This is a genomic window from Curtobacterium sp. HSID17257, assembly GCF_003989515.1.
Taxonomy (GTDB): Bacteria; Actinomycetota; Actinomycetes; order Actinomycetales; family Microbacteriaceae; genus Curtobacterium.
Window position 1 is genome coordinate 1 of the sequence record NZ_RBLU01000012.1, and the last position, 51,215, is coordinate 51,215.

At 72.7% G+C, this 51,215-nt stretch carries 43 protein-coding genes; 19 read left to right on the forward strand and 24 right to left on the reverse strand.

Features of this window, described 5'->3' with window-relative positions:
• Nucleotides 1-199: Maf family protein (locus D8M35_RS03925; RefSeq protein ID WP_174234685.1), on the reverse strand; the 199-nt coding region annotated here is incomplete at its 3' end.
• Nucleotides 200-213: 14 nt separating this feature from the next.
• On the opposite strand from D8M35_RS03925, the gene D8M35_RS03930 reads away from it, so the two are divergent.
• From D8M35_RS03930 to D8M35_RS03945, 4 genes are all read left to right on the forward strand, one after another.
• On the forward strand, nt 214-1,473 hold the full coding sequence (locus D8M35_RS03930; RefSeq protein ID WP_126890669.1) for a class I SAM-dependent RNA methyltransferase: 1,260 nt from the start codon (nt 214-216) through the stop codon (nt 1,471-1,473).
• A 122-nt stretch (nt 1,474-1,595) separates the two neighbouring features.
• Nucleotides 1,596-2,312, forward strand: coding sequence for a response regulator transcription factor (locus tag D8M35_RS03935; protein WP_058728855.1), 717 nt, complete (start codon nt 1,596-1,598; stop codon nt 2,310-2,312).
• Nucleotides 2,313-2,317: 5 nt separating this feature from the next.
• On the forward strand, nt 2,318-3,616 hold the full coding sequence (locus D8M35_RS03940; RefSeq protein ID WP_126890670.1) for a sensor histidine kinase: 1,299 nt from the start codon (nt 2,318-2,320) through the stop codon (nt 3,614-3,616).
• Nucleotides 3,613-4,659, forward strand: a complete 1,047-nt coding sequence (locus D8M35_RS03945; RefSeq protein WP_126890671.1) for a hypothetical protein — start codon at nt 3,613-3,615, stop codon at nt 4,657-4,659. Before D8M35_RS03940 ends, D8M35_RS03945 begins: the two co-directional genes overlap by 4 nt.
• Before the next feature lie 495 nt (nt 4,660-5,154).
• On the opposite strand, the gene D8M35_RS03950 is transcribed toward D8M35_RS03945, so the two are convergent.
• Together D8M35_RS03950 and D8M35_RS03955 are read right to left on the reverse strand one after the other, a co-directional pair.
• Nucleotides 5,155-5,430, reverse strand: coding sequence for an acyl-CoA carboxylase subunit epsilon (locus D8M35_RS03950; protein WP_126890672.1), 276 nt, complete (start codon nt 5,428-5,430; stop codon nt 5,155-5,157).
• The gene (locus tag D8M35_RS03955; protein WP_126890673.1) at nt 5,430-7,025 is read right to left on the reverse strand and encodes an acyl-CoA carboxylase subunit beta; all 1,596 of its coding nucleotides are present in this window, start codon (nt 7,023-7,025) and stop codon (nt 5,430-5,432) included. Before D8M35_RS03955 ends, D8M35_RS03950 begins: the two co-directional genes overlap by 1 nt.
• A gap of 74 nt (nt 7,026-7,099) precedes the next feature.
• Between D8M35_RS03955 and D8M35_RS03960 the strand changes: the two genes are divergently transcribed.
• From D8M35_RS03960 to D8M35_RS03970, 3 genes are all read left to right on the forward strand, one after another.
• On the forward strand, nt 7,100-7,954 hold the full coding sequence (locus tag D8M35_RS03960) for a biotin--[acetyl-CoA-carboxylase] ligase (RefSeq protein ID WP_126890674.1): 855 nt from the start codon (nt 7,100-7,102) through the stop codon (nt 7,952-7,954).
• Nucleotides 7,955-7,958: 4 nt separating this feature from the next.
• Entirely contained in the window at nt 7,959-8,477 is a 519-nt protein-coding gene (locus tag D8M35_RS03965) for a PH domain-containing protein (RefSeq protein ID WP_126890675.1), read from the forward strand.
• A gap of 72 nt (nt 8,478-8,549) precedes the next feature.
• On the forward strand, nt 8,550-9,857 hold the full coding sequence (locus D8M35_RS03970; protein WP_126890676.1) for a UDP-glucose/GDP-mannose dehydrogenase family protein: 1,308 nt from the start codon (nt 8,550-8,552) through the stop codon (nt 9,855-9,857).
• A gap of 36 nt (nt 9,858-9,893) precedes the next feature.
• Here D8M35_RS03970 and D8M35_RS03975 read toward each other — a convergent pair whose 3' ends face one another.
• Entirely contained in the window at nt 9,894-11,147 is a 1,254-nt protein-coding gene (locus D8M35_RS03975) for a glycosyltransferase (protein ID WP_126890677.1), read from the reverse strand.
• A gap of 51 nt (nt 11,148-11,198) precedes the next feature.
• The gene (locus D8M35_RS03980; protein WP_126890678.1) at nt 11,199-11,684 is read right to left on the reverse strand and encodes a GtrA family protein; all 486 of its coding nucleotides are present in this window, start codon (nt 11,682-11,684) and stop codon (nt 11,199-11,201) included.
• 133 nt (nt 11,685-11,817) lie between these two features.
• Here D8M35_RS03980 and D8M35_RS03985 point away from each other — a divergent pair, with 133 nt between their 5' ends.
• Together D8M35_RS03985 and purE are read left to right on the forward strand one after the other, a co-directional pair.
• Nucleotides 11,818-12,954: a 5-(carboxyamino)imidazole ribonucleotide synthase gene (locus D8M35_RS03985; protein ID WP_126890679.1), complete on the forward strand. Its 1,137-nt coding sequence runs from the start codon at nt 11,818-11,820 to the stop codon at nt 12,952-12,954.
• 122 nt (nt 12,955-13,076) lie between these two features.
• Nucleotides 13,077-13,586, forward strand: coding sequence for a 5-(carboxyamino)imidazole ribonucleotide mutase (purE, locus tag D8M35_RS03990; protein WP_238638084.1), 510 nt, complete (start codon nt 13,077-13,079; stop codon nt 13,584-13,586).
• Between the two features lie 91 nt (nt 13,587-13,677).
• On the opposite strand, the gene D8M35_RS03995 is transcribed toward purE, so the two are convergent.
• From D8M35_RS03995 to D8M35_RS04030, 8 genes are all read right to left on the reverse strand, one after another.
• Complete coding sequence (locus D8M35_RS03995; RefSeq protein ID WP_126890680.1) at nt 13,678-14,313, reverse strand: hypothetical protein; 636 nt, start codon at nt 14,311-14,313, stop codon at nt 13,678-13,680.
• Between the two features lie 104 nt (nt 14,314-14,417).
• Nucleotides 14,418-15,560, reverse strand: coding sequence for a glycosyltransferase family 1 protein (locus D8M35_RS04000; protein ID WP_126890681.1), 1,143 nt, complete (start codon nt 15,558-15,560; stop codon nt 14,418-14,420).
• A gap of 55 nt (nt 15,561-15,615) precedes the next feature.
• On the reverse strand, nt 15,616-16,554 hold the full coding sequence (locus D8M35_RS04005) for a YbhN family protein (protein WP_161972594.1): 939 nt from the start codon (nt 16,552-16,554) through the stop codon (nt 15,616-15,618).
• A 49-nt stretch (nt 16,555-16,603) separates the two neighbouring features.
• On the reverse strand, nt 16,604-17,455 hold the full coding sequence (gene rfbD / locus D8M35_RS04010; RefSeq protein WP_126890683.1) for a dTDP-4-dehydrorhamnose reductase: 852 nt from the start codon (nt 17,453-17,455) through the stop codon (nt 16,604-16,606).
• Nucleotides 17,452-18,438, reverse strand: a complete 987-nt coding sequence (rfbB, locus tag D8M35_RS04015) for a dTDP-glucose 4,6-dehydratase (protein ID WP_126890684.1) — start codon at nt 18,436-18,438, stop codon at nt 17,452-17,454. Before rfbB ends, rfbD begins: the two co-directional genes overlap by 4 nt.
• Before the next feature lie 11 nt (nt 18,439-18,449).
• A complete protein-coding gene (locus D8M35_RS04020) occupies nt 18,450-20,048 on the reverse strand; it encodes a hypothetical protein (RefSeq protein ID WP_126890685.1) in 1,599 nt (532 codons plus the stop codon).
• Complete coding sequence (locus D8M35_RS04025; protein ID WP_126890686.1) at nt 20,045-21,574, reverse strand: phospholipid carrier-dependent glycosyltransferase; 1,530 nt, start codon at nt 21,572-21,574, stop codon at nt 20,045-20,047. Before D8M35_RS04025 ends, D8M35_RS04020 begins: the two co-directional genes overlap by 4 nt.
• Before the next feature lie 4 nt (nt 21,575-21,578).
• A complete protein-coding gene (locus D8M35_RS04030; protein ID WP_126890687.1) occupies nt 21,579-22,520 on the reverse strand; it encodes a glycosyltransferase family 2 protein in 942 nt (313 codons plus the stop codon).
• Between the two features lie 117 nt (nt 22,521-22,637).
• Here D8M35_RS04030 and D8M35_RS04035 point away from each other — a divergent pair, with 117 nt between their 5' ends.
• Nucleotides 22,638-23,255: a dTDP-4-dehydrorhamnose 3,5-epimerase family protein gene (locus tag D8M35_RS04035; RefSeq protein WP_126890688.1), complete on the forward strand. Its 618-nt coding sequence runs from the start codon at nt 22,638-22,640 to the stop codon at nt 23,253-23,255.
• The gene (rfbA, locus tag D8M35_RS04040; protein WP_126890689.1) at nt 23,252-24,115 is read left to right on the forward strand and encodes a glucose-1-phosphate thymidylyltransferase RfbA; all 864 of its coding nucleotides are present in this window, start codon (nt 23,252-23,254) and stop codon (nt 24,113-24,115) included. Before D8M35_RS04035 ends, rfbA begins: the two co-directional genes overlap by 4 nt.
• A gap of 98 nt (nt 24,116-24,213) precedes the next feature.
• Here rfbA and D8M35_RS04045 read toward each other — a convergent pair whose 3' ends face one another.
• The gene (locus D8M35_RS04045) at nt 24,214-25,065 is read right to left on the reverse strand and encodes a glycosyltransferase family 2 protein (protein WP_126890690.1); all 852 of its coding nucleotides are present in this window, start codon (nt 25,063-25,065) and stop codon (nt 24,214-24,216) included.
• Nucleotides 25,062-26,183, reverse strand: a complete 1,122-nt coding sequence (locus tag D8M35_RS04050) for a glycosyltransferase family 1 protein (protein WP_126890691.1) — start codon at nt 26,181-26,183, stop codon at nt 25,062-25,064. Before D8M35_RS04050 ends, D8M35_RS04045 begins: the two co-directional genes overlap by 4 nt.
• A 76-nt stretch (nt 26,184-26,259) precedes the next feature.
• On the opposite strand from D8M35_RS04050, the gene D8M35_RS04055 reads away from it, so the two are divergent.
• On the forward strand, nt 26,260-27,651 hold the full coding sequence (locus tag D8M35_RS04055; protein ID WP_126890692.1) for a glycosyltransferase family 4 protein: 1,392 nt from the start codon (nt 26,260-26,262) through the stop codon (nt 27,649-27,651).
• Nucleotides 27,652-27,746: 95 nt separating this feature from the next.
• Here D8M35_RS04055 and D8M35_RS04060 read toward each other — a convergent pair whose 3' ends face one another.
• From D8M35_RS04060 to D8M35_RS04070, 3 genes are read right to left on the reverse strand one after another with little or no spacing between them, the layout of a single operon-like run.
• Nucleotides 27,747-28,688 carry a glycosyltransferase family 2 protein gene (locus D8M35_RS04060; RefSeq protein WP_202976522.1) on the reverse strand — a complete coding sequence of 314 codons (942 nt, stop codon included), beginning with the start codon at nt 28,686-28,688 and terminating at the stop codon, nt 27,747-27,749.
• Nucleotides 28,689-28,693: 5 nt separating this feature from the next.
• The gene (locus D8M35_RS04065; protein WP_126890693.1) at nt 28,694-29,908 is read right to left on the reverse strand and encodes an ABC transporter ATP-binding protein; all 1,215 of its coding nucleotides are present in this window, start codon (nt 29,906-29,908) and stop codon (nt 28,694-28,696) included.
• 3 nt (nt 29,909-29,911) lie between these two features.
• Nucleotides 29,912-30,823 (reverse strand): ABC transporter permease, encoded by a 912-nt coding sequence (locus D8M35_RS04070; protein ID WP_126890694.1) that lies wholly within the window; start codon nt 30,821-30,823, stop codon nt 29,912-29,914.
• 100 nt (nt 30,824-30,923) lie between these two features.
• Between D8M35_RS04070 and D8M35_RS04075 the strand changes: the two genes are divergently transcribed.
• The 3 genes from D8M35_RS04075 (at nt 30,924) to D8M35_RS04085 (ending at nt 39,053) form a co-directional block, all read left to right on the forward strand.
• Complete coding sequence (locus D8M35_RS04075) at nt 30,924-33,008, forward strand: glycoside hydrolase family 99-like domain-containing protein (protein ID WP_238638085.1); 2,085 nt, start codon at nt 30,924-30,926, stop codon at nt 33,006-33,008.
• 101 nt (nt 33,009-33,109) lie between these two features.
• Nucleotides 33,110-36,082 (forward strand): glycosyltransferase, encoded by a 2,973-nt coding sequence (locus D8M35_RS04080; RefSeq protein ID WP_161972595.1) that lies wholly within the window; start codon nt 33,110-33,112, stop codon nt 36,080-36,082.
• 232 nt (nt 36,083-36,314) lie between these two features.
• The gene (locus D8M35_RS04085; RefSeq protein WP_126890696.1) at nt 36,315-39,053 is read left to right on the forward strand and encodes a hypothetical protein; all 2,739 of its coding nucleotides are present in this window, start codon (nt 36,315-36,317) and stop codon (nt 39,051-39,053) included.
• Between the two features lie 456 nt (nt 39,054-39,509).
• On the opposite strand, the gene D8M35_RS04090 is transcribed toward D8M35_RS04085, so the two are convergent.
• Entirely contained in the window at nt 39,510-41,201 is a 1,692-nt protein-coding gene (locus D8M35_RS04090) for a DUF2142 domain-containing protein (protein ID WP_161972596.1), read from the reverse strand.
• 239 nt (nt 41,202-41,440) lie between these two features.
• Here D8M35_RS04090 and D8M35_RS04095 point away from each other — a divergent pair, with 239 nt between their 5' ends.
• Nucleotides 41,441-42,205: a polyprenol monophosphomannose synthase gene (locus tag D8M35_RS04095; protein WP_202976524.1), complete on the forward strand. Its 765-nt coding sequence runs from the start codon at nt 41,441-41,443 to the stop codon at nt 42,203-42,205.
• Nucleotides 42,202-43,530, forward strand: coding sequence for a lipopolysaccharide biosynthesis protein (locus tag D8M35_RS04100; protein WP_126890698.1), 1,329 nt, complete (start codon nt 42,202-42,204; stop codon nt 43,528-43,530). Before D8M35_RS04095 ends, D8M35_RS04100 begins: the two co-directional genes overlap by 4 nt.
• On the opposite strand, the gene D8M35_RS04105 is transcribed toward D8M35_RS04100, so the two are convergent.
• From D8M35_RS04105 to D8M35_RS04115, 3 genes are read right to left on the reverse strand one after another with little or no spacing between them, the layout of a single operon-like run.
• Nucleotides 43,500-44,519 (reverse strand): glycosyltransferase family 2 protein, encoded by a 1,020-nt coding sequence (locus D8M35_RS04105; RefSeq protein WP_126890699.1) that lies wholly within the window; start codon nt 44,517-44,519, stop codon nt 43,500-43,502. The two genes, D8M35_RS04100 and D8M35_RS04105, sit on opposite strands and share 31 nt — an antisense overlap.
• On the reverse strand, nt 44,516-44,983 hold the full coding sequence (locus D8M35_RS04110) for a DUF2304 domain-containing protein (protein ID WP_126890700.1): 468 nt from the start codon (nt 44,981-44,983) through the stop codon (nt 44,516-44,518). Before D8M35_RS04110 ends, D8M35_RS04105 begins: the two co-directional genes overlap by 4 nt.
• Nucleotides 44,980-45,717 carry a glycosyltransferase family 2 protein gene (locus tag D8M35_RS04115; RefSeq protein WP_126890701.1) on the reverse strand — a complete coding sequence of 246 codons (738 nt, stop codon included), beginning with the start codon at nt 45,715-45,717 and terminating at the stop codon, nt 44,980-44,982. The genes D8M35_RS04110 and D8M35_RS04115 overlap by 4 nt, the downstream gene beginning before the upstream one ends.
• Before the next feature lie 156 nt (nt 45,718-45,873).
• Between D8M35_RS04115 and D8M35_RS04120 the strand changes: the two genes are divergently transcribed.
• Entirely contained in the window at nt 45,874-47,253 is a 1,380-nt protein-coding gene (locus D8M35_RS04120) for a hypothetical protein (RefSeq protein ID WP_126890702.1), read from the forward strand.
• Nucleotides 47,254-47,295: 42 nt separating this feature from the next.
• On the opposite strand, the gene D8M35_RS04125 is transcribed toward D8M35_RS04120, so the two are convergent.
• Together D8M35_RS04125 and D8M35_RS04130 are read right to left on the reverse strand one after the other, a co-directional pair.
• The gene (locus tag D8M35_RS04125; protein ID WP_126890703.1) at nt 47,296-49,146 is read right to left on the reverse strand and encodes a hypothetical protein; all 1,851 of its coding nucleotides are present in this window, start codon (nt 49,144-49,146) and stop codon (nt 47,296-47,298) included.
• A gap of 98 nt (nt 49,147-49,244) precedes the next feature.
• A complete protein-coding gene (locus tag D8M35_RS04130) occupies nt 49,245-50,552 on the reverse strand; it encodes an exopolysaccharide production protein (RefSeq protein ID WP_126890704.1) in 1,308 nt (435 codons plus the stop codon).
• Nucleotides 50,553-50,645: 93 nt separating this feature from the next.
• Here D8M35_RS04130 and D8M35_RS04135 point away from each other — a divergent pair.
• A partial coding sequence (locus D8M35_RS04135; protein ID WP_148113329.1) for a hypothetical protein occupies nt 50,646-51,215 on the forward strand: 570 nt, incomplete at its 3' end.

The window sequence follows — 51,215 nt, forward strand, 5'->3', positions numbered from 1 at the left end:
CGTCGGCGACCGCGTGCGCCTTGGCGGCCGCGAGGAGCCCGACCAGCTCCGGGCCGGTGAGGTCGCGACCGAGCTCGGCCCGCGCGTCGGCGACCGCGGCGTCCTCGTCCACCCCCGGTGCGACGAGCACCGGCTCGATGCCGGTCTGCGCGAGGAGGGCGCGGCGGGCGGGGGAGGTACTCGCGAGGTACAGACGCATGGGAACATCGAACCATGGGTGAATCCGTCGGAACGCTGCTCGAACTCGACGTCACCGGGATCGCCCACGGCGGCATCTCGGTGGCACGGCACGAGGGGCGCGTGGTCTTCGTCTCGGACGCGGTGCCGGGCGAGCGCGTCGTGGCGCGCGTGACCGAGGACCGGAAGAAGTCGTTCTGGCGCGCCGACACGGTGTCCGTCGTGACGCCGAGCGAGCACCGCGTCGACCACGTCTGGCCGGAGGCCGCCCTCGACCGCGACCCCGCGGTGCGCGCCGGCGGGGCGGAGTTCGGGCACATCGCCCTGCCACACCAGCGCACGCTCAAGCACGACGTCCTGGTCGACGCGTTCTCCCGCTTCGCCCGCACCGACCTGACCGAGGTCCTCGGGCACGACGTCGTGGTCGAGGCCGCTCCCGGCGACGACGAGGCGAACGGCCTCGGTTGGCGCACGCGTGTCCGGCTGCACGTCGACGAGGACGGCACGGCGGGCCCGTTCGCCTCGCGCTCCCACACGGTCGTGCCGGTGACCTCGCTCCCGCTCGCCGCCGCGCGCGTGCAGGAGAGCGCGCCGCTCGGACGCGGTGCGATGCCGGGCGCGTCGGTCGTCGACGTCCTCGCGCCGAGCGGCGCCGAAGGGGCCCGGCTCGTGATCGACGAGCAGAAGCCCACCGTCGTGACCGAGCTCGTGGGGGAGCGCTCGTTCACCGTCGACGACAACGGCTTCTGGCAGGTGCATCGCCAGGCCCCGGCCGTGCTCACCGCGGCGGTGCAGGACCTGGTCGACCGTGACCGCCTCGACCCGGAGGGGCAGCACCTCGACCTGTACGGCGGCGTCGGACTGCTCGCTGCCGCGCTCGGGGACGTCGTCGGCCCGAAGGCCCGCATCACCAGCGTCGAGAGCGCGCCCCGGGCCACCGAGCACGCGCAGGAGAACCTGGCGGAGTGGATCGGCGCCCGCGCCGAGACCGGCCGGGTGGACCGCTGGCTCGCGCGGACGGCCGCGGACGCGTCGCGACCCGAGCTGCAGCGCTTCCGCGCCGGAACGATCGTGCTCGACCCGCCGCGCTCGGGTGCCGGGCGCGAGGTCGTCGTGCAGGTCGCGGCGCTCCAGCCCGCCCAGGTCGTGTACGTCGCGTGTGACCCGGTCGCCCTGGCGCGCGACGTGGCGACGTTCGCCGACCTCGGGTACCGGCTCGAGGCACTGCGGGCGTTCGACCTGTTCCCGCACACCCACCACCTCGAGGCGGTCGCGCGCCTGGTGCCGATCGCCTGACCCCGAGGCCGCAGTGTGACGCGGTGTCCCACAACTCCGAGTCTGGGTCCGACCTGGGTATCCTTGGTCGGTGATCGCTCCCGGCGACAGGGGCCGGGCGTGCATCGGAACGAGAGGCCACCGTGGCAGCAGACACGAACACCAGCAGCGGAGCGACCGGACTGGCCACCAGGCCCGTCCGCGTCGCGATCGTCGACGACCACGAGTCCGTGCGGCTCGGCATCCAGGCGGCGTGCCAGAACGAGGGGTTCGAGGTGGTGCTCACCGCCGCGAGCGTGCCCGAGTACGTCGCGCAGCTCGGCGGGCGTGAGGTCGACGTCGTCGTGCTCGACCTGTCGCTCGGCGACGGCTCGACCGTGACCGCGAACGTGAAGGGTGTGCAGGGCACCGGTTCCGCGGTGCTCGTCCACTCGATCGCCGACCGCGTCGCGAGCGTGCGCGAGGCACTGGCTGCAGGGGCGGCCGGGGTCATCCCGAAGTCGTCGGCGACGAAGACCGTCATGGCCGCCGTCGCGACCGTCGCCCGCGGAGACGTCCTCAACAACCTCGAGTGGGCGAGCGCGATCGACGCCGACCGGGACTTCGCCAAGGCGCAGCTCGGTCGCCGTGAGCGCGAGATCCTGCACCTGTACGCCTCGGGACTGCCGCTCAAGCTCGCGGCCCAGCAGCTCGGCATCGGGTACTCGACGGCGCGCGAGTACCTCGACCGCATCCGCGTGAAGTACGTCGAGGTGGGCCGTCCCGCGCCGACCAAGGTCGACCTGCTCCGCCGCGCGGTCGAGGACGGCATCCTGCCCGGGCTCGACTCGGGCATCGACCCCGACACCGACGGCCGCTGACCCGTATGGCCACCACGGCCCGGCCGGCGCGGTCGGCAGGGGCCCCGGCGGGAGCAGCCGGAGCGGCGCGACCGGCGGACGGCGCGATCCCGGCCGAGCCGGCACCGTTCGGCGCCGACCCCCTGCGCGGGGTGCGTCCGACGATCACGCAGGCGTCGGTCGAGCGGCTGTTCGCGATCCTCATCGCGATCGCCGCGGTCGCCTACGGTGCCGTCTACGCACCGCAGGTCGTCGGACAGCTGCCGTACCTCGACCCGGTGTGGGGACCGGTCGCGGCGGTGGCCCTCGGCGCCTCGTTCGTCGCGGTCGGGGTGTCCGCGTTCGCGCAGCGCTGGGCGCAGGTCGCCCAGATCGTGTGCGCGTTGCTGCTCCTCGTCGTGCTCGTCACCTGGCCGCTCACCGTCCGCGAGGACATCCCGGACGACCAGTACCCCTGGCCGTGGTGGTTCCTCACCGTGGGGTCGACGGCGGCGGCGATGGGGTTCGCCCCGTGGCGCGCGACCGTCTACACCGCACTCGTGCCCGCCGTGTACGCCGTCGTGCGACTCACCCCGGCCGGTGGCGACGCCGGGGCCAGCGCGGTGCTCCAGGGCGTCTACACGGCGATCCTCAGCGGTGCGGTCCTCGTCATCGCGGTGCTCCTCCGCCGGGCGGCCGCGTCCGTGGACACGGCACAGGCCACCGCGGTCCGGCGCTACTCGCTCGCGATCCGTGAGCACGCGACCGAGGTCGAGCGGGTGCAGGTGGACGCGATCGTGCACGACAGCGTCCTGACGACGCTGCTCTCGGCCGCGCGGGCGGAGACGCCCGAGGCGAAGGCCCTCGCCGCACGCATGGCCCGCAACGCCATCGACCACCTCGGTGCCGCCGCGGCCGACCTGCCGGGGGAGGCCCCGCCGGTGACGGTGCACGACCTCCGTGGTCGGATCACCGCGGCGGTCGGCGCGCTCGCGGCCCCGGTGCACCTCCGTGATGCGCCGGTCGGGGGCATGCGGCTCCCCGCGACGGTGGCGGACGCACTGGCCTCGGCGGCGCTGCAGGCCTCGGTCAACAGCGTGCAGCACGCCGGAGGGCCGGAGGTGGACCGGTGGGTCCGGGTCGAGCAGCGCGGTGGCGCCGTGCACGTCGAGGTCGGCGACGACGGTGCCGGCTTCGACCTCGGCGCCGTCCCGGCCGCACGGCTCGGCGTCCGTCGGTCGATCATCGAGCGCGTGCAGGCCGTGGGCGGCACGGCGGTGGTCGCGAGCAACCCCGGGGCGGGGACGCGGATCCGGCTCGAGTGGCACCCGGAGGAGCGCGCATGAGGGTATCGCTGCCGGCCGGCATCGCGATCGGGCTCGCCGCGCTGTTCTCGCTCTTCCACCTCGTGCTCGGCGTGGCGTCGTTCGGGGTGGTCCGCGAGGTCGGCCCCGTGCTCACGTGCATGGCGCTCTACGCGGCGGCCAGCGCCGTGGCGATCTTCCTGCCCGGCCGCACGCTGCCGGTCTGGGCCGCCTGCTTCTGCCTCGCCACCGCGCTCGTCATGCCGGTCATCGCCGCACCCGTGGTCGACCTCGCGGACAAGAACGACTCGACCACCTGGTGGATCGCCGCGATCGGCACGCTCATGGTCGTGCTCGTCGTCCGCGGACGCCGGGCCTTCGCATGGGTCGGCGTCGTCTTCGTCACGCTCTTCGGCGTGGCCTGGGGCGGACCCGGGGCGTTCGGGGAGCTCGGCCTCGTCGGCAACCTGACGTGGGTCGCGGTCGCCACCGGGTTCGCCGTGGCGATGGCCCGGGCGACCCGGACCACCCAGGAGTTCCTCCGCGCCGAGCAGGAGACCGCGGACTGGCAGGCTGCCCAGGACGCGCACGTGTTCGAGCGGCAGTTCCGCCTCAGCCAGACCACGAGGATGGCGCTGCCGATGCTGCAGCGGGTGATCGAGCAGGACGGGGACCTGACCGACGCCGAGCGCGCGGAGTGCCTGCACCTCGAGCAGGCGATCCGCGACGAGATCCGCGGTCGGGCGCTGCTGTCGGACGACGTCCGCGACGAGGTCATGCGCCTGCGCCGTCGTGGCGCCACGGTGCAGCTGCACGACGACGGCGGTCTCGACGACCTCGAGATGGACGACCTCCGCCGCGTGCACGCCGAGATCGCGGACGCGCTGCGCCGTGCCCGGGGTGCCGACAACGTCATCGTGCGCACGGTCGGCGAGGGGTCGGAGGCGGCGGTCACGATCGTCGGGCTGCGACTGGACACCGCGGCGAGCGAGTCCGCGGCACTCGGTGCCGGTGCCGACGACGATGACGACGAGGACGACTCCGTGGTGCTCTGGACCGAGATCCCGCGCCGCGCGGCGGTCTGAGGACGCTCGCGAGACGAGGCCACACCAGACCGGACGGTCCGGAAACGGGGAACGGGCCGGTCCCGAGGAACCGGCCCGTTCACGACCCGAGCCTGAGCGACAACCCGAATGTCGCCCTGGCTCGCAGCTGGTCGGAGGCGTCGTACCCTAGTCGGCCACCGACCAACGATGTTCTTCTGTGAAGGACACCGAACACGAACAACTATGCCCGCAGAGCGGAGCCGTGTCAGTCGTCATTATGGGGGACAAATCACGCAGGACCGGCGGCTCCGCACCGGCCTTGTCCCCCGATGGAGGGGAGACCGACCGGGAAGTGCACCGCGCAACCGGGCGGCAGGGTCGGCGGTGCGCGGTGCGACAGGGGTACATCGCGCCGGCGGTACCCCCGATCGCACGAGACCCAGAACGCGCCACTCCCCGGAACGCACGAGACCCCCGCCGGTGATCGGCGGGGGTCTCGGGTGCGGCGTGCGGTTCGTGCACACCACGGGGTGGTCAGCGCAGCGATCGGCTCCAGGCGCCACGGCCGTGGTCGAGCGGACGACGGAGGCCGCGGGCGGACGTGTCCCACCCGGCACGCGGCGAGTCGGTGACCTCGGCCCGGCCGAGCGCGGCGGCCTCGTCGGCCTGCCGCTGGAGGACAGCGACGACGGCTGCGAGCTCCTCGGGCGACGGGTCGCCGGAGACGACGCGGACGTCGGCCGCGACGGGGGCGGTGGCCTCCTCGGTGACGGAGGCGTCCGCGGGGACGTGTGCTGCGTGCCTGCCCATCAGAGCGGGATGTTCCCGTGCTTCTTCGGCGGCAGCGAGGCGCGCTTGCCCCGGAGCGCCCGCAGCGCCTTGATGACGGAGACGCGCGTTGCGTGCGGCTGGATGATGCCGTCGAGCTCGCCGCGCTCGGCAGCCAGGTACGGCGACGCCACGTTGTAGGTGTACTCGTTCGCGAGCCGGGTGCGGACCGCGGCGACGTCCTCGCCCGCCTCCTCCGCGCGCTTGATCTCGGCGCGGTACAGGATGTTGACGGCACCCTGACCGCCCATGACGGCGATCTCGGCGGTCGGCCATGCCAGGTTGATGTCGGCGCCGAGCTGCTTCGACCCCATCACGATGTACGCGCCGCCGTAGGCCTTCCGCGTGATGACGGTGACGAGAGGCACGGTCGCCTCGGCGTACGCGTACAGCAGCTTGGCACCGCGGCGGATCACGCCGGTCCACTCCTGGTCGGTGCCGGGCAGGTACCCGGGGACGTCCACGAGCGTCAGGATCGGGATGCCGAACGCGTCGCAGAACCGGACGAAGCGCGCGGCCTTCTCGCCGGCGTCGATGTTCAGCGTCCCGGCCATCGCCTGCGGCTGGTTCGCGATGATGCCGACCGTGCGGCCCTCGACCCGGCCGAAGCCGATCATGATGTTCGGCGCGAAGAGCGGCTGGACCTCGAGGAACTCGCCGTCGTCGACGATGTGCTCGACGATCGTGGTGACGTCGTACGGCTGGTTCGTCGAGTCGGGGATGACGACGTCGAGCTCGTGGTCGGCGTCGGTCGTCTCGAGCTCCGGTGCGACGTCGTACGCGGGCGGGTCGGACAGGTTGTTGTCCGGCAGGAACCCGACGAGCGATCGTGCGTAGTCGAGCGCGTCGGTCTCGTCCTCGGCCAGGTAGTGCGCCACGCCCGAGACGGCGTTGTGCGTCTGGGCCCCGCCGAGCTCCTCGAACCCGACGTCCTCGCCGGTGACGGTCTTGATGACGTCCGGGCCGGTGACGAACATGTGGCTCGTCTTGTCGACCATGATCACGAAGTCGGTGAGGGCGGGGGAGTACACCGCACCGCCGGCAGCCGGACCCATCACGATGGAGATCTGCGGGATGACCCCGGACGCCTGCGTGTTGAGGCGGAAGATCTCGCCGTACTTGCCCAGGGCGACGACGCCCTCCTGGATGCGGGCGCCGCCGGAGTCGAGGATGCCGATGATCGGGACGCCGGTCTTCAGCGCGTGCTGCATGACCTTGACGATCTTCTCGCCGGCGACCTCGCCGAGCGATCCGCCGAAGACGGTGAAGTCCTGCGCGTAGACCGCGACGTTGCGGCCGTGGATCGTGCCGACGCCGGTCACGACGGCGTCGCCGTAGGGGCGCTTGGCGTCCATGCCGAACGAGGTGGTGCGGTGGCGGACGAACTCGTCGAACTCGACGAAGGAGTTCTCGTCGAGGAGCTGCTCGATGCGCTCGCGGGCGGTGCCCTTGCCCTTCGCGTGCTGCTTGGCGATGGCGGCCTCGCCCGCGGCAGTCACGGCCTCGTGGTAGCGGTCGCGCAGGTCCGCGAGGCGACCGGCCGTGGTCGAGAGGTCGGGGGTGTCTCCTGTGGTCACCCGCTCACCCTACCGGCGGGCGGGACGGGGCCGGTTGGAGGACCCCCACGGTTCCTGGCCGTAGATTTGCGTGCATGTCCACACCCGTCCCGTCGGTCCTGCCGCGTGCCCGTGCCGTCGTCGAGGCCGCGGGCGGGCTGTTCGACCACGTCGAGCGCACCGGGTCCACGAACGCCGACCTGCTGGCCGCCGCGCCCGATCGGGCGCACGGCAGCGTCGTGGCCACGCTCGACCAGACGGCCGGGCGCGGGCGGCTCGACCGGTCCTGGACCGCGCCCGCCGGACAGACCCTCGCGGTGAGCCTGCTCCTGCGCGCCGACCTGGACGCCCGCGACCGCGGGTGGCTGCCCCTGGTGGCCGGCACCGCGATGCGCGACGCGGTGTCCGCGGCGCTGGCGGACGTCGACGAGCCGGGTCGCGCCTCCCGTCCGGAGGCCGACGCGACGTCCCCGACGGAGCCGCGCGTCCTCGTGAAGTGGCCGAACGACGTGCTGGTCGACGGGCGCAAGGTGTGCGGCATCCTCTGCCAGGTGGCGGCGGACGGCAGCGTCGTCGTCGGCGCCGGCGTCAACCTGACGATCCCGGCCGACGCGCTGCCCACGCCGACGTCCACGTCGCTCGCGGTCGCGGGCGCACGCGACGACGCCGTCACGCTGGCCGACGCGGTCCTGGCCGACTGGTCCGCGGCCGTCCTGGAGGCGGTGCGCGCGTTGGTCGCGGGAGGTCCGGGTGCCGGGGCGGTCCGGTCCCGCGTCCGCGCGGCCTGCGGCACGATCGGTCGCCGCGTCCGTCTGGAGCTGCCCGACGGCACCGTCGACGTCGTCGACGCCACGGGCATCGACGACGACGGTCGGATCACGATCCGGGATCGGGACGGGCGATCCAGGGGCGTCGCGGTGGGGGACCTCACCCACCTGCGGTATGCATGACGGCATGACCGCCGAGCCGCCGCCCGAACGCGTCGTCGCGCGGCTCCGACCGCACGCGCGCCGGCTCGTCCGCCCCGCGGTCTTCGTGGTGCTCGTCGCCCTGGCCGGAGGGTTCGGCTTCGGTGTCTTCCGTGCGCAGCTCGCCTGGCTGAACGCGGTGGTCGCCGGCCTGACGGTGCTGCTCGTCGTGCTCGGCGGGCTCGTGCCGCTGCTGCGCTGGATGTCGGAGCGGTACGTCGTGACCACCCGGCGGCTCGTCGTGGTGCACGGTCTCGGGACGCGCACGCGCCGGGAGCTCCTGCACTCGCGGGGGTACGACGTGACGGTGCGCCGGCGCGGGCTGCAGGGCGTGTGGCGGTCCGGGGACGTGCTCGTCTTCCCCGGCGAGGAGACGCCCGTCGTGCTCGGGGACGTCCCGCACGCGGACCTCGTGGTGGCCGTGCTCCACGACCTCGTCGAGGCGCACGAGGCCCGGCGTCGGCACCGGGAGCCGGACTGGGACGAGATCGTCGGCGGGTACTGACCGGAGCCGAGTTCACCTCATGATCACCGTGTCCCGGCAGGGCCGGACCACGGTGTCGGGTAGCGTCGTCCCGTGCGCATCTCCGTCATCGGCTGCGGGTACCTCGGTGCCGTGCACGCCGCCTCCATGGCCAAGCTCGGACACGAGGTCGTCGCGGTCGACGTCGACCCGGTCAAGATCGAGCGGCTCGCCGCGGGCGAGGCCCCGTTCTTCGAGCCCGGACTGCCCGAGACCCTCGCCGAGGCGCTCGCCTCCGGGCGCATCGAGTTCACGACCGACTCCTCCCGGGTCGCCGGAGCGCGAGTGCACTTCCTCGCCGTCGGGACGCCCCAGGGGCCGACGGGAGCGGCCGACCTGACCTACGTCGACACCGCGGTGACGGACCTGCTGCCGCACCTGGCCCCGGGGGACCTGGTCGTCGGCAAGTCCACCGTCCCGGTCGGCACCGCCGCCCGGCTCGCCGAGCGCGTGCGCGAGGCGCAGCCCGAGGCGACCCTCGTCTGGAACCCCGAGTTCCTGCGCGAGGGGTTCGCCGTGCAGGACACCGTCTCGCCCGACCGGTTCGTCTACGGCGTGCCCGACGGCGCGGCCGGGGAGCGCGCCGTCGCCGTCCTCGACGAGGTCTACGAGCAGGCCCTCGCCGCCGGCATCCCGCGGCTCGTCGTCGACCTGCCGACCAGCGAGCTCGTCAAGATCAGTGCGAACGCGTTCCTCGCGACGAAGATCTCGTTCATCAACGCCATGGCGGAGATCGCCGAGGTCGCCGGCGCGGACGTCACGGCGCTCGCCGACGCGATCGGGTACGACGACCGGATCGGTCGGAAGTTCCTGAACGCCGGCCTCGGGTTCGGCGGCGGGTGCCTGCCCAAGGACATCCGCGCGTTCCAGGCGCGTGCCGACGAGTTGGGCGTCGGACGGTCGCTCGGGTTCCTCGCCGAGGTCGACGCGATCAACCTGCGGCGTCGCGCCCACGTGGCGACCCTCGCCGGTGAGCTGCTCGGCGGCTCCGTCGCGGGGCGCCGCGTGGCCGTGCTCGGTCTCGCGTTCAAGCCGAACTCCGACGACGTCCGCGACTCGCCGGCGCTCGACATCGCCGCACGCCTCGTCGAGCTCGGGGCGACGGTGCTGGCGTACGACCCCGCCGCGAACCACACCGCAGCCCGGGTGCGCCCGGAGGTCGAGACCGTCGACTCCGCCGCCGAGGCGCTGCGTGACGCCGACCTCGTGCTCGTGCTGACCGAGTGGGCCGAGTTCCGCGAGCTCGACCCGCGGGTCGTCGCCGACCTCGTCGCCGCACCCGTCGTGCTCGACGGCCGGAACTGCCTCGACCGCGACGCGTGGACCGCCGCCGGGTTCACCGTGCGCGGCATGGGGCGGTGATCGGCGCGGTCGCTCGCTGACCGTGCCCGCGCGCGGTCAGTCGGTGCGCCGCCCAGCCGCGGCCCGCAGCACCGCCCGGTACCGTTCGCCGATGCGGTCACCGGTGTAGGACTCCGCGACCCCTCCGGCCCCGGTCTGCCACCGCTCCCGCCCGTCCCGGTCGGTGAGGGCGCGCCGGAGCGCCGAGACCAGCGCGTCGACGTCGCCGGGCGGCACGAGGAGACCGGAGACGTCGTCCTGCACGACGTCACGGATCCCCGGCAGGTCGCTCGCGACGACGGCGGCCCCGACGGCGGCGGCCTCGAGGAGCGTCACGGGGAGCCCCTCCTGGTCGCCGTTCGACGCGGGGACGGACGGCACCACGACCACCTCGGCGGACGCCAGCGCGTCGAGGACCTCGTCCTTCCCGCGCTGACCGACGAAGGTGACCGGCAGTCCTGCGGCCCGCCGCTCCAGTCCGGCGCGGAGCGGGCCGTCACCGACGACGACCAGCTCCCACGCGACGTCGTCGATGCGTCGCAGCGCGTCGAGGAGGACCGCGAAGCCCTTCTTCTCGACGAGCCGACCGACGGCCACCACCCGTCCCGGCACCCGTGCGGTCCGTGCCCGGGCGGCTGCGGCCGGCCCGGTCTCGACGCCCATCGGCACGACGCTCGTCCCGGCCTCGGGGACACCCCACCGCGTGAGCCGCTCGCGCATCTCGCCGTTGACCGTCGTCACGTGCGCCGCACGTCGCAGCACCCAGCGCTTCAGGCGTACCAGGGGTGCGGCGCGCAGGGCGTAGACGTCGCCGCCGTGCGTGGTGACGACCATCGGCACCCGGGGCGCGGCGAGGGTCGCGACCAGGGCCTGCGGGACGGCCCAGTGGGCGTGCACGACGTCGGGTCGACCCGCCCGGACCGCGCGTCGGACCGCCAGGTACTGCGCCACGAGCAGGGCCGGGACCTGCAGCACGCGGCTGCGGCGGGCCCGGAGGTTGTCGAGGATCGCCCCGTCGGCGAGGTCCTCGAACCGTCGGGAGAAGTACGGGTAGCGCACCACCCGGACCCCGTCGACGACCTCGTCGGCGGCGGCACCGGGCACCCGGGGCGTGAGGACGACGGTGTCGAACTCCTCGGCTTCGTGCCGCGCGAGGTCGAGCACGAACGCGGGCACGCCGTCGTCGGGCCGGGCGGGGAAGGTCGATGCGAGGACGAGGAGCCTCGACCGCCGGTGCGGCGCACCGTCCTGGCCGGGGGCGGCGCCTCCGGCGGGGTCCTCAGCGGGCTCGGCGGTCGGTCGGAGGCGCATCGAGCCATCCTACGGACGACATCGTGCCCCGGTGGCCTGCGCGGCGGCGGTTCAGACCTCGTGCGGGAGCCGGGCGTCCTCGGTGACGACCGTGCGCTCGGCCTCCTGCTGCACCCGGTCGGGGTGGTACACCCACACCTTGTAGAGCCAGAAGCGGAAGGCGGTGCCGAGCAGGAGCCCGATCACGTTGCCGGACACGTTGTCCGCGAACGCCGACGTGAAGCCGAGCACGTAGTGGGAGATCCCGAGGCAGCCGAGCGAGATGGCCATGCCACCCAGCGAGACGACGAGGAACTCCACGCCCTCCCGCGCGGCGACCGACCGACGCTGGTGGCGGAACGTCCAGTACCGGTTGCCCAACCAGTTCACGGCGATGGCGAGCACCGTCGAGATCACCTTCGCCCAGAAGGGCCCCGAGTGCACCTCGTCGGGGGACAGCACGGTGGCGCGCAGCAGGTTGAACACGCTGAAGTCGACGACGAAGCCGACGGCTCCGACGACTCCGAAGCGGGCCAGCTGCGCGATGAGTCGCCGCACGTCGTCTCCAAGATCCGTAGAGTTGTGGGTGGCCGGGCGGACCCCGGCAGGCGCCGGTCGGCGACCGGCAGAACCTCCATTGTAGACAACGTGCTCTCACCGACCGGTGGGAGCGGCGGAAGGAACACACAGCATGGCCTTGCGTGTCGGAGTCGTCGGCGGCGGACAGCTCGCCCGGATGATGGTCCCCGCTGCTGTCGAGCTCGGTCTCGACATCCGCGTCCTCGCCGAGGGCCCGGGCATGTCGGCGGCCATCGCCGCCACCGCCGAGGGCGACTACCACGACCTCGACACGGTCCTCGCCTTCGCCCGCGGGGTGGATGCGGTCACCTTCGACCACGAGCACGTGCCGCAGGACGTCCTGCGGGGCCTCGTCGAGGCCGGGATCGCCGTGCACCCGGGGCCCGAGGCGCTCGCGGTCGCCCAGGACAAGATCGTCATGCGGCAGCGCCTCAGCGACCTCGGCCTGCCGGTGCCGGACTGGGCCGCCGTGCACGACGCGGAGGAACTCCGCGCCTTCCTCACCGACCACGGCGGGCGAGCCGTCGTCAAGACCGCCCGCGGCGGCTACGACGGCAAGGGCGTCCGAGTGGTCGCCGACGCCTCGGACGTCGACGACTGGTTCGTGGCGATCGCCGAGTCCGGCTCCGACCAGGCGCTCCTCGTCGAGGAGCTCGTGCCCTTCACCCGCGAGCTCGCCCAGTCGGTCGCGCGACGCCCCTCCGGGGAGATCGTCGCCTGGCCCCTCGTCGAGACCGTCCAGCGCGACGGCGTCTGCGCCGAGGTCATCGCGCCGGCGCCCGCGAGCGCCGGCCGGCTCGCCGACGCGGCGGAGTCGCTCGCGGTGCGCATCGCGGAGGAGCTCGGTGTCACCGGGGTGCTCGCCGTCGAGCTGTTCCAGACCGCCGACGAGCGCATCCTCGTGAACGAGCTCGCGATGCGGCCGCACAACACCGGTCACTGGACGATCGACGGCGCGACGACGAGCCAGTTCGAGCAGCACCTCCGGGCGGTGCTCGACCTGCCGCTCGGGGCGACCGGGTCGCACGACCCGGTCGCGGTGATGGTGAACGTGCTCGGGGGACCTGCCGACGGCGACCTCGCCGCCCGGTACCCCGGCGCGCTCGCGGCCTTCCCCGACGCCAAGCTGCACTTCTACGGCAAGTCCCCACGACCCGGCCGCAAGGTCGGGCACGTGACGGTCACCGGGGACGACGTCGACGACGTCGTGTACCGGGCGCGTGCAGCGGCCGCCCACTTCGACGACTGACGCGCGGACGAGCCGCTGGGACCGCGCGGGGTGACCCGCGCGGTCGGAGCGGGTCGCGTCTCCCGTCCGGAGGCGCGCGGTGCGTACGCACCGCGTCCGCTGGGCTCGGCTAGCCTCGTGTCGTGACCGACACCACCGCGCCCTCCCCGCTCGTCTCGATCATCATGGGGTCGGACTCCGACTGGCCCACCATGCGCGCAGCGGCGGACGCCCTCGCCGAGCTCGCCGTCCCGTTCGAGGCCGACGTGGTGTCGGCGCACCGCACCCCGGACAAGATGGTGCGCTACGCCCGCGGTGCGGCCGGCCGTGGGATCCGCGTCGTCATCGCCGGCGCCGGCGGAGCCGCACACCTGCCCGGCATGGTCGCCTCGATGACGACCCTCCCCGTCATCGGCGTGCCCGTGCAGCTCGCACGACTGGACGGCCTCGACTCGCTGCTCTCGATCGTGCAGATGCCCGCGGGTGTCCCGGTGGCGACGATGGCGATCAACGGGGCCGCGAACGCAGGACTGCTCGCGGCGCGGATCATCGGCTCGTCGGAGCCGGACGTCGCCGCACGCCTCGCGGAGTACGCCGCCGGACTCGAGCGCGTCGTCGAGCGGAAGGCCGCGGCGCTCCGCGAGCAGGTCTGACGCCGACCGCCGGGCCCGCGCGCCCGGGCCGGAAGTCGAGGCTCGGGAAACCTCGTGCGTCGGCCGGGGGTCGGGCCCGGCCCGGTCCGTCTCAGGCGGGGGTCGCGACGCCGGTGAGCCCGTCGACCGAGACGGACCGCGTGCCGTCCGCGGTCGTGACCGTGGCGGCCCACGTCGGTGCGGCGGCCGTGCCGTCGAGGACGAGGGATGCGAGCTCCCCGCCGCCGACCGCCGCCGTCGCCGCGGCGACGGCACTCGCCGCGGTGGTCTGCAGCGCGGCAGCGCGCGCGGTCGTGGCGGCCTGGGTCGCTGCGTCCACCTGCTTCGGGAACGGGCCGGAGGTCACACGGTCGAGTGTCGCCGAGACGACGGACTGCGTCTGGGAGCCGTCCGGTCCGGCGACGACGACGGTCCACGAGTCGCCGGACCCGGCGATCGAGACGACCGTGCCACCGCCGGCCGCCGCGACGCCCTGCGCAGCGACCTTGTCGAAGTCGACGTGGTCCGGGTGGTCGACGCCGCTGCCGTTGCCGGTGCCGCTCGCGGTGCCGTCGTCCGTCGGAGCGGCGCCGTCGCCACCGCTCGCGCTGCTGCTCGACGACGCTCCGGACGGGGAACGGGAGGAGTCCGGGCCGGCATCGTCGCCGGAGCACGCCGCCAGGGTGGTCGCCAGGCCGACGGCGAGGACGATCGAGGCGGTCAGGACCGGAGCGGGACGACGAGACATGGCTCGATGATGACAGCCGTGCCGGGGCCGCGTCGCGCGCGCGTCGGTGGGTCGGCGCATCGATGCCCAGCCGTGACCGTCCGGGTGGGTGGTGCTCCTGTGGCTCAGAGGTCGGCGTGCAGCTGCCAGGTCTCGAGCGCCGAGTCGTGCCAGTCGAACATGCGGGCGCGGTCGGGCCCGGCGACGGCGAGCTGCCCCGCGAGCAGCGGGTCCGCGGTCACCTGGTAGATCGCCTGCGCGAGCCGCTCGGGGTACGACTCCGGTCGGTCGCGGGCGACGACGACACCGGCGTCCGCCGCGACCTCGCTGACCGCGGCGTCGTCCGAGTGGATCACGGGGGTGCCGAAGCTCATCGCCTCGATCACCGGCAGGCCGAACCCCTCGGCGAGGCTCGGGAAGACGAACACCGTCGCCCGGTCGTACACGACCGCGAGGTCGGCGTCGTCGACGCGACCGAGCACCTTGACCCGGTCGGCGGCGAGCCCGGCGCGTTCAGCGATCGCGTGGACGTCGACGTCCCCCCAGCCGTCTGGCCCGGCGATGACCAGCGGGACGTCACGCGGCGCGTCGGGGTGCGCCATCGCCTCGATGAGCTGGCGGAGGCCCTTGCGTGGTTCGAGGGTGCCGACGGCGAGGACGTAGCGCGTCGGGAGACCCAGGCGCTCGGCACGGAGGTCGGCGTCGACGGGGACGCGCAGACGTCCGGTCGGGGCTCCGCCGATGACCCGCAGCCGGTCACCGAAGTGGTGGATCTCGTCGAGCTGCGCCGCGACGGCGTGCGTGGGGACGACGACGGCATCGGCGTGCTTCCACGCACGCTTCACCATCGCCCGGTGGAAGTGCACGCCGCGCGGCGTCAGGGTCTCGGGGTGGGTCCACGGGACGGTGTCGTGCACCGTGACGACCGTCTGCCGGCCCGGCTCCTGGAACCGGTCGTGCTTCACGAGGGGCGCGAGCACGCTCGGCGCGTGCACCATGCCGCGCGAGGCGCCGTGGGCGAGGCCGCCCTGCCAGGCCACGGCGAGTTCGCGCCGGGGCAGGGCGAGCCGCTCGATGCCGGCGAGCCCCGGGAGGAGCGTGCGCAGGCGGTCGACGTCGGCGCGCGGGGCGGCGGACACGATGCCCTCGACGTCACAGCCGGCGGGAGCCGTCTCGACGAGCTTCCGCGTGAGCTCCTCCGCGTAGCGGCCGATCCCACCCGGGACCGGCGCGATCACCTGGTCCACGACGACGCGGAGAGTGGTCATGCGGTGGGGCTCCTCGGGTCGGTGGGGCGGCACTGCGCGCAGTACCGGCGCGACACTACCAGGGGCGCTCGGGAGATCCCGCTGCGCCGCCGCGTCCGCCGCGACGACCGCCGCGGCGACGGTGTCGGACCGCCAGCGCCGCTCCGACGGCGGCGAGGACGACGTCGCCGAGGGTCATCATCGCGCGACTGACGACCGCGAGGGCCAGGGCGCCGGGCACGCCGGCGACGGGTCCGAGGAGCAGGACGAGGACGCCCTCCCGGGCCCCGAGGCCGGCCGGGGCGACGACGACCAGGAACCCGACCAACCAGGCGACGGCGTAGGCGCCGGTCGCGAGCGGCGGCACCGACGGTCCGTGCGCCCCGAACGCGCGCAGGACGGTCGTCGCCTGCACCCCGTAGGCGAGCCACATCGCCGCCGACCACCCCACCGATGCGAGGGTCCCGCTCCAGGTGAGTGCGACGACCTGCGGCGGACGACGGAGCAGGCGCATCGCGAGGACGATCAGCCGCGCGAGCACCGGCGGCGCCACCGTGACGAGGCCGACCGCCGCGACGAGTGCCAGCCACCAGAACGTGGCGAGCCCGTCCGGCGCCCCGACGAGCAGGCCGCCGATGCCCACCAGGGCGGCCGTGACCATGCTGACGAGCATCGACGCGAGTGCGGCGACCGCGCTCGTGGCGCGGGGGAGGCCGTGGGCGCGCCCCAGCTCCGCCTGCGCCGCGATCGACCACACCCCGCCGGGCAGGTACTTGCCGAGCTGCCCGACGAAGAACACCGACGCCGCCGCCGACACGGGCAGACGTGTCCCCGTCGCCGCGGTCATCGCCCGCCACGACGCCATGTTCGCCACCAGGGCGACGAAGGTCGCGACGAGACCGGTCGCGACGGTCCCGGCCGAGAGTGCGGCGACGTCACGGACGATCGCGTCCCACTGCTGCACGACCCCCACGACGAGGAGCGCGACCGCGAGTGCGGCCGCGCTCCACTTCACCGCCGTGAGGACCCGACCGCGACGTCCGGGGGTCCCACCGTCGGTCGGCTCAGGCGTCGAGGACACCGGCCTCTGCCGCTGCGTGGAGCGCTTCGCGCCAGTCGCGCATCGGCGCGATGCCGGCGCGCAGCCAGGCGTCGTGCCCGAGCACGCTGTACGCCGGACGCGGAGCAGGACGGACGAACGCCGAGCTGTCCGTCGGCAGGACGCGCTCCGGGTCGAGCCCGACCTCGGTGTAGATCGCCTTCGTGAAGTCGAGCCACGACCCCTGCCCGGCGTTCGTGCCGTGGTAGGTGCCGGCCGGTGCGTCGGCGTCGAGCATCGCGACGATCTGTCGGGCGAGGTCGCCCGTCCACGTCGGCTGACCGACCTGGTCCGTGACCACGCTGACGGTGTCGTGCGACCCGGCGAGCCGGATCATCGTCTTCGCGAAGTTGGGGCCACCGGCGCCGTAGAGCCACGCGGCCCGCACGATGTACGACGAGTCCGGCGCGATCCGTCGGACCGCGTCCTCGCCGGCCGCCTTCGTGCGACCGTAGGCCCCGATCGGGTCGGTCGGCTCGTCCTCGGCGTACGGCGAGGTGCCGTTGCCGTCGAAGACGTAGTCGGTCGACACGTGCACGAGCTTCGCGCCCGCGCCGACGGCCGCGGTGGCCAGCACCTCGGGGCCGCGGGCGTTCACGGCGTACGCGTCGTCCTCGTGGGACTCGGCGTCGTCCACCTTCGTGTACGCGGCGGCGTTGATGACGACGTCGTGACCGGCGACGGCCGCGGCGACCGCCTCCGGGTCGGTGATGTCCAGCTCGGCACGGGAGAGCGCGGTGACGTCACGACCGGCGAGGGCCTGCTGGAGGTCCTGGCCGAGCATGCCGGCCGCGCCGGTGATCAGGTAGCGGGTCATGCGAGGGCCGCGCGCTCCTTGAGGGGCTCCCACCAGGCGCGGTTGTCGCGGTACCACTGCACGACGTCGGCCAGGCCCTGCTCGAACGGGACCTGCGGCTCGTAGCCGAGCTCGGCCTGGATCTTCGAGATGTCCACGGAGTACCGCAGGTCGTGGCCGAGGCGGTCCTGGACGCGGTCGACGTACGACCAGTCCTTGCCGGTGGCCTCGAGCAGCATGCCGGTGAGCTCCTTGTTCGTGAGCTCGGTGCCGCCGCCGATGTTGTAGATCTCGCCCGCGCGGCCCCCGACGAGCACCATCGCGATGCCGCGCGTGTGGTCGTCGACGTGCAGCCAGTCGCGGATGTTGTTGCCCTCGCCGTACAGCGGGACGTGCCGGTCGTCGATCAGGTTCGTGACGAACAGCGGGATGACCTTCTCGGGGAAGTGGTACGGCCCGTAGTTGTTCGAGCAGCGCGTGATCGAGAGGTTCAGCCCGTGCGTCCGGTGGTAGCTGCGCGCGAGCAGGTCGCTGCCGGCCTTCGACGCCGAGTACGGCGAGTTCGGCTCGAGCGGGCGGTCCTCGGCCCACGAGCCCTCGCTGATGGAGCCGTAGACCTCGTCGGTGGAGACGTGCACGAAGCGCTCCGTGCCGTGGCGGAGCGCGGCGTCGAGCAGGCGCTGCGTCCCGACGACGTTCGTCTCGACGAAGATGCCGGAGTCGCGGACCGAACGGTCGACGTGGGACTCGGCGGCGAAGTGCACGATCGCGTCGATGCCGGGGACGACCTCGTCGAGCTTCGCGGCGTCGGTGATGTCGCCCTGCACGAAGGAGTAGCGGGGGGAGTCCGCGACGGGCGCGAGGTTCTCGAGGTTGCCCGAGTAGGTGAGCGCGTCGTAGACCACGACGTCGGCGCCCTCCAGACCGGGGTAGGCGTCCTGCAGCGTACGGCGGACGAAGTTCGAGCCGATGAAGCCGGCTCCTCCGGTGACGAGGATCTTCACGCGTTGTTCCTTCAGTGATCGGTTCGACGGTCGGCGGGCAGTCTAGCGGGCGCGGTCCCGGCGGTGTCGTCGCGACCGAACCAGCGCCACAGGGCGACCGCGGTGGCGAGCCCGACGACGGCCAGGAGGCCCACGAGCGCCGCGAGTGCACCCCGGCCGGCCGGCAGCGACGTCCAGAGCGCCTGTCGGCCCGCCGCGGAGACCCGGAACTGGAGACCCTCGAAGGACCCCGAGTAGAGCAGGCCGAGCGCTGCGACGGCCACGACCGGGGCGACCAGCAGGACGGCTCGGGCCAGCCGCACCCGGACCGCTCGCCGTACGACCAGGCCTCGCCAGGCGAGCGCCTGCACGACCAGCAGGGCGGCGATCGCCGGGAACAGGAACCGGCCCTGGGTCACGGTGATGCCGACGTGCCCGACGTAGGTCGCCCAGTCCCGGGCGAGGACGACGACGAGGACGGTGAGCGGGAACGTGCCGACGACGGCCATCGAGCGTCGGTCGACCCGGCGACTCGCCGCGGCCCACACCAGTGCGGCGAGCGCGACCACGGTGGCGGTGTCGACGATCACGGGCGAGAGCGGCCACTGGTACCGACCGAGCAGCCCCAGGAACGAGTCCGACATGCCGTTCCAGAACGTCCCGACGAACTGCACGACGTCCGGGCCCTGGCCCGCGGGCCACGGGTCCCGGACCGGCGCGTACGGGTCCGGCTGCGGAGAACCGGTCCGGACGAACTGCCGGGCGTACCACCACCCGGTCGTGACCGCGGGGACGAGGAGCACCACCAGGCACCGGCCGACGCGGACGAGCACGTCGCGGACGAGCACGTCGCGACCGGGCCGCCGCGCCGCGGCGCTGCCGAGCCGTCCGGCGAGCACCGCGACCAGGACGAACGGCACCGCGAGGAACCCGGCGGCCGACACGGCGGTCCCGACCGCCACCGACCCACCGAGCGCCAGCAGGGTCCACCACGACCGGTCGCCGGTGAGCACGCGCACCGCGAGCCAGGTGCTGAGGGCGCCGGCGACGATGACCGGGACCCAGACCGAGACGGAGGACCCGACCTGCGCGATCTGCGGCACGGCGAGCAGGACCGCAGCGGCGGCGACCGCGAGTCGCGGCGAGCGGGTGGCGCGACGCACCGAGGCCCACACGAGCGCCGGCAGCGGGGCCATCGCCAGGACGTCGACCAGGCGCATCACGAGCACCACGTGGTCCCAGCGTCGGGACCCGGCGTCGAGCGCCACCGCGACGGCCGCCTGCACCGCGAAGAACGTCGGTGGGTGTTGCGACATCGGGTTCCGGAGCGCGTTCTCGGTGCCGTCCCCGACGATCGCGGCGATCGAGCCGCGCTCCGACGCCGGTGGCAACCGGACGGCGACGTCCTGGGCCAGCAGCCCCTGGAAGAAGTGCAGGTGACCGGTCGCCGGCCACAGCTGTCCCGCCAGCAGGTGGAGGACCGCGTCGACGTTCGCGGCCTCCTCCGGACCCTGCAGGGGAGGGTTCACGGCTGCCCACGTCGCGAGGAGCAGGACGAACGTCGCGCTGACCCCGGCGACCGCCAGGAGCTCGGAGTGCGAGGCTCGCCACACGCGGCGGAGGCCCCTCACGGGCGGGCTCCGAGGTCGGTCACCGACGGGAGCGTGGCGGAGCTGCTCGGCACACGGCGCGACAGCAGGACCGCACCGACGCCCAGCAGGAGCGCGAGGACCCACGCGGCGACGACCGCCGCCACCGGCACCGGGGTGGACGCCGCGAGCGTCGCGAGCCCGGCCGACGTGACCCGCGCGCGGGCGACCTCGGCGAACGACGTGTAGGCCACCGCGGGGCCGTACAGGGCCAGCGCGGCGGCGATGCAGCTGACGACCGTGGCGAACCGGCGCCGGCCGGCGGGGGGGCCGAGGGCACGGCGCCACGCGATCGCGCTCAGGGCGACGAACGCGGTGATCGCGGGGAAGGAGTACCGCCCCTGCGTCCCGCCGACGAAGGTCGTGGCGAGGTAGCTGTTCCAGTTCGTCACGGTCTGGAAGACGAACACGGTCAGGGGCAGGACGGCGAGCGTGACGGCGAGACCGAGGCCGGGCCCCCGCCGGAACCCCCACACGAGCACCGCGCCCAGACCGAGCACGGTGGCGGTCTCGTAGACGACGGGGGAGACGACCCACTGCGCCCCACCGCCGAAGCTGCCCCAGAACGTCCGGGCGATCGTGCTCCACGAGATGCTGACGAACGTCACGGGGTCGGGACCGGTCCCGGCGGGGAACGGCTGCGGCGGACGCAGCGACGCGAAGCCGTCCGGCTGCAGCGTGTGGAAGACGAGCAGGTTCCGGAACCACCACCACGCGCCGACCGCCGCGGCGACGGCCAGGACCCAGAGCGCCCGCAGCAGTCGCCGGAGCACGACCCGCCGGCCCGACGCTCCGACGGACAGGGCAGCGGCGACCGCGACGAACGGGATCAGCGGCAGCGCCGTCCCCTTCCAGAGGATCGCGACACCGAGCGACAGGGCGAGGGTGACCGCGGTCCTCGTCCGGGCATCCCCGGTCAGCACCCGGACGGCCAGCCACACCGTGGTGGCGCCGAAGAGCATCACCGGCGGGTCGTTCGAGACCGAGGCCCCGATCGAGGCGAGCTCGGGGACCGCGAGCACGGCGAACGCGCCGACCACGGCCGCCCGCGGACTCCGGGTGACCCGTCGGACCGTGGCCCACGCCAGCGCCGGCAGCGGGAGGACGAACAGTGCGCTGAACAGGCGCAGCGCGAGCACGTCGATAGCCGGGCGGTGCGCCTCGAAGTCGATCAGGTGCAGGACCCCGGCGGCCAGCACGTAGTACGTCGCCGGGTGCTGCGTCATCTGGTCGACGGTGTCGCCCTCGGCAGCACTCGAGGCGTCGAGCAACGCCCCCATCGACGCGGTCGTCCCGGCGCCGGCCCCGTCGACGGCCTGCAGCAGGTGGAGGTCACCCGGGTCGGGCCACCCGTCGCCGATCGCGACGTGCACCGCCGCATCGAAGTGCGCCCGCTCGTCGGGAGCCTCGAACGTCGGCACGAGCGCCGCCCAGAGGACGAGGATCACCCCGAAGGTCGCGGTGACCGCGAGGACGACGAGGCGTTCGCCGCGGGTGGGGGCGGTCACGGGGTCAGTCACCGTACCGAGCGAGCTTCTGCAGGTCGAGCTGCTCCTCGGCGAGGGTCCGGTTCAGTCGGGTCAGGTCGGCCACGACACCGATCGTCATCGACAGGACCGCGGTGATCACGAGGACGATGCCGATGAGGAGCGACTGCAGGTGGTTGCCGCCGGAGCCGCTGGTGAGCAGGACCAGGTACCGCACGAACGGGACCAGACCGGCGACGAGCAGCACGGCGCTCACCGAGGCGAAGAGCGCCATCGGGCGGTACATGAGGTACACACGGGCGATCGCGGACCCCGAGGCGAAGACGTGCTGCCACATGTTGCGGAACAGCCGGGACTCGCGGGTCTTCGGGTTGGTCGTGATCGGGATGCTCGCGATCGCGAGCCGCTTGTAGCCGGCCTGCACGATCGTCTCCATGCAGTAGCTGAACCGCGTGACGATGTTCAGGCGGATCAGCGAGTACTTCGAGTACGCACGGAAGCCGCTGGCGGCGTCGGGCAGGTCGAGCCCGGCGGCACGGCTCGCGACCCACGAACCGAGTCGCTGCATGCCCTTCTTCAGGGTCGAGAAGTGCTCGATCGTGCGCGTCTGGCGGTCACCGATGACGATCTCGGCCTCGCCGCGCAGGATGGGCTGCACCAGGTCCGCGATCCGGGCCTGCGGGTACTGGTCGTCGCCGTCGGTGTTCACGACGATGTCCGCCCCGTGCAGCAGGGCGTAGTCGACGCCGTCACGGAAGGACCGCGCGAGGCCCATGTTCGTGGTGTGGCGCACGAAGTGGGTCACACCGTGGGCACGGGCGACCTCGACGGTCCGGTCCGTCGAGCCGTCGTCGATGACGAGCACCTCGATCTCGTCGACACCGGGCACGGACGTCGGGATCGACTCGAGGACCGCGGGCAGGGTGGTCTCCTCGTTGAGACACGGGATCTGGACGAACAGCTTCATACGGGCTGGGGTCGCTCTCTGGTCGGAAGGGCGAGGGGCACGGTCGGGACGACCGACACAGCCTACGTGGGAGCATGGTCCGGTCCGTCCGGCGGACCCCTTTGCTAGGCTTCCCCGGTGCAGATCCGCGAACTCAAGATCCAAGGCGCGTGGGAGTTCACCCCCGTCCAGCACGGCGACGCACGGGGGGCCTTCCTCGAGGCGTACCGCGCCGACGTGCTCGAGGAGACCGTCGGGCACCCGCTCGACCTCCGTCAGGTGAACATGTCGATCTCCTCGCGCGGCGTCGCGCGGGGCATCCACTACGCCCTCGTCGCCCCGAGCCAGGCGAAGTACGTCACCGCGGTCCGCGGGGCGTTCATCGACTACATCGTCGACATCCGCGTCGGGTCGCCGACGTTCGGGCAGTGGGACTCGGTCCGCATCGACGACGTCGACCGTCGGGCCGTGTACCTGTCCGAGGGGCTGGGTCACGCGATCGTCGCGCTCGAGGACCAGAGCACGGTGAACTACCTGGTGAGCGCCCACTACGACCCCGAGCGGGAGAAGGGGATCAGCATCCTCGACCCGACCGTCGGTCTCGAGCTGCCGGACGGCATCGGTGAGCCGGTGCTGTCCGAGAAGGACACCAGCGCTCCGACGCTCGAGCAGGCGGCCGAGCTCGGCCTGCTGCCGACGTTCGACGAGTGCCTCGCGTACACGGAGTCGCTGCGCACGAACGGGGGAGCACGATGAAGGGCATCATCCTCGCCGGCGGGTCCGGTACCCGCCTCTGGCCGATCACCAAGGGCATCTCGAAGCAGCTCATGCCCATCTACGACAAGCCGATGGTGTACTACCCGCTGTCGACTCTGATGATGGCGGGCATCCGCGAGGTCCTGGTCATCACGACCCCCGAGTACAACGACCAGTTCCGGGCGCTGCTCGGCGACGGATCGTCGCTCGGCATGGACATCCAGTACGCCGTGCAGCCGAGTCCGGACGGCCTTGCCCAGGCCTTCGTGATCGGCGAGGACTTCATCGGCGACGACAGCGTCGCGCTGGTCCTCGGCGACAACATCTTCCACGGCACCGGCCTCGGCTCGAGCCTGAAGCGGAACACCTCGGTCGACGGGGCGACGATCTTCGCCTACCAGGTGGCCGACCCCAAGGCGTACGGCGTGGTCGAGTTCGACGACGAGTTCCGGGCGCTCTCCATCGAGGAGAAGCCCGCGGTCCCGAAGTCGGACTACGCCGTCCCGGGTCTGTACTTCTACGACAACCGCGTCGTCGAGATCGCGAAGACCATCGAGCCGAGTGCGCGCGGTGAGCTCGAGATCTCCACCGTGAACGAGCGCTACCTCGAGGACGGCAGCCTGAGCGTGCAGGTCCTCGACCGGGGGACCGCGTGGCTCGACACCGGGACGTTCGAGTCCATGATGCAGGCGTCCGAGTACGTCAAGGTCATCGAGGACCGACAGGGCAGCAAGATCGGGTGCATCGAGGAGATCGCCTGGCGGAACGGCTGGATCGACGACACGGCCCTGGAGGCGCTCGCCGGACCGCTGGTCAAGAGCGGCTACGGCGTCTACCTGCGGCGCCTGCTCGGCAAGTAGGCAGGACGACGACGCCCCGGTCTCGACGAGACCGGGGCGTCGTCGCGTCCGATGTCAGCGCGTCCGACGTCAGCGCGTCGGCGTCAGGGCGTCCGGCGTCAGCGCTGCGAGCGGGTGACCCAGCGCGCCCGCGCCGCCAGACCCACGCGGAGGACCAGCCGCAGCGGTGCGAGCCACCACGCGCGGTAGCGGCGCGACAGGAACCGGTACGCGCTGCGGTGGTGCTCCTGCTCCATGCGCCGCACGTTCTGCGCGGTCGAGTGCGCACCGGTGTGGGTGACGACGGCGGCCGGGACGTACCGGTTGGTCCACCCGGCAGCGGTCACGCGTGCACCGAGGTCGACGTCCTCGAAGTACATGAAGTAGCTCTCGTCGAACCCGCCCAGGGCGACGAACCGGTCACGGCGGACGAGCAGGCACGCGCCGGACAGCCATCCGGCGTCGCGCTCCCGGTCGGTGTCCCGCTCGGCCTTGTACCGGAGGGACCACGGGTTGCTCGGCCACATCCGACCGAAGGCGGCGTGTCCGATCCCCGTCCGGAGGGACGGGACGTTCCTGGCGGACGGGTACACCTGTCCGTCCGCGTCGAGGATGCGCGGTCCGAAGACGGCTCCGAGGGGCGTGCGGTCGGCGGCCGCCACGAGCGTGGCGATCGCGTCGGGCCGGACCTCGACGTCGGGGTTCGACACCAGGACGTACTCGGCGTCGTCGGGGACCAGTGCGAGCCCGGCCGCGACCCCGCCGCCGTACCCGCGGTTGTCCGGCAGCGGGAGGAACCGGGCGCCGTGCCGCTCGGCGACGGTCCGGGCGGCCTCCTGCCCCGACGAGGCGTTGTCGACCACGACGACGTCGGCGTCGCCGTGGTGCTCCGAGGCGCGGATGCTCCCGAGGAACCCCTCGAGCGCAGCCGCGGAGTCGTAGGCGACCGTGACGACAGCGACGCAACTCACGACGCGCTCCGGAACGCTTCGAGGTGGCGGCTCGCGGTGGCTGCCCAGCTGAACGTGGCCGCGCGGTCCACGGCGGCGCGCCCGAGTCCGGCGCGGCGCTCCGGCGCGTCCACGAGGGCGAGGAGCGCGGCCGCGATGCTCGACGCATCGGGCTCGGTGTAGGCGACGGCGTCACCACCGACCTCCGGCAGGGCCGTGCGGTCCGTGGTGAGGACGCAGGCCCCGGTCGACATCGCCTCGAGCACGGGGAGGCCGAAGCCCTCGGCAGAGCTCGGGTAGGCGACCACCGTGGCGCCGCCGAGCAGACCGGGGAGCGACTCGAGCGGGACGTACCCGGCCTCGTGCACGCCGTCGGCCGGACCGACGGCGTCCAGGGCGGCGGCGGCGACCGTGTCCCAGCCGCGCTGACCGGCCACGACCAGGTCGGGCCCGTCCGGTCGCGAGCGTCGCAGGCTCCGGAACGCCTCGACGAGCGGTCCGACGTTCTTGCGGGGCTCGATGGTGCCGAGGAAGGCGATCCAGCCGCGGTCACGGTCGAGTCCGAGGTGCGCCGCGGCGCGGTCCACCTCGGCGTCGCTCGGTTCGTGGAAGACCGTGTGGTCGACGCCGTGGTGCGCGACCACGACGTCGCTGCGGACCGCGTCGACGTGCTCGCGCAGGGCGGCGGCGGTGGCGGCGCTCGGCACGATGCAGACGCGTCGGGCGACGAGTGCGGCCCGGATCCATGCGCGGAAGAAGGTCCGCTTGATCCTGCTGTGCGCTTGCGGGTCGCTGAAGAAGGTCGCATCGTGCAGGGTCACGACGTTGCGGTGCGCGAGCAGCGGGAACGTGTAGTGCGGCGAGTGCAGCACGCGCGCCCGGGCGCGGAGGCGGAGCCACGGGAGTCCGACCTGTTCCCACACGAAGCGCAGGGGCCGGGAGCGGATCCAGTCCGGGGCGACGGTGATCTTCGCGGACGGGGCGAGCGCCCGGAAGTGGCCGACGTGCTCGCGTCGCAGGACGAGTGCGAACGACGCGCCGAGTTCGTCGAGCCCGGACACCAGCCCCTCGAGGTAGCGCCCCACTCCGCCCAGCCGTTCCGGGATCGCGGTCCCGTCGATGAGCAGTGGAACGGTCATGGAGCTGTGCGGTTCCTCTCGGGCGGCAGGGCAGCGTCAAGCATAACGGAACCCCGTTGCCACTACGCTCGCTGGGGTGACTGCAACCCGTGTCCCCGCTCGCGCGCGCGTGCTCCTGATCGTGGGCGAACCCATCTCGGAACGCCTCGCCGGTCCGGCCATCCGTGCGTGGGAGATCGCCAGGGCCCTGACCGCGCGCCACCACCACGTGACGATCGCGTCGTCCCGCTCCGTGTCCCGGGAGGGCGAGGGCTTCCGGGTCGTCGAGTTCCGCGCGGACAACGCGGAGGCGCTCGTCGACGAGTGCGACGTCGTCGTCTTCCAGGGCGGGTTCTACAACACCGTGCCGTGGCTCGCGGTCCGTCCGCAGGTCCAGGTGATGGACCTCTACGACCCCTTCCACCTCGAGTTCCTCGGCCGCCAGCACGGGTTCGACCGCGACCAGGAGACGCGCGTGGTCAGCGAGCTCACCAAGGAGCTCAACGCGCAGCTCGCCCGCGCCGACCTCGTGCTCTGCGCCAACGACCGGCAGCGTGACCTGTGGATCGGGCAGCTCGCCGCGCTCGGTCGTGTCCGACCGCAGAACGGCACGGACGACGGCACCATCGACGACCTCGTGCGGATCGCCCCGTTCGGCGTCACCGGCCAGGCCTTCGAGCCGACCCCCGGTGCCCTCCGCGGCAAGGTCGAGGGCATCGGCGCCGACGACTTCGTGCTCGTCTGGGGCGGCGGCATCTACGACTGGTTCGACCCGATGACCCTGATCCGCGCGGTCGACGTGGCCCGCCACGAGGTCCCCGAGCTCCGGCTCTTCTTCATGGCGAAGGTGCACCCGAACGCGATGCTCGACGGGCACGCGGTCCCCGACCAGGCCGTCGCCCTCGCGCGCGAGCTCGGGATCCTCGGCACCCACGTCGTGTTCAACGAGGAGTGGGTGCCCTACGACGAGCGTGCCGGGTACCTCGCCGAGGCGGACATCGGCGTGACCACGCACCCGGCCGGTCTGGAGACCCGATTCAGCTTCCGCACGCGCAACCTCGACTACCTGTGGGCGGGGCTGCCCATCATCACGAGCGAGGGCGACGTGTTCGCGGACCTCGTCGAACGTCGTGGCAACGGCCTGACCGTGCCCGTGGGCGACGTCGACGCCCTCGCCGCCGCGATCGTGCGTGCCGCACAGGACAGCAGCGCACGCGAGGCGTGGGCTGCTGCGTCCCGTGAACTCGCAGCGGAGATGACCTGGGACCGCGTGCTCGCACCGTTCCTCGAGTTCCTGGACGCACCGGTCCGGAGCGAGGTGCCGATCTGGAACATGGTCGAGGACCCGCCCCCGCTCCCCGCCCGCACCCGCCGCGACGACCTCGTGACGTTCGCCAGGCTGCTCCGCGAGGGCGGCCCGCGTCTCGTGACGGAGCGCATCCGGGACCGGGTGCGCCGCGACGCCCTGCGGGTCGTCGGGCGCCGCTGAGGGCTCCGGACGACGCTGAGGGCTGCGGACGACGCTGAGGGCTGCGGTCGACGGCCGCCCGCGACTGCCTCCTGGCGGTCGCGGGTGGCGTCGGCTCAGGTGGTCGTGCGCGGCCGCGGTGCGGTGGCCGTCCGGTCGATGGTGCGTCGTTCCCGCAGGGCGGCCGGGAGGCGCGTGGCGGCCTGGGCGAGCGCGCGCCGCTCCCAGCGTGCGCGCCGTCGACTGCGCGGGTCACGGGCCACGGTGTCGAGCACGGTCCGGACGACCGCACGTGCCGCCGCGCGTGCGACGACCGGCCACGCTGCGTTCTTCACCGCCACGACCAGGCGGTTCCGCGTGTTCGCGACCACGAACCCCTCGGACTCGGTGCCGAGCGACGAGGCGTGCCGGTGCACCGCGACGGCGTCGCCGACGAAGCGGATGTCGTGGCCCAGCCGGCGGAGTCGCCAGCTGAGATCGGTGTCCTCGTAGTACATGAAGAGCGACTCGTCGAAGCCGCCGGCGGCCCGGAACGCGGGCATCGCGATCGCGCAGGCACCGCCGCAGAAGCCGAACACCGCCGGCTCCGCTGGTGCGGGGTGGGGGACCAGCCAGTCGCGGTCGCCGCCGTTCCCGGCGCGGTCGACGACGTTGCCGGTCGAGTTGGTCAGCACCCGCTCGCCCGGTTCGCTCCGGAGCAGGATCCTCGCGGTCGTCGCACCGGTCACCGAGCCGTCGAGCACCGGGGCGGTGAGCGCGGTCAGGAACCCGGGCTCGGCGACGGCGTCGTTGTTGAGCAGCACGAGGACGTCCGCCGTCGAGGCCGCCGCCGCGAGGTCCACACCGGTGCCGAACCCGCCGTTGTCCGGGCTCTCGAGCACGCGGATGCCGGGGAGCGCAGCGCGGAGCCGCTCGGCCGAGCCGTCACCGGAGGCGTTGTCGACGACGGTGACGACCGCGCCGAGCTCGTCGGCCTGGCCCCGGAGCGACTCGACGCACTCGATCGTCAGGTCGGCGCGTCGCCAGTTGACGACGACGACCTCGATCCGGCCGGGCACCGGCGTCAGAACTGGATCGCGGCGGCGGCGCCGATCGGACCGTAGGAGGTCGCGGTCGGGCGGACCGTGAAGGTCGCGCCGTCCGTGATGCGGTGCAGCTCCTGGCTGTTGCGGCCGAAGACGGCGCTCGTGACCCGGTACTCCCCGCCGCCGAGGCGGACGTCCGAGAACGTGAAGCGGACCGTCTTCTTGCCGACGAAGGACGGGATCGGCGTCTTCACGAGGTCGCTGTGGGTGCCCACGACGACCTGGCCGAACGGGTTGTCGACGTGCACGCCGATGCCCCACTCGTCGAGCTGCGTCCGCGCGTCGACGGTCACGTCGATGGTCAGGGGACGGTCGGGCTGGACGACGACCTGGCCGCTCTTGTCGTCACGGTCACCGGCGACGACGATCGACTCGACCCGGGCGATGTCGAACGAGGGGGCGGGCTCGGGTTCCGGCTCGGTGCGACGCGCGCTCTCCTCGTCGGCCGCGATCGTGGTCTGGAACCCGGAGCGGAGGACGCTCACGGCGTCGGTCGGGTCGCCGTCGAAGACGACGCTGCCCCGGGCGAGCACGAGTGCGCGGGAGCAGAGGTCGGTGATCTGGTTCAGCGTGTGCGTGACCAGCACGATCGTCCGGCCCTCCTTCTGGAAGGAGGCGATCTTGTCGAGGCACTTCTTCTGGAAGGCCTCGTCACCGACGGCGAGGACCTCGTCGACCAGCAGCAGGTCCGGGTCCACGTGCACGGCGACGGCGAAGGCGAGTCGCACGTACATGCCGCTCGAGTAGAACTTCACCTGCGTGTCGATGAACTCGGCGATGCCGGAGAACTCGACGATGTCGTCGAAGTAGCGGTCCGTCTGCGTCCGCGAGAGGCCGAGGATCGACGCGTTCAGGTAGACGTTCTCGCGGCCCGTGAGGTCGGCGTGGAAGCCGGCGCCGAGCTCGAGCAGCGCCGCCATCCGGCCACGCCGGACGACGGATCCGCTCGTCGGCTGGATGATGCCGCCGATGGTCTTGAGCAGCGTCGACTTGCCGGACCCGTTCGGGCCGATGAGGCCGACGGTCGAACCGGAGTCGATCTCGAGGCCGATGTTGCGGAGCGCCCAGAAGTCCTCACGGAAGGCGTTGTTGCGGCCGGCGCTGAGGACGCGCTCCTTGAGGCTCTTCTCCTTGTGCAGGACGAACCGCTTGGAGACGTCCTGGACGCGGACGATGGGGGTGGCGGTGGACATCGATCAGAGCTCCTGGGCGAAGTTGCCCTGCAGGCGGGCGAAGACCCGCTGTGACACGAACAGCAGGACGAAGCCCACGACGAGGGCGACGAGCATGCGGGTGGCGAGGTGGTCCGGCGTCGTGCCGTGGCTGGTCGCGCCCCACATCGCCTGCTGGAAGCCGATCACCGCGAGGGTGACCGGGTTGTTGAGGTACAGCTCGGTGAGCCACCCGGGGACGCGCGTGGCGACCTGGGTCCACGAGTAGACGATGGGGGAGCCCCACATCGCGAGCATGAGGACGACCTCGACGAGGTACTGCACGTCGCGGAGGTACACGTTGAGGGCACCGAGCAGGAGGGCCAGGGCGACGGCGTAGACGATGGTCAGCACCAGTGCGGCGACGCCGTAGAGCAGGTCCCAGCCGAACGCGATCGTCTGGAGCGCGAGCGCGGCGACGAGCAGGATGGCGAACTGGATGAGGAAGTTGAACAGCGCCGACCCGACGGACGAGAGCGTGAAGATCTCACGCGGCAGGTAGACCTTCTTCACCAGGCCGGAGTTCACCACGATCGACGCGGTGCCGGAGCCGACGATCTCCTGGAAGACCGTGAAGATCGTCAGCCCGGAGAAGATGTAGATCGCGAAGTTGTCGATCGCCTTCGCGTTGCCGAGGAACGTCCCGAGCACGACGTAGTAGATGAAGAGCTGGGTGAGGGGCCGTGCGAGGCTCCACAGGAAGCCGAGCGACGAGTCCTTGTACCGGGCCTTGAGCTCGCGCTTCGTGAGCATGCCGAGCAGCTCGCGCTGGGCCCAGATGTCGCGCACGCTGTTGGCGAACCCCGCCAGGCCGGTGCCGCGGGCGCCTGCGTGCTGCCAGGGTTCGGTCGCCAGCCGTTCCGCCCGTCGGACGGCCATTGAACTCGCGTCAGGCATGGGGTGCGGTCTCCTCACGAGGGTTCGGTCCCGCGGATGCGCAGGACCGGCGGCGACCGGGAGATCGCCGCGGAGATACTACGATAGACCGGCTGGAGCGGTGGTCGAGACCCCGCACCGACTGACCGGAAGGGGCACCACCATCAGGATCCCGACCCTCGCCGGGGCGAAGCGACGTCTCGGTCGGTACCGCATCCGTCTCGGACGCGCCCTCATCCGCCAGGGTGCCGTCGCCGAGGCCGGGTCGCGTCCGCCGCACGACTTCCGGACCTGGGTCGAACGCCGTTCCGGTGGTCGGTTCGTCGGGTTCCCCGAGCAGTGGCGTGAGCTGGTGGCCGCCGCGGACGCCGCCGTGCCGGCCACCTCCACGCCGCTGGACCGACCGCGGGTCGCCGTCGTCCTGCACGTGCACTACCCGGAACTCGTCCCCGGTCTGGTCGAGCGCCTGCGTGCCGTCCCGGAGCCGTTCGACCTCGTCGTGACCGTGACGGACGGCGTCGAGGTCGACCTCGACACGAGCGCCCTCGACCTCGTGCGCCGCGTGCTCGTCCTGCCGATCGAGAACCGCGGGCGCGACGTGCTGCCGCTGGTGTCGGTGGTGAACGCCGGCCTGCTCGACGGGTACGACGCGGTCCTCAAGGTGCACACCAAGCGGTCGGCCTGGCGGGCCGGCCACACGACGCTGTCCGGCAGCGGCGCCGAGTGGCGTGACGAGCTCCTCGACGCGGTGCTCGGCAGCCCGGAGCAGGTCGCCCGGGTGCTCGACGCGCTCCGGTACTCCGACGCCGGCATGGTCACCTCCGGCGCCTCGATCGTGGGCGCCGAGCACTGGGGCGCCGACGAACCCGGTGTCCGGTCGCTGCTGCGCCGGATCGAGCTCGAGGACCTGCCGATCGACCTGCGCTTCCCGGGCGGCTCGGTCTACTGGACGAAGGGGTTCGTGCTCCGTGGGCTGCGTGCCCTCCGGATGGACCGCGACGACTTCCCGGACGAACGCGGCGAGATCGACGGCACGACCGCGCACGCCGTCGAGCGGCTGCTCGGGGTGCTCACCGTGGAGAGCGGTCTGACCGTCTCGGCGGTGGACGCCCTGCCCCCGCGGCGTCCGGTACCGCCGGTGGCCGCCGAGGTCGTGCCCTTCTACCTGCCGCAGTTCCACACCTTCCCCGAGAACGACGCCTGGTGGGGGACCGGCTTCACCGAGTGGACCAACGTCACGCGCGCCGTCCCGGACCACCTCGGGCACGCGCAGCCGATGCTCCCGAGCACGCTGGGCTTCTACGACCTGCACCGGGACGAGGTCCGGGCGGCCCAGACCCGACTCGCGCAGGACGCCGGCATCGGGGTCTTCATGTACTACCACTACTGGTTCGCGGGCAAGCAGCTGATGAGCATGCCGCTCGAGCGCCTCGCGGCGAGCGACCTCGACCAGCGGTTCTGCGTGATGTGGGCGAACGAGGACTGGACGCGGACCTGGGACGGACGCGGTGACTCCGTCCTGATCGCCCAGGACTACGACCGCGTCCCCGCCGAGGACTTCCTCGAGCACCTCCTCCCGCTCCTGGCGGACCCGCGCTGGTACCGCATCCGCGGTGCCGCGGTCATCGCCGTGTACCGGCCGGCGCACCTGCCAGACCACCGCGCGACCATCGCCGCGTGGCGTCGACGGGCCGAGGAGGCCGGGGTCGGTCCGCTGCACGTGCTCGGCGTCGACGTCGGAGCGGTGTTCGACGGGCTGGGCGCGGACGGGCTCGCGGACTCCGGGCTCGACGGGTTGCTCGGGTTCCCCCCGCACAACCACCCCTGGCGGTGGAAGGAACAGGGCGCCCTCGAGGTTCGTCCGGCGTTCGCCGGGCGCATCCTCGAGTACCGTGCGATGGCGGACGAGACGATCGACCGGCTCCGTGCTCCCGGCGGGCTCGGCGACGTCGCTCCCGGGGTGATGGTCGGCTTCGACAACACCGCGCGCCGACAGCTCGCTCCGGACCTCTGGTACGGCGCCAACCCGTTCACGTTCCGCCGCTGGTTGGCGGAGGCCGTCCGGTCCGCGGAGCGGGTCACCCCGGATGCGCCGGTCGTCTTCCTCAACGCCTGGAACGAGTGGGCCGAGGGGGCGGTGCTGGAACCGACGGAGCGGTTCGGGGCGACGTACCTCGACGCCACCGCGTCGGTCCTCGGCCGGTGAACACCCTCTAGACTGCCCGAGTCGATCGACACGTCAGGGAGAGCAATTTGCTGCACAAGTTCAGGGTCTGGGCCGTCGCGAGCGCACGGAAGTCGCTCCCGATGAACTCGAGGAGCCGGGGCCTCGCGATCGCGGGGTTCCACTCCTACAAGGGCGCCCGGGTCTGGCTCGCCGACACCAAGCAGCTCTTCGCCAAGGTGCCGCAGCGCGCCGCCGGCTTCGAGTCGTACCACGACTTCCTCGCGCAGCAGCGGCGCATCCCGCACGCGCCGCTGGACCGCGTCTCCCAGACCCGCTTCGCGGTGGTCGTCGAGTCGACGGACCCGCAGGCCGACCAGGTGACGCTCGACAGCGTCCGTGCCCAGCGCGGCGACGGCGAGGTCGAGGCGGTCGTCGTGCCGCGCGGCACGACCTTCGCGGCGATCACCGAGCAGGTCGACGCCGACTTCTTCCTGTTCCTCCGCGGCGGCAGCGTCCTCCGGTCGAACGCCTTCACCGACATCGCGCGCCTGCACCGCATCGACCCGGCGCTCGGGCTGATCGTCCTCGACTCCGACCGGATCGGCCGTCGGGGGCGTCGGACCTCGCCGCGCTTCCGTCCGATGTGGTCGCCGGAGATGCTCCTCGGGGCCAACTACATCGGTCGGGCCTTCGCTGCGAGCCGTGCCGTCGTGTCCCGGGTGCCCGAGGCCGACCTGTCCGACCGCGGTGTCTGGCGCTTCCTGCTCAGCGCCCGCCTCGAGGAACGGACCGTGGGCAACGTCTCCCGGGTCCTGCTCTCGGAGCGCGTCGACGAGACCGCCTGGCGGGCGACCCCCGCCGACGCGGCGATGGTGCGCGAGGTGCTCGAGGCCCAGGGTCACACGGTGACGACGCGTCCCCAGGACGGCGTCGTGCGGGTGTCCTTCGAGCCCGAGGCCTGGCCCAAGGTGTCGATCGTCATCCCGACCCGGCACAACCGGTCGAACCTCGACCGCCTGCTCCCGAGCCTCGCCCGCACGGACTACCCCGAGTTCGACGTCACGATCGTCGACAACGGCGGCGAGGACGAGGAGCGCGCCGCCTGGTACGCCTCGGGCGAGCACGGCATCGTGCCGAAGGTCATCTGGTGGACCGAGACCCCGTTCAACTACTCGCGCGTGAACAACGTCGGCGTCCGGTCGACCGACGGCGACGTGGTCCTGATGCTCAACGACGACACCGAGATCGTCGACCCGACATGGCTGCGCGACATGGTCGGCATGCTCGAGCGGGACGGCGTCGCGACGGTGGGCATGCAGCACCGTCAGGGCGACGGCCTGATCCAGCACGGTGGCGTCATGGTGGGCCCGAACGGCTTCGCGGACAACCTGTTCACCGGGATGCAGCCCGGTTCCGAGACCCTGCTCGGCTCGACCCGCTGGTACCGCGACTCCCTCGCGGTGACCGGGGCGTGCGTCGCGATCAGCAGGAAGCACTTCGAGGAGGTGGGCGGCCTCGACGAGCGGTTCATCCTGACCGGGAGCGACGTCGTGCTCGGCCTCGACCAGGTGATCGCCGGCCGTCGCAACGTCGTCATCCCCTTCGACATGGTGCGCCACTACGAGTCGATCACCCGCGGGACCTCGGTCCCGATGGAGGACTTCTACGCCAGCTACTGGCGGTACCACCCGTGGCTGCAGAACGGCGACCCCTACTCGTCGCCGAACGTGTCCCGGCTCTCCGCCGTCCCGCGCTTCGCGAGCACGCGCGACCCGAAGCCGGTCCAGCTCGCGTTCGCCGTGCTCGGACGCGCCTACACGAAGGTCGCGCAGAGCTCCTCGATCTCCGACGAGGCCAAGTCGCTCCTCGGCGTGGCCTCCATCACCCACGAGACCGTCGAGCGGGTGCACGCGGTGCACGCCGCGACGACCGGCCCCCGGCCGGTCCGGACCATCAACTGGTTTATCCCGGACGTCGACATGCCGTTCTTCGGCGGTCTCAACACGGCCTTCCGCCTCGCGGACAAGCTGACCCGTGAGCACGGCGTCCACCACCGGTTCATCGCCTACGCCCAGCCGAACGAGGCCTACATCAAGTCGGCGATCGCCGCGGCGTTCCCGTCGCTGGCCGAGTCGGAGGTCATGTTCTACGACGGCTCCGACGAGCAGATCGCGGCCGTCCCGAAGGCCGACGCCGCCATCGCCACGCTCTGGCTCACCGCGATGCACGTCGCGCGTTCGGACAGCGCGCCGCGCAAGTTCTACCTGATGCAGGACTACGAGCCTGCCTTCTACCCGGCGTCGAGCATGTTCGCGATGGCCGAGGAGAGCTACCGTCTCGGGCTGTACGGCATCTGCAACACCGAGAGCATGCACCGCATCTACTCGGGGGAGTACGGCGGCAAGTCCATCCCCTTCACGCCCGCCGTCGACCGGTCCATCTACCACCCGGACGGTCGCCGCGAGAAGGGCGAGGACGAGCCGGTCACGATCTTCGCGTACGCCCGCGACCACTTCCGGAACTGCTGGGAGCTCGTCTTCCAGGCCCTGACCGAGATCAAGCGTCGCCACGGCGACGGGGTCCGGATCCTCGCCGCCGGCGCCCGGTACCTGCCGCAGAGCGCCGACTTCATCGACATGGGCCTGCTCGACTACCGTGCGACCGGGCGCATGTACCGCGAGACGGACATCGGTCTGACGATGCAGATCTCGCGGCACCCGTCCTACCTGCCGCTCGAGCTCATGGCCAGCGGTGTCCCGATGGTGGCGCCGGACAGCGAGTGGTTCACGTGGCTGTTCCGCGACGACGAGAACTCGCAGCTCACCATGCGATCGCTCGACGACATGGTCGAGAACCTCGACTCGCTGATCCGCGACGCGCAGCTGCGGCGGAAGCTGTCCGCCGGTGCGCTCGCGACCATCGACGCGAACCACAGCTCGTGGGACCACGCGCTCGAGCACATCTACCCGTTCCTCGTCGACCCGGAGGGGGTGCTCGCCGGGCAGCAGCCGGTCGTGGCACCGGCCGGCACGCTCGCGGCCGCCGAGGCGGCCGTTGCGGCGACCACGGTCGAGCCGGAGACCGCGGACGAGGCGGCCGACACCGCGCACTGAGGGCAGGCGCCAGCGCACGCAGCGGGGCGGACGGGAGGCGCGCCTCCCGTCCGCCCCGCTGCGTGCGTCGAGCGCCGATCCGACACGCGCACCCCTCGTTCGGGGTGACAGTCGGGGCTGATGTGAACTCCTGTGATCGCATAGCATCTGACTGTCCATGTCTGCTGATTCCCGACAGCAGGTGATCAGGCGCCGTGTCGACGCGCGGCGGACGCCCGAAGGGGAAGCACCCATGGCAGCGCTGCTGCGATCCATCTGGTTCCGGAGTGCCATCGCGCTCGCGCTCGTCGCGACCGTGGTCGGCGGCCTCGTGGCCGTCCAGTCGAACTCGGCCGGCGCGGCGACGTTCCAAGCCGGCAACATCATCTCCGACGCGAACTTCTACAACGCCAACGCGATGTCCGAGGCGGAGATCCAGGCGTTCCTCAACGCGAACGAGCCGTCCTGTGGCAACGGGAACTGCCTGCGGCTGAAGCGGACGAACACCACGTCGCGGGGTGCCGACGCGATGTGTGCCGCGTACCAGGGTGCGGCGAACGAGCTGACCTCCACCATCATCTACAAGGTGCAGCGGTCGTGCAGCATCAGCGCGAAGGCGCTGCTCGTGATCCTGCAGAAGGAGCAGTCGCTCGTCACGATGTCCGCGCCGTCCGACGCGCGCCTGGACCGGGCGATGGGCTACGCCTGCCCCGACAACACCGCGAAGCCCGGCTGGTGCGACCCCGCGTACGCCGGCCTGTACAACCAGATCTACCTCGCCGCGTGGCAGCTCAAGCGCTACGGCAACCCGCCGGGCACGAGCAACTACTTCACGTGGTACCCGATCGGCGTGCCCTCGGCCGTGCGGTTCAACCCGAACGCCGCGTGCGGTTCCAGCCAGGTGACGGTCCAGAACAAGGCGACCGCGGCGCTGTACTACTACACGCCGTACCAGCCGAACGCGAACGTCCTCGCCGGCCGGAGTGACAGTGCCTGCGGTGCGTACGGCAACCTGAACTTCTTCAACTACTACCAGAACTGGTTCGGGTCGCCGACCGGCGCGTCGCAGCCGTTCGGCAACGTCGAGGGGATCACGACCGGCGTCGGTTCCGTGAGCGTCTCCGGTTGGGCGATCGACCCGGACGCCGCGAAGACGCCGATCCAGGTGCACGTCTACATCGACGGTGTCGGCGCGGGCGCGCTCACCGCGAACCAGCGGCGCACGGACGTCGGCGCGGCCTACCCGAGCAACGGACCGGACCACGGCTTCGGCGGCACGTTCGGCATCGCGGGTGGTCAGCACCAGGTGTGCCTGTTCTTCATCGACGCGCAGGGCGGCCCGAACACGTCCGCCGGCTGCCAGACGGTCCAGGTCCCGACCGGGAACCCGTTCGGCGCCCTCGACTCCGTGACGACCTCCGGCAACACCGTGACGCTGCGCGGGTGGGCCATCGACCCGGACACGACCGCGTCGATCCCCGTCGACGTCTACGCGAACGCCCAGGGCCAGCACGCCACGGCCGACCAGTCCCGGCCGGACGTCGCGAAGGTCTACCCGGCCTACGGTGCGGCACACGGCTTCCAGACGACGATGACCCTGTCGCCCGGCACCTGGAACGTCTGTGCCTACGGCATCAACCAGGGCGGCGGCACCGCGAACACCGGGCTCGGCTGCCGGTCGGTGACGATCGTGGCCGCGAGCGGCAACTCGCCGACCGGTGTGTTCGACTCGGCGACGCCGACCGCCGGTGGCATCACCGTCCGGGGTTGGGCGTTCGACGCCGACACCTCGGGTCCGTTGACGGTCAAGCTGAGCGTGGGGTCGACCTCGTCGACGCTGCCGACGAACCAGGCGCGAGCCGACGTGCAGAAGGTCTACCCGAAGGCCGGCGCGACCAGTGGGTTCGGCGGCACGGTGACGGCTCCTGCCGGCGTGCAGACGATCTGCGCCACGGCCGTGAACGTCGGCTCGGGCAAGGACACGGACCTCGGGTGCAAGACGGTCACCGTCCTGCAGCCGGTCGTGGACTCGGGTGCCGTCCCGCGCGGCAACGTCGACGCCGTCACCGCCGCGCCGGGTGGCATCACGGTGCGCGGCTGGGCGTTCGACAGCGACACCCCGAAGTCGCCGCTCACGGTCACCGCGACCGTCGGAGGCACGGTCACGAAGCTGACCGCGGACACGGTCCGCACCGACGTCGGGAACGCCTACCCGGCCGCCGGCGCAGCGCACGGGTTCGAGGCGACGGTCCCGGCTCGCACCGGTCCGACGCAGATCTGCCTGTCCGCGGTGAACACGGGCACCGGTGGCAACACGTCGCTCGGGTGCTGGACGGTCACGGTCACGGACGCCGGCAGCAAGCCGATCGGCTGGTACGACGCGGCGACCGCGGTCCCGGGCGGCGTGCGCGTCGTCGGGTGGGCGTTCGACCCCGACACGGCGAAGCCGATCGCGGTCCGCGCGAGCGTCGCCGGGGTCACCACCGTGCTCACCGCCTCCGGTGCCCGAGCCGACGTGCCCAAGGCCTACCCTGCGGCGACCGGGACGACCGGGTTCGACGCGACGGTGCCCACCGGCACCGGCGCGCAGACGGTCTGCTTGACGGCCGTCAACGACGGCAAGGGCGGGGACACCGACCTCGGCTGCCGGCAGGTCACCGTCGCCGGTGACCCGGGTACGAAGCCCCGTGGCTCCGTCGACTCGGTGACCGGTGTCGCGGGCGGCATCGCGATCCGCGGGTGGGGCTTCGACCAGGACACCCCGGGGACCGCGATCACCGTCAAGGCGCAGGTCGGTTCGACCGTCACGCCGCTGACGGCGAACGTCACGCGCAGCGACGTGGGCGCCGCCTACCCGGCCCTCGGTCCGGCGCACGGCTTCGATACGACCGTCCCGGCCGTATCCGGGCGACAGCAGGTCTGCTTCACCGCGGTGAACACCGGAACCGGCGGGGACAGCTCGCTCGGGTGCTTCACCGTGACGGTGCCCTGACCGGGCGTCTCCCGACCGCTCACGGACGGCCCCGACTCCTCTGCGAGTCGGGGCCGTCCGCGTGTCCGGGCGTCGTCCGTGTGCTCGAGCGTCGTGGGCGTGCCCGAGCGTCATCGGCGGCCGGGTGCGCTCGTCGTCCGGGAAGCCGGGGGACCCGCCGAGGTGCGGAGCCGGCTCGACGGGTCCCGCCCTGCCGGAGCGACGGTTCCGTGATCGAGCTTCCCTGACCGGAGCGCGGGGCGGGGCCTGCGGAGAGAGCGGAACGACAGGGCGGTGGTGGGAGCGCTGGGCGCGTCCTGCCGGAGCGCCTCGGCGCGCCCGGTGATCACCCGTGGGGCCGACGCTCCGCGACGCGTGGCCCGAACCGCGCTACCGAGCGCGCGTCATCCCGTACCGCACCCGGGGCCGCGGCCGGGGCCGGGGCCGAAACCGGCGTCGGCGTCGGTGGCTGCGTCGTCAGCGGACGTCGGGTGCCGGCACGTCGGCCGGCGCGACCGTGCGGGTGGGCGCGGTGTCCGCGGTCGCGTCGTCGGAGAACGCCTCGTCGGAGAACGCCTCGTCGGCGTCTGCCGGCTCACGCGGCGGACGGCCGTCGTCGAGCCCGGCGAGTTCGGACGCGTCGACCGTGACCGGCCCGGCGGGCGCGACGGCGACGCGCATCACGAGCAACCCGCCGACGACCACCGCGAGGGTGAGCACGCCCACCCAGACGGGCCAGCCGAGCGGCGGCTGCCACTGCGGCTCGGTGACCATGGTGCGCCACCCGAGGTGCGCGCCCACGACGTACCGCTTCAGTGCCCAGATCGAGCTGTGCACGTGCAGCACGGCGAGGGTCGCGAGCATCAGCCCGAACATCCACCGAACCCGGGAGTTCGCGAACGCGTGCGGGAAGGCGTGGTCGAGCGCGACACCGGCGGCGATCACCATGCAGGCGAGGATCGCGAGGACGTAGCGGGCCTGCCAGATGTAGCCGTACTCGGTGACGGCGATGCCCTGGACCACCGGCGGGACGAGGACCATCGCCGCGGCGAGGACGATGACGCCGAAGCGTCGACGGCCGTGGCCGAAGACGAGCGCGCCGATCGTCAGGGCGAGGATCAGACCACCCCACAGCGAGACCGTCGACGGCGGGAGTGCGGTGTCGATCCAGCCGAAGAGTCCGATGTAGCCGTCCGAGTTCTGGAACGTCAGCGCGAACATGTGCACGAAGCCGCGCAGGTGGCTCGTTCCCGTTCCGGCGTAGGGGACCCCTTCGCCGAGGCTGTTGCTCCCGAGTGTCCAGGCCAACCCGGCGACCGCGGCGACGGCGAGCATGGCAGCGGCGACCCAGACCGTGCGCGAACGCACCAGACGGCCGAGCAGGCGCAGGTCGAACAGGGTGGCGACCGCGACGATGAGCAACCAGAGCAGGGCGATGCTCCGGGTGTTGGCGAGCAGCGCGCCGGAGACCGCGACCGCAGCCGCGTGCGCGGGGGCGACCCTGGCGGCACGGCGTTCGGCGATGAGCGTCAGCCAGCAGAAGAGCATGACGGTCGCGGAGATCTCGAGCGCACTCGGGTTCACGGAGCCGAGGATGAAGAGGACCATCGGGGTCACGGCGACCGCGAAGGCACCCAACGCCCACCCGCGAGCGCGGAGGCCGGCGAGTGCCACGACCGCCAGCGCCAGGAGCGCGGAGCACCAGAGCAGGCTCACACCCCGCATCGCGTACAGCGCGCTCTTGCCGTCGAGGACCAGTGACGGCAGGCCGACGACCGCGTAGTAGACGGGGTTGTAGGACCCGGCGCTCGTCGTGGCGGTCTGCTCGGCGTCGGACTCGGTCACCGGCTCCTGGCAGTTGGCGGCGATGCCCGGGTTGAAGGCGAAGCACGCGAGCTTCGACGTCTGTGCGGCCCAGGCCGGTACCTCGACGTCACTGGCTCCTCGCTGCACGGAGGACTCGTCGCCGATGAACTCACCGCGGACGACGGCGGCTGCGTGGATGGTGTGCGCGGGTTCGTCCGGTGCGGACTCGAGCGGGCTGGTCATCGCCCAGCTGCCCGCCATGGCCGCGATGACGAGGAACGCCATCAGGAACACCTGCCAGGCGGGGCGTCGTGCACCGGTCGTCCTGGTCCGTCCGGTCGTTCCGAGCCTCGTTCCGGTCATCGGTGTCCCGCGTCTCCTCACCCGACGCCCCTGCGCCGTCGCTCGCCGGTCGCGAGCCATCCGGCACTCTAGCAGCGCTCGGGTCCGGTACCCCGCCGCAGGGAGCAGGGCCCGCCGGGCATGGATCGGGGCCTCGGACACGGACCTGTTCCGCGGCGCACCGGGCGTCCGAGTGTGTGCCCGGCGACGGGGTCGGCTACGATCGCTCGGCGACGATCGATGAAGGAGCGGATCCGACAGTGCCCGACACCCAGGACCCTGCGTCCGCCCCCAGAGCCCTCGTGGTCGTGCCGACCTACAACGAGGTCGAGAACATCGAGAACGCCGTCGCGAAGATCCTGGAGCACGCGCCGGACGCCCACGTGCTCGTGGTCGACGACGCGAGCCCCGACGGCACGGGCGACCGGGTGGAGGCCCTCGCCGCCGACGACGGACGTCTGCACCTGATGCGTCGCACCGGCAAGCTCGGGCTGGGCACGGCCTACGTGGCCGGGTTCGACTGGGGCCTCGAGCGCGGCTACGGGCTGCTCGTCCAGATGGACGCCGACGGGTCCCACCCGGCGGACCGTCTGCCCGCCCTGCTGTCCGCGGTCGCCGATGCCCCGGCCGCCGACGTGCAGCTCGCGATCGGCTCCCGCTGGGTCCGGGGCGGGTCGGTCGTCGACTGGCCGAAGCGCCGTGAGCTGCTCAGCCGGACGGCGAACCTCTACGCGCGGGTCATGCTCCGCCTCGGTGTGCACGACGTCACCGCCGGGTACCGGGTGTACCGCGCCGACGTCGTCCGCCGCATGGACCTGAGCGGGGTCGACTCGAAGGGCTACTGCTTCCAGGTCGACATGACCCTGCGCGTGCACGACCTCGGCGGCCGCATCGTCGAGGTGCCGATCGAGTTCCGGGACCGCGTGCTCGGGACGTCGAAGATGGACCGCTCCGTGATCGTCGAGGCGATGGCGCGCGTGACGCAGTGGGGCGTGCAGCGCTGGTTCCGTCGCCCCCGCTCGTGACCTCGAACAGCGTCCCCGAGGAGCGGCCGAGCACCCCCGGCACGCCGGAGGGTGTCCCCGGGGTGGTGCAGCCCGCCGTGGTGACGGGCTCCGGTGACCTCGTCAGGAGGGCGGCCTGGTCGACGGGCGGGATCGTCGCGCAGGGCGTCGCGCGCCTGGCGTACACCGTCGTGATCGGACGGGCGCTCGGTTCGGCGGACCTGGGCCACGTCAGCGCCGTCCTGTCGCTGTCGATCTTCGCGGCGCTCGTGTGGCCGACCGCCGCCGGCAACGCCGCCAGCCGGTACATCGCGTTCGCCGTGGCCCGCGGGCAGGACGACCGCGACGTCGTCCGACTCCTCACACGGACCTGGGCGCTGTCGGTCGTCGTGCTCGGAGCCGTCGCGGTCCCGGTGGCCTGGGGCTGGACGCACGACGGCGTCCTGGCCGCCACCGCGGCGTGGACCGTCGCGGGCTACGGCGCCTACGCGTACGCCCGGACCGGGGCTCTCGGCCGGGGCCGTGCGCGCCGGGTCGGGCTCGCCGACGTCGGGACCGGGCTGTTGTCCCTCGCCGGGCTCGCCGGGGTGCTCGCCGTGGGGTCGGACTCGCTGGTGCTCGTCCCGATCTCGGTCGGCTACACCGTGTTCGCCGTCGTCTGCTGGCCGAAGGGCGTGGCCGGTCCCACCGAGCTTCCGCGGACCGGCGTGCTGTCCTTCACGGCCTGGAACGTCCTGGCCGGCCTGGCCACCAACGGTCTCCTCCAGCTGGCCATGATCAGTGCCGAGGTCTTCGCAGCACCGGCGCAGGTCGGTGTCTACGCCGCCGCGTTCACCATCGCGACCCCGGCCTCCATGGTGGGACAGGCCGTCAGCCAGATCATCGTGCCGGCCTTCGCGCACGAGACCGGCAACGGCTCGCTCCGCGACCGGCGGCGGCTCGCCGTCTTCCTGGTCTTCACGGCGGGCTGCGTCGTGGTGTTCGGCGCGATCGCGGCCCTGGCCGGGTTCGTGATGCCGCTGTTCTACCCCGAGCAGGGCGTGGCGGCGGCACCGGTGCTGCGCGGGCTGCTGGTGGGCGTGTTCGTCTTCACGATCGCACTGGTCCCGGCCGCGTTCCTGCTCGCCGCCGGACGGTCCGGCGAGGTCGCGGTGGCGTCGCTCACCGGGCTCGTCGCCGGGGTCGTCGTCATCGCCGTCTCGGTGTCGTCGGCGCCGTTGACCGCCGGCACGACCGGCTTCGTCGTCGGGTCGGTGGTGAGCCTGGTCGCGCTGGTCGCGGTCGGCTTCCGGCCCGGACGGGCGTCGGACGGGTCTCAGACGAAGCGGCGGGCGACCGTCCAGTAGGCCCGCATCACGGCCTGCAGGACACCGGCGCCCGGGGGGAGCGGGAACACCTGCTGGTCGAGCGTCGCGGTGAGCAGGCGCGCCATCCGGCGGTCGTCGACGACGGCAGCGGCCTCGACACGGGCACGTCGCTCCGCGAGCCACGCCCGGTTGTCGCGGATCCAGCGGCGGGCCTCGCGGTGCTGGGGCCCCCATCCCTGCGAGCGGGCCACCAGCCCCATCGCGAGCCCGATCGCCCCGGCGGGCAGGGCGGTGGCAGCGCGGAGTCTGCGACCGTAGAGCGTCGACAGGAAGATGCGGCGGTTCCGCTCGAGCAGGAACATCTTGCGGGCGTTGCGGCTGAACTCGTAGTGGTGCAGGACGACGGCATCGGGCACGAAGACGACGCGGAGCCCGAGCTGCCAGGTCCGCCAGCTCAGGTCGACGTCTTCGTGGTACGCGAAGTACGTGTCCTCGAAGCCGCCCAGTCGCTCCCAGAGCTCGCGGCGCAGGACGAGCCCGGCACCGGAGGCCGAGGCGATGTCCTGTTCGGTCGTGTGGGCCGTCGCCGGTTCGCCGTACGCGCCGGCCCAGCTGAGTCCGACGACGTGCACCGGGTTGCCGGCGGAGTTCATCGTGTCCGGACGGTCGGCCAGGCGGATGCTGCCGCTGGCGATCCCCACGTCGGGGCGCTCGGCGACCCGCACGAGGGCGGCGAGGGCGTCCGGACGGACCTCGGCGTCGGAGTTGACCAGCGCGAGGTACGTCGTGGTGGTGCCCGCCGCCCCGTGGTTGACGCCACCCGCGAAGCCGAGGTTCTCGGCCGGGGTCCTGACGGTCAGCCGGGGATCGGGCGGCAGGGTGCGGACGGCGTCCGAGGTGCACCCGTTGTCGACGAGGACGACCGTGACGTCGACGCCGTCCGAGTCGAGCACGGACCGCACGGCGGCGTGCAGGACCGGTTCGTCACCGTACGCCAGCATGACGACGGTGACGTCGGGCGCCGTCATCCGCGGCGGTCCGCGTCGTGCACGTGGGTGGACAGCGTCTGCGCAGTGGTCGTCTGCGCAGGGGTCGTCGGCCCGGCGGTCGTCGGCCCGGCGGTCGGGCGCTCGGCGACCTCGTGCTGCTGCTCGAGGCGTTCGATGCGCTCCTCGAGCAGCGCGCTCTGTTCGGCCAGCACGCGTGTCTTCTCCTCGAGCGCGGTGAGCTCGGCGCTCTGCGACACCGACACCATGAAGAGCAGGACGAGGCAGACGAAGAACCCGAGGTTCGTCGGGACCGAGAAGCCGAGGACGGCGGCGGTGCTGACGAGCAGCCCGGGGAACACGGCCACGACGAGGGCGACGACGCCGGCGACGATCCACCAGAGTGCGTGGCGTTCCCGGAGGCGGCGGCGGCGCAGGAGTTCGACGACCGCCACGAGGACGAGCAGGGCGACGACGATGCCGAAGACGTAGGTCACGATGTTCACGAGCCGGGCACCTCCGATGCGCGGAGGGACAGACGCGGACGCCAGAGCGCGACCACGAGGGCCATCGCTGCGCGTCCGAGGTAGATCATCGCCTTGAACGGGGCGTGGGACGGGGTGCCGCCGGCGCGCACGCGCATCGCCACGGGGATCTGCTCGATCGAGCAGCCGGCGCGAGCAGCGAGCACGAGCGACTCGACGGTGTCCCCGAGGTACTCGGCGGGGTAGTGCGCGGCGAAGAGCTCGAGTGCTCGGGGGCCGGCACCGCGGAAGCCCGACGTGGTGTCGGTCAGGCGGGTCCCGGCGATCCGGGACACGACCGACGCCAGGACCACCATCGCCCACCGGCGCGGACCACGGGTCTCGTAGTCGCCGACGCCGGCGAACCGTGCGCCGATCACGACGTCGTTCCGCTGCAGGGCGTCGAGGATCTGCGGGACGCCGGTCGGATCGTGCTGGCCGTCGGAGTCGACCTGCACCGCGTAGCGGAAGCCGTTGGCGACCGCGTACTTGAAGCCCGCCCGCATGGCGCCGCCGACCCCGAGGTTGAACGGCAGGTCGAGGACCGTCGCACCGGCACGGCGTGCCACCGCAGCGGTGCTGTCCGCGGACCCGTCGTTGACGACGAGCACGGTGACGCCCGGCAGGGTCGCCCGCACTTCACGCACGACGTCGCCGACCACCGCGCTCTCGTTGTACGCAGGCATGACGATGAGCGTCTGCTGGAGCAGGGACATGCTGACGATGCTACCAACGGCTGCGACCGCGCCGGACGTGTCCGCACCACCGGTCCCCGTCCGTCTCCGCCGGCGCCCCGGCACGTCCGTGACGGCGGGTGCAGCGCGGAGCGTCGGTGCAGCGGACCGCCGTGGCGCGGCTAGTGTCGTCCGTCGATGGAGCGCACGCACAAGACCCTCACCACCGCCGTCGGCGCGGTGGTCCTCGCGGTGATCGCGTCGGCCTTCGCCTGGTACCGGCTCGGGCCGACGACCCGGGCGACCGTCTGGGCCGAGGACGGCGACGTGTTCTTCAGCGAGCACCTCGAGCTCGGTTCCGTGGACTCCTTGCTGCACCCGTACGCGGGCTACCTGCACCTGCTGCCGCGTCTGGTCGTCGACCTCGCGTTCCACCGGCCGATCGAGCAGTACGCGGTCACCGTGGCGGGTGCCAGCTGCGTGGTCGCGGGCATCGTCGTGGCCGCGGTGTTCGTGCTGTCCGCCGACGTCGTCCGGGCCTGGCCGCTCCGCCTGCTCCTCGCCGCGGTCCCGGTCATCCTGCCGATCGCACCGATCGAGGTGCTCGGCAACGCCGCGAACCTGCACTGGCTGATGCTCCTGCTGGTCCCGTGGGTGTTCACCGCCCGTGTCCGGACCTGGTGGGGCTCCGCAGCCGTCGCGGTGCTCGCGCTGTTCGCGGTGCTCACCGAGCCCCAGGCCTTGTTGTTCGTGCCGTTGCTGGCGGTGGCCTGGTGGCGGCGCCTCCTCCGGGACGCGCTCCGGGCGATCCCGGTGACCGTCGTGACGCTCGGCGGTCTCGGCCTCCAGGTGTGGACGGCGCTCACCACCGTCCGGCCGACGTCGGCGGGGGACCCCTCGGTGGCGGAGGTCGTCAAGGGGTACCTGCTCGAGCCGCTGGCCGGTGCCTGGATCCGCGACTCGTTCCTGGTGACGCGCGCCGTCGTCGCGCACGGGTCGTACGTCGTCGTGGTGCCGGTGGTCGCGATCGCCGTCCTGCTCGTCGCGGCCCTCGTCGTCGCGTCCTGGCGGGCGCGCGTCCAGCTGGTCGCGTTCGCGATCGGGTCCGTCGGCATCTGGACGGCGGCGCTGAAGGCGAACAGTTCGGGCAACCGGGGCTGGGACGAGCCGGCCGGGCTGCTGCAGGCGATGACGACCGTCCCCACGCGCTACGCCGCGCCGTCCGCGATGCTCCTCACCGCCGCGGTGGTCCTCGCCGCAGCGCTGCTCATCGGTCCGCGACCTGCGCAGCGGGCCCGTCGGGAGCCACTGGTCGACCGGAGCCGCGTGCTCCGGGTGGCGGCGGCGGTCGCCGGCTGGGGTGCGGTCGTGGTCGTGGTCGCGGCCGCGGTGGGCTCGGCCGCCCCGGGACTGTCGCTGCGCCAGGACGGACCCGCGTGGCGTCCGCAGGTCGAGGCGCAGGTCGCGGCGTGCCGTGCCGATCCGTCCGCGTCGATCGTCGTGCACAACGCGCCGCACGCGATCGACAAGGTGTGGGACACCGCCGTGCCGTGCCGACTGGTGCTCGGACGTCGGTGACCCCGTCGGGTCTGCCGGGTCGCCTGCAGCGCCCGGCGACCGTCAGACGCAGGACGCGTTGCGGTCGAACCCGCCGACGACGTACTGCGTCATCTCGATCCGGCTGCCGCCGGTGAGGGGCGTCCCGGAGCAGGCCTGCTGCGCTGCGGCCAGGGTCGGTGCCCCGGTCGCGATCCAGCTCGGCAGCCGGTAGAGCGGGCTCGACGTCGGGACGGTCCCGACGATGCTGGTCCACTGGAAGGTGGTCGAGTACAGGCCGACCTGCGCGCCTCGTGAGGTCAGGGCAGCGGCCATGCCCTCGAGGTCCGCGCGGTTCTGCGACCGGTCCGTCTGCCAGGTGCCCTCGGTCTCGACGTCGAGCCACCAGCGGTACGCCGTCGGGTCGGTGATGCCTCGGATCGTGGCGTCCTCGACCGCCCGGGTCCAGCCGTACACGTACGAGCAGGCGGCGTCGTACCCGCCGGTGCAGGTCCCGTACGGGTTCGGTACGGTCCCGCCACCGTTCGGCAGCGTGTTGCTCGTGGGCCAGACCGAGGCCTGTCGGCCCGGGTTCGCGGTGTTCACGTAGAGCTGGACGGTCGGCTGGGACGTCCCGCCGGAGGACTGCGCGGCCCACCCCAGCTGCGACGACAGGCAGGGGTTCGTGGTGTTCGCCAGTCCGCCGTTGACGCCGACGACCGCGAAGGCGGCGTCGGTCGGCAACGAGGACCCGCACTGCGGCCAGGACACGTCGACGCCGGTGCCCGAGGCCGAGGTCCCGTCGAGGAAGTACCCGGACACGTCGACGTAGTCGACAGCGGTCCCGCGCGAGACCTTGGCCTGGAACGCCCGTGCGGCGGTGGACCCGGTCACCTTGGTGATGACGGCAGCGGAGACCTCCTCGCCGGCCCGGAACACCTGGGCGGCGACGGAGGCGTCCTGTCCGGCGGGCGTGACCCGGAGGTAGCCGTCGGCGGACGTGCCCTGCACCTCGACGTTCGCGACGACCGCGGTGGCCGTCCCCGGGACACCGCCGGTGCCCGTCGCACGGACCGTGCGCGGGGTGTCGCCCAGCGTGGCCGTCTCGATGCGGGTCGTGTCGAGGGGGACGAAGACGGAGCCGGTCGACGAGGCGGAGTAGTACCCGGCGACGTCCATGAAGACGGTCGCGGTCCCCTGGGACAGGCGGACCTGCGCCGAACCGTCGACGAGGCGCACGATCGCGAGGTTCGACACGGTGCGTCCGGCGCTGAACTCCTGGGTCGCCACCGATGCATCACGGCCGAGCGGGGTGAGGCGCGTGTAGCCGTCGGCGGTCGGGGCGTTCGTCTCGACGTTGACCACCACCGCGGTCGCATCGGCCGGCACACCGCCCTTGCCGGCGAACTGCACGGGCACCGGTGTCGTGCCGACGGTCGGCGACGCGACGCGGACGGTCGGCAGCGGCGTGAAGGTCGAGCCGCTGCCGGCGGCGTAGTAGCCGGAGACGTCGAGCAGGATCCGCGCCGAGCCGGCCGACACCTTCACCTGCACGCCGCCGGAGGCGAGCTTCACGGTCGCGAGGTTCGAGATCGTCCGGCCCGCGGGGAACTCCTGCAGCGCGACGCGGGCGTCGGTGCCGGCGGGCGTGATGCGCACGTACCCGGCAGCGGTCGGCGCCTCGGTCTCGACGTTGACCACCACCGCGGTCGCGTTCGCCGGGACCCCGACGCGCCCGGTGATCGGCACAACGACCGGGGTGGTGCCGACGGTGCCGTCGAACACCCGGGCGGTGTCGAGCGGGGTGTACCGGGACCCGCTGGCGGTCGCGGTCGGTGCTGCGACGGCGCGCTCGGCGGGCGCGAGCCCCACGGCGGCGGTGGTGAGGGCCGAGACCGCGAGCAGGGCGGTGACGACGCGGGAGACGAAGGGCATGCCAGCTCCTGTCGGTGACGGGCCGCCCCCTGCGGCCCGTGCCGATGCTACTGGCGGACGGGCGTCAGCCGCGAGCCCTGCTGCCGCGCGACCACCGCTCAGGACTGGTCGCGCGGCAGGTGCCGTCGCCACGAGCGCCGGCGGGCGGCGACGACGATGACGGTCGCGAACAGCATGAGACCGGCGCCGTGCAGCAGGTAGCTCTCCGCGGTGCTCGTGACCGCCAGGAGCACGAGGACCGCGGCCGGCCACACGTAGGCGACCCCGGGGAAGGTCGTCGCGGTGACCCAGGCGCGGGCGAACGCCAGCCCGCCCGCGATCGCGAGCAGGAGTGCCCCCGCGAGCCCGACCTGCAGGTACGCGTCGACGAAGGCGTCGAGCCCGGAGGTGAACCGCACCCCGGACGGGTCGACGAGGGTGACGAAGGGGAAGACGTCCTCGGTCGGCCAGGTGCCGACCCAGCCGCGGCCCTGCATCGGGTCCTGTTCGCCGAGCTGCCGGATCTGCGCCCAGAGGCCGAGCCGCGTCGCCGTCCCACCGGCGGCGCCGATCTCGGCGAGTACCCGGTGCCGGAACAGGACCGCCAGCACGAGCATGCCGAGGACGGCGCCGCCGAGCACGGTGTTCACGACCGGCCGTGTCGTCGGTGCCGCGTGCCGGAGCGCCCAGAGGGCCAGGGCGGTCACCGCAAGCGCGATCATCGCGATGCCGGTGATGGGGGACTGCACGAGCATGAGGGCGATCACGGCGAGTGCGGTGGACGCGACCGCGCGCCAGGTGGTCACCGACCGGGTGAGGAACTCGACCACGAAGGTGACCAGGGCGGTCGCGGCCACGAAGCCCATGAAGTTGCGGTTGCCCCCGATGCCCTGGATCGGACCGCCGTACGCGATGTTGCCCTGGATGCCGAACGCGGGGATCGGGACGTCGAGCACGAGCCCGGAGAGCACCTCGAGGCCGAGGGCCACGACGAGCAGGATGCGGAACGCGTCACCGGCCGCGCGGATGACCTGCACGAGGTCGCGGCCGAGCGCCAGGTAGAGCCCGAGTCCGACGAAGCAGACCGTCTCGACCACGCCGCGCAACGCGTACCAGGAGTACTCGCTCCACACCACGCTCAGGGCGCAGAAGCCGACGAAGGCGAGCAGCGAGAGGGGCAGGACGCCGTGCCACTCGATGCGGTAGCGCTGCCCGAGCAGGCTGAGGCCGGCGAGCACCACGAGGGTGACGAGCACGGCCCAGGTGCCGGCGGCGCCGACCATCGCGTGGACGGCGGGCTCGCCGAAGGCGAAGAGCAGGATCGCGGTGGCGAGCGCCTGGCTGAAGCGACCGCCGGCCGAGAAGCCGATCCAGGCCGACAGGTAGCGCCGAGCGAGCGCTCGTCTGCTCACCCCGTGGTCCGTCACGCGTCCATCCTCTCGCACCGCGCCGGGAGTCACCGTTGTATCTCGGAGCGTCGATATCGCGAACGGCGATGTCTCGGCTAGGTTCAGCGCTCGATGCAGCACCTCCGACCGGCCGCGACCGAGGCGGCCCTCGCCCTCGTCGTGCTCGTCGGCGCCGTCGCGACGGCGTGGTGGCGGCTCGGTGCGGTGGCGCGCGGGACCGCCTGGGCGGAGGACGGCGGACTGTTCCTGCGCGAGCGCCTCGCGTACGGCGTCGACGGGACGCTCCTGCGTCCCTACGCCGGCTACCTGCACCTCGTCCCGCGCCTGGTCGTCGACCTCGCCGTGCACCGTCCGGTCGAGCAGTACGCGCTGACCGTGTCGGCGGCCTCGTGTGTGGTCGTGGGCGTCGTCGCCGCGGCCGTGTTCGTGCTGTCCCGCGACGTCCTCCCGGGCCGCACGATGCGGCTGCTGCTCGCCGCCGTGCCGGTCGTCCTCCCGCTCGCCCCGGTCGAGATCGCAGGCAACGCCGCGAACCTGCACTGGTACGCGCTCGTCCTCGTCCCCTGGCTGTTCGCGTACGGAGCACGGTCCTGGTGGGGCGCGGCGGTCGTCGCGGTGCTCGCCCTGGCGGCGACGCTCACCGAGCTCCAGGCCGTGGTCTTCCTGCCGCTCCTCGCGCTG

Excerpts from the sequence above, each read along its gene's own strand:
- D8M35_RS03930 (WP_126890669.1), top strand. The coding sequence starts at position 214 with ATGGGTGAATCCGTCGGAACGCTGCTCGAACTCGACGTCACCGGGATC.
- D8M35_RS03940 (WP_126890670.1), top strand. The coding sequence starts at position 2,318 with ATGGCCACCACGGCCCGGCCGGCGCGGTCGGCAGGGGCCCCGGCGGGA.
- D8M35_RS03945 (WP_126890671.1), top strand. The coding sequence starts at position 3,613 with ATGAGGGTATCGCTGCCGGCCGGCATCGCGATCGGGCTCGCCGCGCTG.
- D8M35_RS03950 (WP_126890672.1), bottom strand. The coding sequence starts at position 5,430 with ATGGGCAGGCACGCAGCACACGTCCCCGCGGACGCCTCCGTCACCGAG.
- D8M35_RS03960 (WP_126890674.1), top strand. The coding sequence starts at position 7,100 with ATGTCCACACCCGTCCCGTCGGTCCTGCCGCGTGCCCGTGCCGTCGTC.
- D8M35_RS03965 (WP_126890675.1), top strand. The coding sequence starts at position 7,959 with ATGACCGCCGAGCCGCCGCCCGAACGCGTCGTCGCGCGGCTCCGACCG.
- D8M35_RS03975 (WP_126890677.1), bottom strand. The coding sequence starts at position 11,147 with ATGCGCCTCCGACCGACCGCCGAGCCCGCTGAGGACCCCGCCGGAGGC.
- D8M35_RS03985 (WP_126890679.1), top strand. The coding sequence starts at position 11,818 with ATGGCCTTGCGTGTCGGAGTCGTCGGCGGCGGACAGCTCGCCCGGATG.
- D8M35_RS03995 (WP_126890680.1), bottom strand. The coding sequence starts at position 14,313 with ATGTCTCGTCGTCCCGCTCCGGTCCTGACCGCCTCGATCGTCCTCGCC.
- D8M35_RS04000 (WP_126890681.1), bottom strand. The coding sequence starts at position 15,560 with ATGACCACTCTCCGCGTCGTCGTGGACCAGGTGATCGCGCCGGTCCCG.
- rfbD (WP_126890683.1), bottom strand. The coding sequence starts at position 17,455 with ATGACCCGCTACCTGATCACCGGCGCGGCCGGCATGCTCGGCCAGGAC.
- D8M35_RS04030 (WP_126890687.1), bottom strand. The coding sequence starts at position 22,520 with ATGAAGCTGTTCGTCCAGATCCCGTGTCTCAACGAGGAGACCACCCTG.
- rfbA (WP_126890689.1), top strand. The coding sequence starts at position 23,252 with ATGAAGGGCATCATCCTCGCCGGCGGGTCCGGTACCCGCCTCTGGCCG.
- D8M35_RS04050 (WP_126890691.1), bottom strand. The coding sequence starts at position 26,183 with ATGACCGTTCCACTGCTCATCGACGGGACCGCGATCCCGGAACGGCTG.
- D8M35_RS04065 (WP_126890693.1), bottom strand. The coding sequence starts at position 29,908 with ATGTCCACCGCCACCCCCATCGTCCGCGTCCAGGACGTCTCCAAGCGG.
- D8M35_RS04070 (WP_126890694.1), bottom strand. The coding sequence starts at position 30,823 with ATGCCTGACGCGAGTTCAATGGCCGTCCGACGGGCGGAACGGCTGGCG.
- D8M35_RS04080 (WP_161972595.1), top strand. The coding sequence starts at position 33,110 with ATGAACTCGAGGAGCCGGGGCCTCGCGATCGCGGGGTTCCACTCCTAC.
- D8M35_RS04085 (WP_126890696.1), top strand. The coding sequence starts at position 36,315 with ATGGCAGCGCTGCTGCGATCCATCTGGTTCCGGAGTGCCATCGCGCTC.
- D8M35_RS04090 (WP_161972596.1), bottom strand. The coding sequence starts at position 41,201 with ATGACCGGAACGAGGCTCGGAACGACCGGACGGACCAGGACGACCGGT.
- D8M35_RS04105 (WP_126890699.1), bottom strand. The coding sequence starts at position 44,519 with ATGACGGCGCCCGACGTCACCGTCGTCATGCTGGCGTACGGTGACGAA.
- D8M35_RS04115 (WP_126890701.1), bottom strand. The coding sequence starts at position 45,717 with ATGTCCCTGCTCCAGCAGACGCTCATCGTCATGCCTGCGTACAACGAG.
- D8M35_RS04120 (WP_126890702.1), top strand. The coding sequence starts at position 45,874 with ATGGAGCGCACGCACAAGACCCTCACCACCGCCGTCGGCGCGGTGGTC.
- D8M35_RS04125 (WP_126890703.1), bottom strand. The coding sequence starts at position 49,146 with ATGCCCTTCGTCTCCCGCGTCGTCACCGCCCTGCTCGCGGTCTCGGCC.